At 48.3% G+C, this 57,671-nt stretch carries 49 protein-coding genes and 2 pseudogenes (2 of these 51 running past the window's edge); 43 read left to right on the top strand and 8 right to left on the bottom strand.

Features of this window, described 5'->3' with window-relative positions; all coding sequences use genetic code 11:
- From ACZRKO_RS01670 to ACZRKO_RS01660, 3 genes are all read right to left on the bottom strand, one after another.
- Positions 1 to 382, bottom strand: the beginning of a protein-coding gene (locus tag ACZRKO_RS01670; protein ID WP_463735542.1) for a histidine phosphatase family protein. 416 nt of this gene lie to the left of the window's left edge; 382 of the gene's 798 nt are visible here — the first part of the coding sequence; it begins with the start codon at positions 380 to 382; its stop codon lies off the left edge, out of view.
- 25 nt (positions 383 to 407) lie between these two features.
- Positions 408 to 1,637 (bottom strand): OprD family outer membrane porin, encoded by a 1,230-nt coding sequence (locus tag ACZRKO_RS01665; RefSeq protein WP_463735541.1) that lies wholly within the window; start codon positions 1,635 to 1,637, stop codon positions 408 to 410.
- 717 nt (positions 1,638 to 2,354) lie between these two features.
- Positions 2,355 to 2,906: a TetR/AcrR family transcriptional regulator gene (locus ACZRKO_RS01660; protein ID WP_463735540.1), complete on the bottom strand. Its 552-nt coding sequence runs from the start codon at positions 2,904 to 2,906 to the stop codon at positions 2,355 to 2,357.
- Between the two features lie 118 nt (positions 2,907 to 3,024).
- Here ACZRKO_RS01660 and ACZRKO_RS01655 point away from each other — a divergent pair, with 118 nt between their 5' ends.
- Complete coding sequence (locus ACZRKO_RS01655) at positions 3,025 to 4,524, top strand: MFS transporter (protein WP_463735539.1); 1,500 nt, start codon at positions 3,025 to 3,027, stop codon at positions 4,522 to 4,524.
- A 57-nt stretch (positions 4,525 to 4,581) separates the two neighbouring features.
- Here ACZRKO_RS01655 and ACZRKO_RS01650 read toward each other — a convergent pair whose 3' ends face one another.
- The 4 genes from ACZRKO_RS01650 to ACZRKO_RS01635 form a co-directional block, all read right to left on the bottom strand.
- On the bottom strand, positions 4,582 to 4,821 hold the full coding sequence (locus tag ACZRKO_RS01650) for a hypothetical protein (protein ID WP_463735538.1): 240 nt from the start codon (positions 4,819 to 4,821) through the stop codon (positions 4,582 to 4,584).
- 81 nt (positions 4,822 to 4,902) lie between these two features.
- Positions 4,903 to 6,207, bottom strand: a complete 1,305-nt coding sequence (locus ACZRKO_RS01645) for an Nramp family divalent metal transporter (protein WP_463735537.1) — start codon at positions 6,205 to 6,207, stop codon at positions 4,903 to 4,905.
- 290 nt (positions 6,208 to 6,497) lie between these two features.
- Positions 6,498 to 6,734, bottom strand: coding sequence for a putative hemolysin (locus tag ACZRKO_RS01640; protein WP_463735536.1), 237 nt, complete (start codon positions 6,732 to 6,734; stop codon positions 6,498 to 6,500).
- Positions 6,735 to 6,861: 127 nt separating this feature from the next.
- Positions 6,862 to 7,425: a YagU family protein gene (locus ACZRKO_RS01635; RefSeq protein ID WP_463735535.1), complete on the bottom strand. Its 564-nt coding sequence runs from the start codon at positions 7,423 to 7,425 to the stop codon at positions 6,862 to 6,864.
- Positions 7,426 to 8,117: 692 nt separating this feature from the next.
- Here ACZRKO_RS01635 and tssB point away from each other — a divergent pair.
- The 37 genes and pseudogenes from tssB to ACZRKO_RS01450 all read left to right on the top strand — a co-directional run bounded on the left by tssB (position 8,118) and on the right by ACZRKO_RS01450 (position 53,098).
- The gene (gene tssB / locus ACZRKO_RS01630) at positions 8,118 to 8,615 is read left to right on the top strand and encodes a type VI secretion system contractile sheath small subunit (RefSeq protein ID WP_463735534.1); all 498 of its coding nucleotides are present in this window, start codon (positions 8,118 to 8,120) and stop codon (positions 8,613 to 8,615) included.
- Positions 8,616 to 8,644: 29 nt separating this feature from the next.
- Positions 8,645 to 10,192: a type VI secretion system contractile sheath large subunit gene (gene tssC, locus ACZRKO_RS01625; protein ID WP_463735533.1), complete on the top strand. Its 1,548-nt coding sequence runs from the start codon at positions 8,645 to 8,647 to the stop codon at positions 10,190 to 10,192.
- Between the two features lie 13 nt (positions 10,193 to 10,205).
- Complete coding sequence (tssK, locus tag ACZRKO_RS01620) at positions 10,206 to 11,558, top strand: type VI secretion system baseplate subunit TssK (protein ID WP_463735532.1); 1,353 nt, start codon at positions 10,206 to 10,208, stop codon at positions 11,556 to 11,558.
- A complete protein-coding gene (tssL, locus tag ACZRKO_RS01615) occupies positions 11,555 to 12,241 on the top strand; it encodes a type VI secretion system protein TssL, short form (protein WP_463735531.1) in 687 nt (228 codons plus the stop codon). Before tssK ends, tssL begins: the two co-directional genes overlap by 4 nt.
- Positions 12,241 to 13,956 carry an OmpA family protein gene (locus ACZRKO_RS01610; protein ID WP_463735530.1) on the top strand — a complete coding sequence of 572 codons (1,716 nt, stop codon included), beginning with the start codon at positions 12,241 to 12,243 and terminating at the stop codon, positions 13,954 to 13,956. The genes tssL and ACZRKO_RS01610 overlap by 1 nt, the downstream gene beginning before the upstream one ends.
- Before the next feature lie 3 nt (positions 13,957 to 13,959).
- Positions 13,960 to 14,451 (top strand): Hcp family type VI secretion system effector, encoded by a 492-nt coding sequence (locus ACZRKO_RS01605; RefSeq protein ID WP_463735529.1) that lies wholly within the window; start codon positions 13,960 to 13,962, stop codon positions 14,449 to 14,451.
- Between the two features lie 166 nt (positions 14,452 to 14,617).
- Positions 14,618 to 17,272, top strand: coding sequence for a type VI secretion system ATPase TssH (gene tssH / locus ACZRKO_RS01600; protein ID WP_463735528.1), 2,655 nt, complete (start codon positions 14,618 to 14,620; stop codon positions 17,270 to 17,272).
- A 14-nt stretch (positions 17,273 to 17,286) separates the two neighbouring features.
- On the top strand, positions 17,287 to 19,779 hold the full coding sequence (locus tag ACZRKO_RS01595) for a type VI secretion system Vgr family protein (RefSeq protein ID WP_463737436.1): 2,493 nt from the start codon (positions 17,287 to 17,289) through the stop codon (positions 19,777 to 19,779).
- A 12-nt stretch (positions 19,780 to 19,791) separates the two neighbouring features.
- Complete coding sequence (locus tag ACZRKO_RS01590; protein ID WP_463735527.1) at positions 19,792 to 20,997, top strand: hypothetical protein; 1,206 nt, start codon at positions 19,792 to 19,794, stop codon at positions 20,995 to 20,997.
- An 8-nt stretch (positions 20,998 to 21,005) separates the two neighbouring features.
- Positions 21,006 to 21,374, top strand: a complete 369-nt coding sequence (locus ACZRKO_RS01585) for a hypothetical protein (RefSeq protein WP_463735526.1) — start codon at positions 21,006 to 21,008, stop codon at positions 21,372 to 21,374.
- 540 nt (positions 21,375 to 21,914) lie between these two features.
- Positions 21,915 to 24,449: pseudogene (locus ACZRKO_RS01580) on the top strand (type VI secretion system Vgr family protein).
- Positions 24,439 to 25,119, top strand: coding sequence for a M35 family metalloendopeptidase (locus ACZRKO_RS01575; RefSeq protein WP_463735525.1), 681 nt, complete (start codon positions 24,439 to 24,441; stop codon positions 25,117 to 25,119). The pseudogene ACZRKO_RS01580 and the gene ACZRKO_RS01575 overlap by 11 nt, the downstream one beginning before the upstream one ends.
- An 84-nt stretch (positions 25,120 to 25,203) precedes the next feature.
- Positions 25,204 to 26,085 carry a hypothetical protein gene (locus ACZRKO_RS01570; protein WP_463735524.1) on the top strand — a complete coding sequence of 294 codons (882 nt, stop codon included), beginning with the start codon at positions 25,204 to 25,206 and terminating at the stop codon, positions 26,083 to 26,085.
- Positions 26,086 to 26,485: 400 nt separating this feature from the next.
- Positions 26,486 to 27,046, top strand: a complete 561-nt coding sequence (locus tag ACZRKO_RS01565; protein ID WP_463735523.1) for a hypothetical protein — start codon at positions 26,486 to 26,488, stop codon at positions 27,044 to 27,046.
- A gap of 63 nt (positions 27,047 to 27,109) precedes the next feature.
- The gene (locus ACZRKO_RS01560; RefSeq protein WP_463735522.1) at positions 27,110 to 27,709 is read left to right on the top strand and encodes a hypothetical protein; all 600 of its coding nucleotides are present in this window, start codon (positions 27,110 to 27,112) and stop codon (positions 27,707 to 27,709) included.
- Positions 27,710 to 27,824: 115 nt separating this feature from the next.
- Positions 27,825 to 30,524 (top strand): type VI secretion system Vgr family protein, encoded by a 2,700-nt coding sequence (locus ACZRKO_RS01555; protein WP_463735521.1) that lies wholly within the window; start codon positions 27,825 to 27,827, stop codon positions 30,522 to 30,524.
- A 4-nt stretch (positions 30,525 to 30,528) separates the two neighbouring features.
- Positions 30,529 to 30,942 carry a DUF4431 domain-containing protein gene (locus ACZRKO_RS01550; protein WP_463735520.1) on the top strand — a complete coding sequence of 138 codons (414 nt, stop codon included), beginning with the start codon at positions 30,529 to 30,531 and terminating at the stop codon, positions 30,940 to 30,942.
- Positions 30,943 to 30,954: 12 nt separating this feature from the next.
- Positions 30,955 to 32,655: a TIGR02594 family protein gene (locus ACZRKO_RS01545; RefSeq protein ID WP_463735519.1), complete on the top strand. Its 1,701-nt coding sequence runs from the start codon at positions 30,955 to 30,957 to the stop codon at positions 32,653 to 32,655.
- On the top strand, positions 32,652 to 33,194 hold the full coding sequence (locus ACZRKO_RS01540) for a M949_RS01915 family surface polysaccharide biosynthesis protein (protein ID WP_463735518.1): 543 nt from the start codon (positions 32,652 to 32,654) through the stop codon (positions 33,192 to 33,194). Before ACZRKO_RS01545 ends, ACZRKO_RS01540 begins: the two co-directional genes overlap by 4 nt.
- Before the next feature lie 347 nt (positions 33,195 to 33,541).
- A complete protein-coding gene (locus ACZRKO_RS01535) occupies positions 33,542 to 34,066 on the top strand; it encodes a hypothetical protein (RefSeq protein ID WP_463735517.1) in 525 nt (174 codons plus the stop codon).
- 62 nt (positions 34,067 to 34,128) lie between these two features.
- Positions 34,129 to 34,713: a M949_RS01915 family surface polysaccharide biosynthesis protein gene (locus tag ACZRKO_RS01530; protein WP_463735516.1), complete on the top strand. Its 585-nt coding sequence runs from the start codon at positions 34,129 to 34,131 to the stop codon at positions 34,711 to 34,713.
- 64 nt (positions 34,714 to 34,777) lie between these two features.
- The gene (locus ACZRKO_RS01525; protein WP_463735515.1) at positions 34,778 to 36,013 is read left to right on the top strand and encodes a hypothetical protein; all 1,236 of its coding nucleotides are present in this window, start codon (positions 34,778 to 34,780) and stop codon (positions 36,011 to 36,013) included.
- A complete protein-coding gene (locus tag ACZRKO_RS01520; RefSeq protein WP_463735514.1) occupies positions 36,010 to 39,441 on the top strand; it encodes an ImcF-related family protein in 3,432 nt (1,143 codons plus the stop codon). The genes ACZRKO_RS01525 and ACZRKO_RS01520 overlap by 4 nt, the downstream gene beginning before the upstream one ends.
- Positions 39,442 to 39,480: 39 nt before the next feature.
- Positions 39,481 to 41,073 (top strand): type VI secretion system protein TssA, encoded by a 1,593-nt coding sequence (gene tssA, locus ACZRKO_RS01515; RefSeq protein WP_463735513.1) that lies wholly within the window; start codon positions 39,481 to 39,483, stop codon positions 41,071 to 41,073.
- Between the two features lie 21 nt (positions 41,074 to 41,094).
- Entirely contained in the window at positions 41,095 to 42,354 is a 1,260-nt protein-coding gene (locus tag ACZRKO_RS01510; RefSeq protein ID WP_463735512.1) for a PAAR domain-containing protein, read from the top strand.
- A 464-nt stretch (positions 42,355 to 42,818) separates the two neighbouring features.
- Positions 42,819 to 43,238, top strand: a complete 420-nt coding sequence (locus ACZRKO_RS01505; RefSeq protein WP_463735511.1) for a DUF1240 domain-containing protein — start codon at positions 42,819 to 42,821, stop codon at positions 43,236 to 43,238.
- A gap of 337 nt (positions 43,239 to 43,575) precedes the next feature.
- Positions 43,576 to 43,677, top strand: a pseudogene (locus ACZRKO_RS01500) (hypothetical protein); the annotation flags it as partial.
- A gap of 30 nt (positions 43,678 to 43,707) precedes the next feature.
- The gene (locus ACZRKO_RS01495) at positions 43,708 to 44,982 is read left to right on the top strand and encodes a PAAR domain-containing protein (RefSeq protein WP_463735510.1); all 1,275 of its coding nucleotides are present in this window, start codon (positions 43,708 to 43,710) and stop codon (positions 44,980 to 44,982) included.
- Positions 44,983 to 44,993: 11 nt separating this feature from the next.
- Positions 44,994 to 45,413: a hypothetical protein gene (locus tag ACZRKO_RS01490; RefSeq protein ID WP_463735509.1), complete on the top strand. Its 420-nt coding sequence runs from the start codon at positions 44,994 to 44,996 to the stop codon at positions 45,411 to 45,413.
- A gap of 683 nt (positions 45,414 to 46,096) precedes the next feature.
- Positions 46,097 to 46,753 carry a hypothetical protein gene (locus ACZRKO_RS01485; protein WP_463735508.1) on the top strand — a complete coding sequence of 219 codons (657 nt, stop codon included), beginning with the start codon at positions 46,097 to 46,099 and terminating at the stop codon, positions 46,751 to 46,753.
- 104 nt (positions 46,754 to 46,857) lie between these two features.
- On the top strand, positions 46,858 to 47,304 hold the full coding sequence (locus tag ACZRKO_RS01480) for a hypothetical protein (RefSeq protein ID WP_463735507.1): 447 nt from the start codon (positions 46,858 to 46,860) through the stop codon (positions 47,302 to 47,304).
- Between the two features lie 58 nt (positions 47,305 to 47,362).
- Positions 47,363 to 49,126, top strand: a complete 1,764-nt coding sequence (gene tssF, locus ACZRKO_RS01475) for a type VI secretion system baseplate subunit TssF (RefSeq protein ID WP_463735506.1) — start codon at positions 47,363 to 47,365, stop codon at positions 49,124 to 49,126.
- Complete coding sequence (gene tssG / locus ACZRKO_RS01470; RefSeq protein ID WP_463735505.1) at positions 49,090 to 50,175, top strand: type VI secretion system baseplate subunit TssG; 1,086 nt, start codon at positions 49,090 to 49,092, stop codon at positions 50,173 to 50,175. Before tssF ends, tssG begins: the two co-directional genes overlap by 37 nt.
- Positions 50,147 to 50,686: a type VI secretion system lipoprotein TssJ gene (tssJ, locus tag ACZRKO_RS01465; RefSeq protein WP_463735504.1), complete on the top strand. Its 540-nt coding sequence runs from the start codon at positions 50,147 to 50,149 to the stop codon at positions 50,684 to 50,686. The genes tssG and tssJ overlap by 29 nt, the downstream gene beginning before the upstream one ends.
- Complete coding sequence (tssE, locus tag ACZRKO_RS01460; protein ID WP_463735503.1) at positions 50,686 to 51,138, top strand: type VI secretion system baseplate subunit TssE; 453 nt, start codon at positions 50,686 to 50,688, stop codon at positions 51,136 to 51,138. Before tssJ ends, tssE begins: the two co-directional genes overlap by 1 nt.
- Before the next feature lie 33 nt (positions 51,139 to 51,171).
- Entirely contained in the window at positions 51,172 to 51,642 is a 471-nt protein-coding gene (locus ACZRKO_RS01455; protein WP_463735502.1) for a hypothetical protein, read from the top strand.
- A gap of 91 nt (positions 51,643 to 51,733) precedes the next feature.
- Positions 51,734 to 53,098 (top strand): VasL domain-containing protein, encoded by a 1,365-nt coding sequence (locus ACZRKO_RS01450; protein ID WP_463735501.1) that lies wholly within the window; start codon positions 51,734 to 51,736, stop codon positions 53,096 to 53,098.
- A 150-nt stretch (positions 53,099 to 53,248) separates the two neighbouring features.
- Here ACZRKO_RS01450 and eco read toward each other — a convergent pair whose 3' ends face one another.
- Entirely contained in the window at positions 53,249 to 53,761 is a 513-nt protein-coding gene (gene eco / locus ACZRKO_RS01445; protein ID WP_463735500.1) for a serine protease inhibitor ecotin, read from the bottom strand.
- Between the two features lie 436 nt (positions 53,762 to 54,197).
- Between eco and ACZRKO_RS01440 the strand changes: the two genes are divergently transcribed.
- The 5 genes from ACZRKO_RS01440 to ACZRKO_RS01420 form a co-directional block, all read left to right on the top strand.
- A complete protein-coding gene (locus ACZRKO_RS01440; RefSeq protein ID WP_463735499.1) occupies positions 54,198 to 54,518 on the top strand; it encodes a PTS sugar transporter subunit IIB in 321 nt (106 codons plus the stop codon).
- 116 nt (positions 54,519 to 54,634) lie between these two features.
- The gene (gene chbC, locus ACZRKO_RS01435; protein WP_463735498.1) at positions 54,635 to 55,993 is read left to right on the top strand and encodes a PTS N,N'-diacetylchitobiose transporter subunit IIC; all 1,359 of its coding nucleotides are present in this window, start codon (positions 54,635 to 54,637) and stop codon (positions 55,991 to 55,993) included.
- 63 nt (positions 55,994 to 56,056) lie between these two features.
- Complete coding sequence (gene chbA / locus ACZRKO_RS01430) at positions 56,057 to 56,404, top strand: PTS N,N'-diacetylchitobiose transporter subunit IIA (RefSeq protein WP_463735497.1); 348 nt, start codon at positions 56,057 to 56,059, stop codon at positions 56,402 to 56,404.
- A 14-nt stretch (positions 56,405 to 56,418) separates the two neighbouring features.
- Positions 56,419 to 57,255, top strand: a complete 837-nt coding sequence (gene chbR / locus ACZRKO_RS01425) for a transcriptional regulator ChbR (RefSeq protein ID WP_463735496.1) — start codon at positions 56,419 to 56,421, stop codon at positions 57,253 to 57,255.
- Positions 57,256 to 57,354: 99 nt separating this feature from the next.
- Positions 57,355 to 57,671: the 5' portion of a 6-phospho-beta-glucosidase gene (locus ACZRKO_RS01420; protein ID WP_463735495.1), read on the top strand. Its footprint extends 1,027 nt past the window's final position; only the first 317 of its 1,344 coding nucleotides appear in the window; it begins with the start codon at positions 57,355 to 57,357; its stop codon lies off the right edge, out of view.

Here is a 57,671-nt window from a genome sequence, read left to right as displayed (position 1 = left end):
AGGAGCCAAAACAGGTTTCACGCAGGGAAGACTCTTCAATAATCGGTTTGGATTGCCCGGCCGCCGCCAGTACTAATTTGGCTGTTTCCCGCGCACGGCCAGCATCACTGGAATAGACCGCCGTAAACGGCACCTCCTTGAGGCCCTTTCCCAACTGGGTGGCAACGTCCACACCGGCAGCCGTCAGCGGCGTATCCGACCAGCCCTGCATACGGTGCGCGGTATTAAACATGGTTTTACCATGACGCGTGACGTAAAACGTAACTTCGCCCTGCTGCTGAGCGACAGGTCCCTGACTGTCAGCCTGCGCCTGCGCGGCCTGTAGTGGCGAGAAAAAGAGCGGCGTCATTAGCGTCAGTGCAGCCATCATGTGCTTTTTCATTGTTTATTCCTTATCAGTGAATACATCAGAAAATATTGAATTTATAATCAATGCGGAATTCATACGCCATGCTGTTGGTTTTCTTAATAATGCCGTTGCTGTCCTCAATCGGCGTTGTACCGTTATGTTCGAAGGTGCGCCCCGGCCCTGCCAGCGTGAAAACAGACAAATTCTTAAGTGCTGGTGAAGACGGTTTCCACAATGTATAGACGTTAAACTCGCCCTCTTTGACTGCCTGCCCTTTATAATCAAAGAATCCGTAATGGGTATTTATTCCAACTAAGAAATCAGGCGTGACGTTATAACCCATATCAAATGAGATCACCTTTTCTTCATCGCGCATATAGTCGAGGCCTGCATATGCCATGGAATTAAAAGTACCTCTTGAGTTTTTACTCATATGCCGCGGGAATTGTCCTATGCCATCGGTTTTATGCGCCTGTGTATATTCGAAACCCGGTTTAATGATCCAGTTACCCGGCTTCCAGGTCATGTCAACGGCATAATGGGTGGCGCTGGAATCAAAGTCTTTTTTGCTGGCCTTCATGCTGTCATATTTATCCAGCGTGTCGGTGGTATAAATTTGCATACCATAGGCTAAGGATTTACCCTGTTTCAGGGCCAGTTCAACGCCATTACGTCGCAAATAATCTTCACTTTCGCCGTACAAATACAATGCGGTCAGGGTGTCGGATTTATATTGCAGATCACCGGTATAAATAGAATCGATTTGCTTACCGTCGCTGGTCGTAAAATGCACTTTATCCGGCGAGTCACGGTTGGAGGATTTATCGACATAGGCCATTCGCAAGCGGTAGGCGTCCCAGGTCACATCCCCGCTGACACCCTGATAGGTATTGGGCGCTGCGCGCATCGATGTGGTCAGCACGCCCAGTTTTAACAGTTTCCAGCCGCCGTAGAGATTACCGTCAATGCCGGATTCGGAGAACTTCGCTTTGCCGTAAAGCTGTCCCACTTTATTAAAGCCGCTGGCCTGGCCATTATCGTTATAAAGGATCCCTCTGGAGGCAAAATTATCCGCTGCGGCCAGTTTGATGACCCCGTAGTATGACCCGTCAATCCCAATAAAATTATTAATGTAACCCGATTTATAATCCAGGGAGACACCCTGCCCCCATGCTTCATGCACATTACGCTTGCCGCTTTCGCCCTCGTCAAGATACTTCAGGATATTATGGGTACCTAACTCCAGAGAACTGTCTTTAACAAAACTCGACTCTTTAATATCAGCCACGGATGCTGCTGCATAGGCAGGTAGTCCTAACACACCAAAAATAAAATAAAATTTAAACTTCCTCATAACTTTATCACTCCCTGTGGTTATTTTTCGTTTTGTATCAATACTTCTTCCCAGCGAGTGGATTTTAAAAACAAAAAAACCCGAAATGACGACATCCTGATGAATCCGGACGATCTCATTTCGGGTTTTGCCCGACTTAACGGTAACAATCCACTGCGGCGAATATACCTAACCTGATTTTTAAAAACACGTATTTACATCCGTTATTCCAGGTATATTGCCGGAATGAGATATGAATCTCATTTCTCAGGAACGACGCGGAGAATACTCTGAAAGAAGGCAATAATATAAATGGCGGTGATTTACTCGAAAATTACCCATGCGGATAAAAGCTGAATGACCCTTTCCAATAACAGGATCCACCTCAAATAATTGCCTTCAAGTGGTCGTTCTACTCCACAAGGTGGTTACCTACTGTTACTAAAAAATCGCCGCGCTTTCAGTTAATTGAAGCTAAAATTAGGCATCCGCCAAACACTTATCAGAAAATGGTTTCCGATGAAGATAGTGCTCATAGTGATAGGCGTTTTCGTGTTCATCGCCGTGATTGCGGGTCTGGTGATACGTTCTGCAGCAAAAGATGCTGAAGATGATTATTGAATCAATGGGGGAAGTGTTCCACATTAACTTCCCGCCCCGTTGTCTGCTGATTTACACTTTCGCGCTGCCCAAAATAACCCCGTTGATATCACTGAACATCTCATCCCACTCCTGCTCACCAATATCCATCAGCCCAAAGAAGCGCAGCATGAATGCCCCTTCCGTCGCCAGAAAAGCCAGACGGGCTTTTTTACCCTCCGTCGTGGTTAAATCGAGACCGGCGATCCGGCTGCGGTACCACTCGCGCGAACTTTCCAGATGTTCCGGCGTTTGGATCAGCATCGCCATGAGTGCGGCCGCCTTGGCGCTTGAGACCTGATCAGAGTTACGGGTGGCCTGCATATGAGCCTGAACGGTGGTGACGGGAGAAGGCGAATCACCGGCGATACTCTCAAAAACAGAGTCATAGGCTTTACCCCAGCGTTCAAACATGGCGTCAATCAGAGCATTTTTATTTCCAAAGCAATACTGCACCCCGCCCTTCGATATACCCATCGCTTTTGCCACAGAATCAATGGTTAAGCCCGCAGCACCCTGCCTGGCAACGATCTCTTCAGCGGCATCCAGAACCTTATCGCGGTCGATGCTACGTTGACGTCCCATAAAAAGACCTTTTCAATACATACGTATGGATTTATATTATTTATAGCACACCATTGCACAAACACCCTGGTGGCAGCGTGGCGGCTCAACCGGACCGCCCTTTTTCAGAGACTCTATTATGCACGCCAATAACCGCTGGCTGATACTGGCAATCATCACCAGCACACTGTTTTTAATCATTGTCGATATGACTGTTTTATATACCGCCCTGCCACGACTCACGCTGGCACTGGATGCCACAGCGTCAGAGAAACTGTGGATCGTTAACGCTTATCCTCTTGTCGTCGCTGGTTTACTGCCCGGTGCGGGGATGCTGAGCGATCGTCTCGGTCACAAGCGTTTATTTATGGCAGGTCTGCCGGTCTTTGCCGTAGCGTCGCTATGCGCTGCGTTCTCACCATCAGCAGAGCTCTTAATTGCATCCCGCGCCTTCCTAGCCATCGGCGCTGCCATGATGATGCCCGCGACGCTCTCGATTGTACGTCACGTCTTCACCGATGAGCGCGAACGCGCGCTGGCTATCGGCATTTGGGCCGCCGTAGCTTCAGGGGCTGCCGCACTCGGCCCGGTAGTTGGTGGCGTTTTGCTGGAGTATTTCTGGTGGGGATCCGTTTTTCTGGTCAACGTGCCGGTCGTCCTGTTCGTGATCCCTTTCGCCTGGAAACTTATTCCAGACCGTGGTGGAAATCCGGATCGCCCTTATGATCTCGTCGGTTCCGCACAAATTATGCTGGGTCTGGTCGGGGTGATTTACGCGCTGAAAGAGCTAAGTAAACCGGTATCCTCGATGCCTGCCCTGGCCATCGCGGCGGCTATCGGCGTGCTGTTTCTGACTCTGTTTGCCCGCCGGCAAAAAAGAGCCGTCTATCCGATGATCGATTTCTCGCTGTTCCGCAATCCCGCTTTTGCCAGCGGCGTTGCCGTGGCGATTATCTCCATGATTGCGCTGATTGGCGTTGAACTCGTGCTGACTCAGCGTTTACAGCTGGTGCTGGGGTTAACTCCGCTGATGGCGGCACTGTTCATTTTGCCTATTCCAGTTGCTTCCGCGCTGGCCGGTCCTTGGGCCGGAATGATGCTGCCCCGCTTTGGCGAACGCCGGATTATCGTGGGCGGATTTACCCTCACTGCGCTGGGTATTGGCTGTCTTGCCATCGTGTTTGAAAGCCACATTGCCCTTCAGCTGATCTGCCTGTTTGTTCTTGGACTCGGGCTTGGCGGCGCAATCACCGCAGCATCGACAGCCATAATGCTCAACGCGCCTGAAGAAAAAGCGGGCATGGTCGCCGCAATTGAAGATGTGTCGTGGGAGATGGGCGGCGTACTCGGCGTGACGCTGCTCGGCGGCCTGATGAGTGCCGTCTACAGCCGCAGCCTGATTTTGCCAGACACACTTCCCGCCGGAGATCTGGTCTATGACAGTCTGGATGAAGCCCTGCGCATTGCCGGTGGAATGAATCAGGGCGATGCGACGTTATTAACCCAACTGGCCCGCACGGCCTTTGATCAGGCATTTCTCGCGGTGCTGATCTCTGCGGCGCTGTTAATCAGTGCCACGGTGCTGGTGTTGGGTTGCCTGCTGCGTAAGCGGCTGAAAGCCCATTATCTGGCAGGCTGATATCGAGGCATTCCGCTATGTTGGACGGCATCATTAGCGGAATGCCACTTCACGTTGTTAACGTTTAGTTTTACCCATTTCAGTGGACCATTGCGCGATTTGCTCAGGGGATAAAAACTTCACCGTTTCTGTTTGTGCGTCGTTTGGCGCTTTCACTACGCTGGCGATGCAGGGGAATTTTTCCGGCATCTGTCGCAGCAGTTCCCGCTCCTGATCTTCCGAGCTTAAACTTTTAGCCTCGAGAAAGTCTTCTAACATCCAGATGCGGTATTCCATTTCATTTTTAAGTAGCTTCATAGACCCTCACGTTCTTTGGCTAGCAGATCACTGATGCTACAGGAGAATTCCTGGCTTTAAAAAGCCCTAAGCCCCCTTCGCTTATCCAAGACCCGGAATATTCACCCCGAAAATCTGCAATAGCAATACGATGTTCAAGCCAATGATAATAACCGTACCTACGGTGGAGACAACCACGGTCAGACGGCTGTTAACGAATTCACCCATGATGTCACGACGACGGGTGAACATCACCAGGGCAATCATCGGTGCCGGCAGTGCCAGACTCAGGACCACCTGACTATAAACCAGTGCATCAGTGGCATTCACGCCCATCGCCACCACAATGAAAGCCGGGACCATCGTCACCAGGCGGCGCAGCCAGACCGGAATGCGAAAACCAACAAACCCCTGCATGATCATCTGACCAGCCATGGTACCGACGACAGAACTGGAGATCCCGGAGGCAATCAGTGAGAGCAGGAACACACCTGCCGCGCCAATACCCAGCAGAGGAGTCAGCGTATGATAAGCCGTTTCGATTTCAGCCACGTCGCTGTGACCAGCATGAAACGCGCTGGAAGCCATAATCACCATTGCAATATTCACCAAACCCGCCACTGTCAGGGCAATCACCACTTCGATATTGGAAAAGCGCAGCAGCTTACGGCGCTCCCCCTGGTTTTTAACATGGGTACGGTGCTGAGTAAGACCCGAATGCAGGAAAATAGCGTGTGGCATCACCGTCGCACCGATGATCCCAACCGAAATCGTCAGCGCCTGTGCATCGGGTAATTGCGGCATAATCATTCCCATGCCGGCCGCAGCCCAGTCCACCGGCACGATAAACATCTCCACCAGATAGCAGAGCGCAATCACCGCCACCAACCCGCCAATCATCAGCTCAAGCGGGCGAAATCCGCGTTTTTCCACCATCAATAATGCGTAGGTAATGAGGGCCGTCACTCCCATACCTGCCAGCAGGGGCATATGAAACAGCAAAGAGAGTGCAATCGCACCGCCGAGAAACTCGGCTAAGTCAGTCGCCATCGCCGCGACTTCACTGACGCCCCACATTCCCCAAACCACCGGCTGCGGGAACTGTTCGCGACACATCTCAGCCAAATTTTTATTGGTGACGATGCCCAGTTTGGCCGACAGCGCCTGAAACAGCATAGCTATGAGGTTGGCCATCACCACCACCCACAACAGCGTATAGCCGTATTTCGAACCAGCCTGAATGTTAGTGGCGAAATTACCCGGATCCATATAAGCAATCGAGGCGATCACTGCTGGCCCGGCAAACAGCAGCGGCGTCATCATCCCGCGCTTTCGCCCGGAGAGCGCGTTACCAATGGCTTCGTTAGTTCGCTCAGTCAGTGAGGAAGAGGGATTCACTTCGCGCATACTTGTTCTTACCCTGTGTGGTTGAATTATTATTATGTTGTTTGATTTTCATTCTCTGACTTCGAATATAGCACTGGCTATACTCTATAGGACAAGCTTAGTTTGAGGTCAAATTACGCCATTCTGTATCAAAATATGACGTGCTGTCTGACAGGGGGAAACCTCAGGCCATAAAGTATTGTGCCGTTGTGTCAAAAACGATGCGACAAAGACCACTGTCCCTTCTCAATACGCAGGCATGGCCCATAAAAAAGGCCCACCGAAGTGAGCCTGTCCCGCCAGTCAGGGCTTTATTTATGGTCTCTGCGATACAGGTCCCACTCATCAATTCTTTCGCCACCGGGCAGCAGACAATCCGCGCGGACGCCAGCGCTGGTCTGCACGTTTTGTGACTGACCGCCCTTTTCATGGCAATAAACTGCAGCCGGGTTCGCCATGCCAATGGCCTTCTGCGCACCCAGGGGTTCCTGAGGTTGCGTACATCCCACCAGAACACATGCCAGCATGGCGATCAGTAATATTTTCATCGTAACTCCTGCAAAATGCGGGTCGATAAATGCCCGATTGATAAGATCAGAGTAACAGCAGAACTGGACCGAGACATTAAAAAGCCCGCCGGTGTACAAGGGCAGGCCTGATTCGAACAGCAGAGGATTAACGGAATGGCGAATTCAGAGGCACTTCTGCATCAGGTTCATGCGTGATTCTGTTTCTCAGGTCACGGCGAATCATCTCAATCGCCCAGAACCAGAAAATATGGCCAACCAGTTCTGACACATACTCATCCAGCGGAAGTCCGGATAACGGCGGCGTCAGCCCCAGCAGAGGGAAACTGATCCAGTGAACAGCAATGGTGGCAACAATCCCCGCCATCGCGCCCTGCCATAATTTTACTTTCGGGAAAACTTCCGCCACCAGGCAATAGCCAATCGCGAAGACCAGAGAGAAAATGATGTGGGTGATATGGACAGGGTTAATGATGTGCTCGGAGAAGTGGTAAACCGCCTGAGTAGGATCGATACCCAGATAGTCTCTCAGGAACAGGAACGGCGGGTTAAACGCATCACGTCCACCGGAGAACGTACGGGGTGGAAGCGGAACTTCTGCCCCCCATTTAACAAATGCAGACATCAGCCCGGATATCATACCGACAAATAAAGCCACGCCGTATCTGCGTCTTTTTGGAGCTGTCATGACGAAAAAATCTTTAATTTTCATAAATCACCCACGGTTAGATTAATGTCGCGAGAGATTAATACGTTACAATTTTATACATTTGATCTTGATCACTCTTTAGTTTTTTTATAAATAAGAAAACCAAAGCATGACTGTACGGCGCAGTGATAGTGATATTGCATCATTCTTCAAGCTTGCTGCTTATGGACGTAACATCACCCTAATTGATATTAATACACACATCAATACACCTGAGTAATGAATTTTCTATATAAATAACAGAATATTCCTACAAATCACGGAAGACCCATAAAAACGAAGGAAAAATCTTAAAGAAAATTCTTAAAAATTGAGGAATTAAAATAATTAAACATATTTTTTTTAAAAAAATTAATTATCAATTCCCTCCTTGAACTTGCAAACAATAAATCACATGTGAAATAAAATCAAACCATTGAATTTAAATGATTTATAAATAAATTTCTTTCTAAATACTCTCTAGAAATCAGCAGAAACACCTTTCAGATAAAACGCTATAGACACTTTACCCTCACTGCCAGCATTGATTAATTTGAGTTAAGGAATATCATGCGCCGGTAAGACATTCATTAGCCGCATTAGCAATGAGCGTGTCTTACTTTAACTCCATTTGTGGCCTTGCAGGAAGCAGCGCTCTCACTTTTCTGCTTGTCGCAAAAATATATACCGCCCTAACTACAAGCAGGGAATTAGCAATGTCTAACAGCTTCCAAAATGAGATACCCAAAGCGCGCGTTAATATAAAACTTGACCTGCACACCGGTGGCGCACAGAAAAAAATCGAACTGCCATTAAAGCTCATGGTGATGGGCGACTACAGCAACGGCAAAGAAAATCGCCCGTTATCTGAACGCGAAAAAGTGAACATTAATAAGAATAACTTTAACAGCGTGCTGGCCGAATTCAGCCCGTCATTGAACCTGACCGTTGAAAATACACTGGCAGGTGATCGCAGCGAAGAAAGCCTCAGACTCTCCTTTACCGAAATGAAAGATTTCGAACCTGAGCAGGTTGCCCGTCAGATCCCACAACTTCGCGCCATGCTCGCCATGCGTAATTTATTACGCGACCTCAAATCCAATCTTTTAGACAACGCCACCTTCCGTAAAGAGCTCGAAACCATCCTTAAAGATGACACGCTGAGCGACGACTTACGTAACGAACTGGCGGCTCTTGCCCCGAAAAATGCTTAACCCTTCCTGAACCGGATTAACCTGAGACGATGCTTATGTCTGTTAACACAGAAAATAGTCAAGAAAGCCGCACTACCGTGCTGGAACATGCCGACGCAGGAAGTGTTTACGCGTCATTATTTGAAAAAATCAACCTGACTCCGGTCTCCTCGCTGGGCGACGTGAACGTCTTCCAGGACAACCAGGCGATGTCTGACGTCACCACCGACGAGCGCGTAACCGCCGCGGTACAGGTGTTCCTTGAGCGCCTGAAGCAGTCAGGCCAGAAAGTAGAACGTCTGGATAAAACCCTGCTGGACGGCCATATCGCCATGCTCGACGAGCAAATCAGCCGTCAGTTGGACGTGGTCATGCATCATCCTGATTTCCAGCGCGTTGAATCCGGCTGGCGTGGCCTGAAGTTCCTGATCGACCGTACTGATTTCCGTCAGAACGTAAAAATCGAACTGCTGGACGTCTCCAAAGACGACCTGCGTCAGGACTTCGAAGATTGCCCCGAAATTATTCAGAGCGGCCTGTACCGTCATACCTACATTCAGGAATATGACACTCCGGGCGGCGAGCCGATCGGTTCGGTGATCTCCAACTACGAATTTGATGCGAGTGCACAAGACATCGCACTGCTGCGTAATATTTCGAAAGTGTCTGCGGCGGCACACATGCCATTCGTCGGCTCGGTTGGCCCGAAATTCTTCCTCAAAGACTCCATGGAAGACGTCGCGGCCATTAAAGACATTGGTAACTACTTTGACCGCGCCGAGTACATCAAATGGAAATCCTTCCGTGACTCCGATGACTCCCGCTATATCGGCCTGACCATGCCGCGCGTGCTCGGCCGTCTGCCTTATGGCCCGGACACTGTGCCGGTTCGCAGCTTCAACTACGTTGAAGAAGTGAAAGGCCCGGATCACGAAAAATACCTGTGGACCAACGCCGCGTTCTCGTTTGCGGCCAACATGGTGAAAAGCTTCATCAAAAACGGCTGGTGTGTACAGATCCGTGGCCCACAGGCTGGCGGCGCGGTCACTGACCTGCCGATCCACCTGTATGACCTCGGCACCGGCAATCAGGTGAAAATCCCGTCCGAAGTGATGATCCCTGAAACCCGCGAATTTGAGTTTGCCAACCTGGGTTTCATCCCACTGTCTTACTACAAAAACCGCGACTACTCGTGCTTCTTCTCCGCCAACTCGGCGCAGAAACCGGCGCTGTATGACACCGCAGATGCCACGGCCAACAGCCGCATCAACGCCCGTCTGCCGTACATCTTCCTGCTGTCACGCATCGCGCATTACCTGAAACTGATCCAACGCGAAAACATCGGCACCACCAAAGATCGCCGCCTGCTGGAGCTGGAACTGAATACCTGGGTCCGCACGCTGGTGACTGAGATGACCGATCCGGGCGATGACCTGCAAGCTTCCCACCCGCTGCGCGATGCCAAAGTGACCGTAGAAGATATCGAGGACAACCCGGGCTTCTTCCGCGTGAAACTCTACGCAGTGCCACACTTCCAGGTCGAAGGCATGGACGTGAATCTGTCGTTGGTTTCTCAGATGCCTAAAGCGAAAGCATAAGGGCGGAGGCACCATGAAGATTGAGCGTCCCCTGTGGACACGCGGGATCCTGGTTTCTCCGCAGCAGTTTCAACAACAGGCCTCTCTCGAGGCCTGGACTAATGAATGTATTGCGCAAATGGGCATCCTGCATCCATGGGGGGTGCTCCATGCCACGTTTGAGCAGGACGCGCTGGCTCAGGGGCGTTTGAAAGCGGAACGTCTGCAGGTGCGCTTTCCGGATGGGGTTCTGGTCGACACAGATTGTGCCGACGCACTCCCGCCAACGTTAACGCTTGCTGCAAATCTGCCTGCGGATGCTACGGAAGCCACCGTGATGTTAGCCATGCCGCAGCTTTATGCCAACGGCGGTAACTGCCTGCAGCCTGACGAGCGGGCCGAACGTCCGGTGCGTTATCGCCAGGCATGGCGTGATGTGCAAAATCAGTATGGCGACGATAAGAAACAGGTTGCCGTGATGACGCACGAGCTCACGCTTCGTCTGGACAAGCAGGAAAACGCCGATTATCAGATATGCCCGGTAGCCCGCTTACTGCGTGATGCGCAGGGCCGCTGGACACAGGACATGAACTTCATTCCACCCATGTTGAGCCTGCAGGCTAGCCGCTGGTGTGGTGAGCAGTTGGAAATGCTGATGGTACAGCTGCGGGCGCGTTTGCAGCGCCTGATGGGCATGCGCCGCGAAAGCAACGCGCGCATGGCCGACTTTGCCGTGGCCGACGTGTCGTTGTTCTGGCTACTTAATGCCCTGAATGGCGCAGAGCCGGTGCTGGGGAATTTTCAGCGCTATCCACAGGTACACCCGGAACGTTTGTACCAGGAACTGGCAAGACTGGCGGGCAACCTTTTGACCTTCTCGCTGGACCATGATGTCACGGCTATTCCTGTCTACCGGCATGACCGCCTGACGGCCGTTTTCCCGCCGCTGTTTGCCCTGTTGAACATTCTGCTCGAAGCCAGCCTGCCGTCACGCGTGGTGGCGATAGAGCTGGTTCACGAACCGCGTATTAACCAATGGCACGGTAACTTGCACGACCCGCGTCTGCGCGAAGACGTGGATTTCTACCTGTCGGTACGCTCCTCCCTGTCGGCTTCCCAGTTGCAAATCCAGTTCCCGCAACTGTGTAAAGTCGGCGCGCCGGACGACGTCGGTAACGTAGTGAATGTGGCACTGAATGGCATTCCGCTGCGCCCTCTGAGCCATGTCCCAGCCGCTATTCCTCTACGTCTGGAAAATCAATATTTCTCCCTTGATCTTAACCATCCTGCAGCGAAGCAGATGATGGAGGCCGGTGCCTGCGTGTTCTACGTACCGGGTACGCTCGGTGAGATCCAACTTGAACTGTTTGCGGTATTACGCGCATGAGCCACCCCATGAAAATACAGACGGAGTCTGTCGATATTGACGCACTGCTCGCCGATACCTGGTTGCAGGTGATCAGCCTGCGGCAGGGCATGATCTGCCCTGAAGGCGAAGGACGAATGTTCTGGCAGCGCTGCGTAGCAGATATTGAACGTGTTCAGCAGGCACTGAAAGAGGCCGACGTCAGCGAACAAAGCTGCCAGCACATCATGTATGCCCAGTGCGCAGTGCTGGATGAAACCGTAAAAGGACGGAGCGTACAGGATGATGCCTACTACGTATGGTGCAACTCCCCCCTGCAGGCGCATTTTTTCAATACGCTGGACGCGGGCAGCCAACTTTACGAGCGGATGCGTAGTGTATTGCATGAGCCGGCCCCGGACATCGCCGTCATGACCTGCTTCCATCGGGTGCTGATGTTGGGATTCCAGGGCAGTTACAGCTCGCTGGCGGCCACAGAACGCGAACAACTTGTCGACCAACTGTCCGCACGGGTGCCGGTATTTAGCTTTGCACCGTCGCGACCAGTACTGGCGATCGCGACATCACGTAGTCGTCTTAGTGTATGGCTACGCTACTGGCCAGTGCGTCTTGGGCTGGCCTTCGTTATCGTCGCGGGACTGTGGTGGGGCCTTGACCATTGGCTGTCAGGCTTGTTGTCGACTTTGTTGCCGGGGTCCGTGTGATGAGTCCGGGATGGCGCCGCGCATTATGGTTATGGACAGGATTTCTGGCCGGTATGCTGTGTCTGGCGTTTCTGCCTCTGTCACCGAAAGCCAGCTGGGCAGCCTTCCTGTCGGTTGTGCTTATTTGCGCCATTGGACTGTGGAGAACCGGTGGTAAACCCAGGACGGAGTTCTCCGACGCGCTCCCCGACGGGCTGCCACCGGAAAACTACCGTTTACCCGTGGTGCTGGTCTGTGGTGATAGCTTAGCGCCCCTGTTTGGCGACGAGAGGCTGCATCAGTCCGCACAGGGATGCTGGCTGCGGGTCGATGACGTAAGCTCGCTTCGCCAGTTTGCTCGACAGTTGTTGTGGCAGCGCCCAGAATGGGGCAGACAGCTGGCTGTCATGGTCGTGGTAAACCCGCAACAGCACACCGACGAGCGTGCGCTGACCACTCGCCTGTATGAATTACGCTGGCAACTGGTGCAGTTGCGCCGCGATACGCGCCGCACCATTCCGCTGCTTCTTTGCAGCACAGTCGCGACCAGCGTTGCAAAGACGCCGGTCTGGCTGTCACAGCAGCTTGCACAACCCATCACCCTGTGGCGGACCGTCACGATGCCAGAAACGCTGACCAACTGGCAGCGTGGTGACAGTAGTAGCGAACAGGCCGAGCGGCTGAAACAAACGGTCGTCTTCAATCACCATAATAACTGGTTGAACGCACAGGTGCTGCCTGCGTTGCAGGAGCGCAACGACGACGTCGCGTGCGTGTCCCCGCAGCAGGTTATCTTGCATCAGGTCGCCGGGCTGAAAGACCTCGAACTTGCTTCTCTCTGGCAACATTGGCTGGTCTCGCATACTGCCCTGACGCAGGTGGCCGGCTGGCATCCGAACGCCGGTACCGAAACCACTCACCTGCTGTTCCCTGATTTTATCTTTTCCGATCTTCCCGTGGGCCACGGTCTGTCATCCCGCCGACGGATGCTGCGCCATGGCGTCACGCTACTGACGCTGGCCGCCGTAGCGGCCTTGTGTTGTAGCGCCTGGCATAACCGACAGCTGTTGCATCGGGTCGCTTTCGATATTCGCCATTACGACAGCCTAAAGATGAACGACTACGTGCCTAAAGCTAAGGCTGTTGAGGTATTGCGTCAGGATGCTGCGCAACTGGATGACTGGTTCCGCAACGGTGAACCGCTACGTCTGGGTTTAGGGCTTTATCAGGGTGAGCGTCTGCGCCTGCCGCTGCTAGCCGCGATCAAAACCTATGTGCCCCCACCGCCTCCGCCACCACCCGCATCGGCCCCGAAGACTGTGCGTCTCGACGCCCTGTCGCTGTTCGATACCGGCAAATATCAGCTCAAACCGAACAGCACCAAGATGCTGGTCAGCGCGCTGATCGATATCAAAGCCAAACCCGGCTGGCTGATCGTGGTTGCAGGCCATACCGATATCACCGGTGACGCACCCGCTAACCAAATTTTATCCCAGAAACGGGCCGAAGCGCTGCGCGACTGGATGCTTTCCACCAGTGACGTTTCCCCGACCTGCTTTGCGGTGCAGGGCTACGGCGCGACACGCCCGATTGCAACAAACGACACCGCAGAAGGCCGTGCGGCTAACCGTCGTGTCGAAATCAGTCTGGTGCCACAGGCTAACGCCTGTCAGGCAGCAGCACCTCAACCTGCATCAGGATCTGATGCAGGGATAACAACAAGCAAGGAGAAGTAAACCATGGCAATTCCAGTTTATCTGTGGCTGAAAGACGACGGCGGTGCGGACATTAAAGGTTCCGTTGATGTTAAAGATCGCGAAGGCAGCATCGAAGTGGTTGCACAGCAACATAACCTGTACATCCCTACAGACAACAACACCGGCAAACTGACGGGTACCCGTATTCATACCCCGTTCCTGTTTACCAAAGAAATCGATTCATCCAGCCCGTATTTGTACAAGGCTGTAACCACCGGTCAGACCCTGAAATCTGCCGAGTTCAAATGGTATCGCATTAACGATGCTGGCCAGGAAGTGGAGTATTTCAACACCAAGCTTGAGAACGTCAAACTGGTGAAAGTTGCGCCAGAAATGTACGACATCAAAGATGCGTCTAAAGAGAAGCACAACCATCTTGAGCGCATTGAACTGCGTTACGAAAAAATCACCTGGACCTACAAAGACGGCAACATCATTCATTCCGATTCCTGGAACGAACGTACCACCGCGTAATACCTCACCGCAGACGGTTCGCCGCCTGCGGTTTTTGTTGTTTGCAAAACCGCTTCATCAAGCCGTTTCGCAAACAGCAAAACACGTCGGACATCGACCTAATGGGCCTGGGTTCCTGCAAAGGAGAGGCTACGGGCGGTAGCGTACCCAAAAAAAGGAATGCAGCATGGAAAACCAGTCAGCCGTTTTATTACGTCGTTTAAATCCTTATTGTGCGCAGGCGCTGGAAGCCGCAGCGACCCTTTGTCAGACCCGCGCCCACAGCGAAATCACCATTGAACACTGGCTGCTGAAACTGCTGGAGCTGGGCGAAGGCGACATCACCGTGCTGGCGCGCCGCTACGAGTGGGACATGGACAGCCTGTGGCAAAGCCTGTTATCCCATATCGACACCCTGCCGCGTTCGGTACATACCCGCCCGGTGTTATCCGATGCCCTCAATGCCCTGATGCAGTCCGCCTGGCTGGCCGCATCTTTACAAGACAGCGCCGACCGCGTGCGCAGCATTCATTTACTGGAAGCCCTGACCGCGCAACCGCAGCTTCTGCGCTGTGAAGGCGCATGGCCGCTGTTCAGCCTGAGCGCAACGCAGATCTCCCGCCTCAAGCCGCTGCTGGACGCCCAGTCCGACGAGCGCCCGGCGCTGCAACAGCAGGCCAGCCTGAATAGGCCGGTCTCTTCGCTCAATGAGCCGTCTGCAAAACCTAAAGCCGACAATCTGTCCGGTCAGGCATTAAGTGAAGCCTTACAGGCCGCGCTGGATAAATTCACGTTGGACGTCACGGCGAAAGCCAAAGCAGGGCAAATTGATCCGATCTTCGGGCGCGATACCGAGATCCGCCAGATGATCGACATCCTGTCGCGCCGCCGTAAAAACAACCCGATTTTGGTGGGTGAACCGGGCGTAGGTAAGACCGCGCTGGTCGAAGGTCTGGCGCTGCGCATTGCCGAGGGCAATGTGCCGGACAGCCTGAAAACCGTTAGCCTGCGCACCCTGGATCTTGGCCTGTTGCAGGCCGGTGCCGGTGTCAAAGGCGAGTTTGAACAACGCCTGAAAAACGTCATCGACGCCGTGCAGCAGTCGCCAACGCCGGTGCTGCTGTTTATCGACGAAGCGCACACTATTATCGGCGCGGGCAATCAGGCCGGTGGTGCAGATGCCGCCAACCTGCTAAAACCGGCCCTCGCCCGTGGCGAACTGCGCACCATCGCCGCCACTACCTGGTCTGAGTACAAACAGTATTTTGAACGCGACGCTGCCCTTGAGCGCCGTTTCCAGATGGTCAAAGTCGACGAGCCTGACGACGCCAAAGCCAGTCTGATGCTGCGTGGCCTCAAAGGCCGCTACGCCCAGCACCACGGCGTGCATATTCTGGACGCCGCCATCACTGCCGCCGTCACCCTGTCGCGCCGCTTTTTGACCGGTCGCCAACTGCCGGACAAAGCCGTTGACCTGCTCGACACCGCCGGTGCCCGCGTGCGTATGAGCATCGACACCCTGCCGCAAGCGCTGATGGAGATTAACGCCGAACTGGCGGCGCTGGCGATGGAGCAACAGGCCATCGAACAGGACCTGCTGCTGCTGCCGAACATCGGTTCAACACGTCTGAACGACATTGCAAAACGCCGTGAAGAACTGGCCATCGACCAGCAAAAACTTGAACAACAGTATGAAAATGAAAAACGCCTGACCACGCAGATCATCGACGCGCGTCAGGAGATCGCCGACGTTGCCCACCTGGCCGCGCTGCAAGAAGAACTCAGCCAGGTTCAGGGCAACGCGCCGCTGCTGTCACTGGATGTCGATGCCCGAACCGTCGCTACCGTGATTGCCGACTGGACCGGGGTGCCGCTCTCCAGCCTGCTGAAAGACGAGCAGACCGATTTATTGCAGCTGGAAAACCATCTCGCCACCCGCGTGGTGGGTCAGGATGCCGCGCTGGTCGATATGGCACAGCGCCTGCGCGCCGCCAAAACCGGCCTGACATCTGAGAATGGTCCACTGGGCGTATTCCTGCTGGTCGGCCCCAGCGGCGTGGGTAAAACCGAGACGGCGCTGTCGCTGGCCGATACTCTGTTCGGTGGTGAGAAATCCCTTATCACCATCAACATGTCCGAGTATCAGGAAGCGCATACCGTTTCCCAGCTGAAAGGCTCTCCTCCGGGTTATGTCGGTTACGGTCAGGGCGGGATTCTGACCGAAGCAGTACGCAAACGCCCGTACAGCGTGGTGCTGCTCGATGAAGTGGAAAAGGCCCACCGGGATGTTATCAACCTGTTCTACCAGGTGTTTGACCGCGGCATCATGCGCGACGGTGAAGGCCGCGAAATCGATTTTCGCAATACTGTCATTTTGATGACCGCCAATCTGGGCAGCGACCATCTGATGCAGCTATTGGAAGAGCAACCAGAATCCACCAATAGCGACTTGCATGAACTGCTGCGCCCTATTCTGCGCGACCACTTCCAGCCTGCACTGCTGGCCCGCTTCCAGACACTGATTTACCGCCCACTGGACGCTATAGCACTGCGAACCATCGTCGAGATGAAGCTGGCGCAGGTTGCCAAACGGCTGAACAAACATTACGGCCTGCAAACCACTATTGAAGAAAGCCTGTACGACACCCTGGTCGCCGCCTGTCTGCTGCCGGACACCGGCGCACGCAACATCGACAGTCTGCTTAATCAACAGATTTTACCGGTACTGAGCCAGCAACTGCTGCAGCGCATGTCAGCACAAGAGCGCACCACGTCGCTGACATTGGGCTGGGATGAAGAGGAAGGGATCACGCTGGAATTTAATGGAGAACAACAAGCATGAGCTTACTCGGCGCAATGTCAATCCCGGTGATTTTTGACCACAGTCACCACAAATTAGCCGTGCGCAACAACACGGCTGACCTCGACGTGCTGAGCTTTACCGGTAAAGAGAGTCTGAGCACACCATTTAGTTACGACATCCAATTTACCAGCAGCAACAAAAACATCGACCCAACTACCCTGCTGATGCAGGATGCCTCGCTGACCCTGCAGGCCCCGGTGCTAGAGGCTTTCGGCGTGTCTGTCCAGCAGCCACAGCGCGTTATTCAGGGCGTGGTCACCAGTTTTAAGCGCCTATCGACGTCGAAGGATGAGAGCCGCTACGAGCTTTGCCTGCAGCCGCGTCTGGCCCTGCTCTCTCGCAGCCATCAGAACGGTATCTATCAGGACATCTCGGTGCCGGGTATCGTGGAGAAAATCCTGCGCGAGCGCCACGACATGCGCGGCCAGGACTTTGTCTTCACGTTGGCGCGTGAGTATCCTCGCCGCGAACAGGTGATGCAGTACGGTGAAGATGACCTGACCTTCATCTCCCGCCTGCTAAGCGAAGTCGGTATCTGGTTCCGCTTTACCGCAGACCCGAAACTTAACATCGACGTGGTGGCGTTTTATGACGACCAGCGTTACTACGAACAAGGGCTGACGTTACAGGCCGTGCCGCCTTCCGGCATGCACGACAGCGGCGTTGAATCGGCATGGGATTTAGCCAGCCACCATCAGGTGGTCGAAAAATCCGTCAGCACCGGTGACTACAACTACCGTACCGCGACGGCCGACATGACCTCCGGTGCCGATGTCACCCGGGGCGATGCCACGACCTACGGCGAAGCCTACCATTACGCCGACAACTACCTGACCGCCGGTGCCGAAGGGCGTGACCCGGAGCCGGAGAGCGGCGCGTTCTATGCCCGCCTGCGTCACGAGCAGTACCTGAATCATCAGGCGCGGTTCTCGGGCGTCGCCAGCGCCGCGACGCTGGTGCCGGGTCTGGAGCTGAAGGTCACCGGCAGTGACAGTCCAACGCCGTTTACCAAAGGTATCATTATCACCCACACCGTCAGCACGGCGCGGCGTGACAAAAGCTTTGAAGTGGAATTTGAGGCCATTCCCTATTCCGAGGACTACTGCTTCCGCCCGGCGCTGGTCAATAAACCGGTGATGGCCGGTACCCTGCCCGCCCGCGTCACCAGTACGACCGCCAACGACACCTACGGACATATCGACAAAGACGGGCGTTATCGCGTCACTATGCTGTTTGACCGCGACGCGTGGGAGCAGGGCTACGAAAGTCTGTGGGTCCGTCAGGCACGACCGTACGCTGGTGATACCTACGGTATGCACCTGCCGCTGCTGGCGGGTACCGAAGTGGCGATTGCCTTTGAAAACGGCAACCCGGACCGCCCTTATATTGCCCATGTGCTGCATGATTCCGCGCACGGTGACCACGTCACCATCCGCAACTACAAGCGGAACGTCCTGCGCACGCCGGCCAATAACAAACTGCGTCTGGATGATGAGAAAGGCAAAGAGCACATCAAGCTCAGCACCGAGTACGGCGGCAAGAGCCAGCTGAATCTGGGGCACTTGGTGGATGCCGAGAAGCAACAGCGTGGTGAAGGTTTTGAGCTGCGCACCGACCTGTTCGGGGCGATACGTGCGGAGAAAGGGATTTTTATCAGTGCGGATGGTCAGGGGAAGGCACAGGGGAAAGTGCTGGAGATGGACGCAGTCATTAGTGAGATGACCTCACTTCAGGAAATGGCGCAATCACTTTCCACAGATGCTCAAACGGCGACCGCCAATCCTGCAGATATGGCAGCGCAGGTTGCCCTGATTAATCAGCGTGTAAAAGATTTAACCGCCTCGGTCTTACTGATGCACGCCCCAAAAGGCGTTGCACTGACCAGCGGCGAACATCTGCAAATATCCGCCAGCCAGAATCTGATTGCTACTGCTGGGAAAAATACTGATATCAGCGTGGCGAAGAACTTCTTTATCGGTGTGGGTAATACCTTAAGTATCTTCGTGAGAAAACTGGGAATGAAGCTGATCGCCAACCAGGGGCCAATTACCGTACAGGCACAGAATGACCTGATGGAATTACTGGCCCGCAAGGCAATCACCATCACCAGTACCGAAGATGAGATAAAAATTACCGCCAAGAAAAAGATCACGATTAACGGTGGCGGAAGTTATATCACGCTGGATGAGAATAAGATTGAGTCGGGGACGGCTGGAGAGTACCTGACGAAAGCGGGGCATTATGGACGGCAGGAGAAGGCGAAGCAGGTTGTGAATATGCCTGTATTCCAGAAAATATCCTCAGATGACCACAATATCCGCCTTCTTTGCGCAGATGATAATGGTAAATTTTATGGAAATACAAAATATATAGCTTACTTCCCTGACGGTACTCACAAAGAAGGAATGACGGATACCGAGGGACAGACTGAAGTCTTTACGACACGTGAAGCCCAGGATGTTTACATCCGTTTATTGACAAAATAAGGAAGTAAAAGAATGGCTAAATATTATGTATACACACAAGTTAAATCCAATGTTGACCCATCGCTCTTAGCCTATGATATGCAAGTTCATAAGACAGGAGGCAATGGCATAAAACAATATGTTCTTCAAACCGGAATACAACCCTTACCAGCAAACTATATAACCAAGAAACACGAAACCAGTGATATATCAGAAAGTCAATCTGCAATATTCATCCTGGAAGTTATGCTTTACCGAAAGTCAGGCGCTGATTACATACCAGCACTGAGTAAACCTGCAAGTTCTATATATTCACTTGGTGAGTTCTCCAGTGATACAGCAGTTAATAATAACTCCAGAGAGAATATTATATACATGGAGACTACACAGCAAACTAAAAAATCAAAAGAGGGTGAAATCCATACATATAACTTGACTATATCGCGAAAGGAAAGAGTGTTTATTGCACCAGAGCATCCAATTGGTGATCCTTTAGATCCATTTACTCAAGAGAAAATTGATAGTCAATTATCTAATAGATTAAATCACCTATCTTATCCTGACCAAAATAGAACCATGTTATGTGGGCCAGCTGCGTTTTTTTATTGTTTACTAAAAGACAGGCCTGACTTATACAAGCAAGCAGTTGTTGATCTATCGGAAATAGGTAAAACCAAAATTGGAACTTTAGAAATAAACCCTTCGAAAGGCACAAAACATCCGGAAGGATATTTCGAAAATGGCATTGAAAAAATCTCAGCTATTGATTGGATATCTCTTGCAAGTTTACGAGATTCAGAAAATACCATTTTGAATTATGACAGCCCTGCAGACAAGATATCAGCAATAACAATGTGGGGAGTATTAGAAAGTTGGTTTACAAAAGTAGGAGCATCAAAAGAATTTAGTAATATAAGCATAATTACAAGCAACGTAAATGATGTTTGTGATCTAAATGAATATGTTAAAAATGGAAATCATATTGTATGTCTAATTTCTGCAGGAATGCTACAATTGGGAGCAGATTCCCCATTTAAAGATCATTGGATTGTATGGGAAGGGCAAGTTAAGTTAAAAAAAGATAATTCGCTTATCACACTGACTACTGATTTATCTGAAGTCATACAATTGAATCTATTCTCTTGGGGAGAGGTAAGTAACTCACTAAAGGTAGATTTAACTTTAGAACGGTTCCTTAAACATACTTTTGGAGGGATGGTATTCAAAAAAATACCATAAATATGACAATGAATAAAAAAATATGCTATTTGTTTTTTTTAATAACTGGATGTACTCCAGGAATAAAATTCACTCCAGACTCATTACCAGGAGCAACAGTAGGTGTTTCTTATCATACAGAAATAAATATAAGTGGTGGTTCAGGCCCAGTAGCATCTAGCCACTCATATAAAATCGAACCAGAAAACCTAGGGATTTATATCGATGTTTGCAACGACAAATCCCCAGTGAAGTATAATTGCATAGAGCTGAAAGGTACTCCAAGTAAAAAAGGGAATATAACAGTAATATTAATTGGTGGGACTATACCTACATCTCTCACTTCATCATCAGTAGGGTTTAAGAAAATTTATACTCTAGACATAAAACAACCGTAAAATCATAACTACCATATTACATATGGTACCAAATAAAATACGTTGCACACTGTACTATCATCTATTTACTAATCAGTGGTTGCACGTCGGTAACAACATTTACACTAGATATATTACCTGACACTACCGTCGAGAAGCTCTATCATTTTGATATCGTTATAGGCGGTGGCCCAGGCCCTGTGATAAAAGAGCCATTTGGATATACTATCCTTCCTGTTGATTCAGGGCTTACGTTGAGTCCAACAGAAAAATACAATAAACCTTACAATTAAAGGTGTTCCTAAAACCACACAAACTATTACTGTCGATATAGGAGGCAGCACTTATGGAACGTCAATCCCCGGTCACGAGTTCCAAAAGACTTATACAATTAAGGTAAAACAATAATTGATATCTATTGTGTTGGTATAAATATTTATTTCGATAACATTACCTAGTATTACCATAAAAAGCAGCATCATCGCGACTTAACTGATTTATCGTCACTACCCAATCCGGCCTCACTGACAGCGTTAGTTATACATATAAGGAAATCCCTGTATGAACACCTCTTTGCTGATTTTATTCGACCACAGCCACCATAAATTAGCCGTGCGCGACAACGCGGCGCCCCTGGATGTTTTGGGCTTTACGGGCAAAGAGAGCCTGAGCACGCCGTTTTGCTACGACATCCAGTTCACCAGTACCGATAAGAACATCGACCCGACCACTATGTTGATGAAGGATGCCTCGCTGACGCTGCAGGCGCCGGTCGCTGAAGCTTTCGGCGTCTCCGTGCAGCAACCGCAGCGCGTGATCCAAGGCGTCGTGACCGGCTTCAAGCGCCTGTCGACCTCAAAGGATGAGAGCCGCTACGAGCTTTACCTGCAGCCGCGTCTGGCCCTGCTCTCTCGCAGCCATCAGAACGGTATCTATCAGGACATCTCGGTGCCGGGTATCGTGGAGAAAATCCTGCGCGAGCGCCACGATATGCGCGGTCAGGATTTTGTCTTCACGCTGGCCAAAGAATATCCGCGCCGCGAACAGGTGATGCAGTACGGCGAGGACGACCTGACTTTTATCTCGCGTCTGCTGGCCGAAGTCGGTATCTGGTTCCGCTTTACCGCTGACCCGAAACTCAATATTGATGTGGTGGAGTTTTACGACGACCAACAGTATTACGAGCAGGGGCTACAGCTTTCCGCCGTGCCGCCGTCTGGGATGCACGACAGCGGCGTGGAGTCGGCCTGGGATTTGACCAGTCACCATCAGGTGGTGGAGAAATCGGTCAGCACCAATGATTATAACTACCGCACCGCTACCGCCGATATGACCGGCAGTGCCGATGTCACCCGTGGCGACGCCACCACCTACGGCGGAGCCTGTCACTACGCCGACAACTACCTGACCGCCGGTGCCGAAGGCCGTGACCCGTAACCGGAGCCGGAAAGCGGTGCCTTCTATGCCCGTCTGCGCCATGAGCGTTACCTGAATAATCAGGCGCGTTATTCCGGCGTGGCGAATACCGCGAAGATGGTACCCGGTCAGGAACTGAAGGTCATCGGCAGCAATATCCCGATGCAGTTTACGAAAGGCGTGATTATCACCCACACCCTCAGCACCGCACGCCGGGATAAAAGTTTTGAAGTAACGTTTGAGGCCATTCCTTATTCCGAGGATTACTGCTTTCGCCCAACGCTGGTCAGTAAACCCACCATGGCCGGCACCCTGCCCGCCCGGGTGACCAGTACCACCGCCAACGATATCTACGGGCATATCGACAAAGACGGGCGTTATCGCGTCAATATGCTGTTTGACCGCGACGCCTGGGAGCAAGGTTACGAAAGCCTGTGGGTACGTCAGGCACGCCTGTATGCGGGAGACACCTGCGGTCTGCATCTCCCCCTGCTGGCCGGCACAGAAGTGGCGATTGCCTTTGAAGACGGTAATCCCGACCGCCCTTATATCGCGCACGTTCTGCACGACTCGGCACACGGCGACCACGTCACCATCCGCAACTACAAGCGCAACGTGCTGCGTACTCCTGCCAACAACAAACTGCGCCTAAACGATGATCGCGGCAAAGAGCATATCAAGCTCAGCACTGAGTACGGCGGCAAAAGCCAGCTGAACCTGGGGCACCTGGTGGATGCTGAGAAGCAGCAGCGCGGTGAAGGTTTTGAGCTGCGCACCGACCTGTTTGGGGCCATCCGCGCCGAGAAAGGGATTTTTATCAGCGCTGATGGGCAACAAAAAGCACAGGGGAAAGTGCTGGAGATGGACGCAGTCATTAGTGAGATGACCTCACTTCAGGAAATGGCGCAATCACTTTCCACGGATGCTCAAACGGCGACTGCCAATCCTGCAGATATGGCAGCGCAGATTGCTCTGATTAATCAGCGGGTAAAAGATTTAACCGCCTCGGTCTTACTGATGCACGCCCCAAAAGGCATTGCGCTGACCAGCGGTGAACATCTGCAAATATCCGCCAGCCAGAATCTGATTGCTACTGCTGGGAAAAATACTGATATCAGCGTGGCGAAGAACTTCTTTATCGGTGTGGGTAATACCTTAAGTATCTTCGTGAGAAAACTGGGAATGAAGCTGATCGCCAACCAGGGGCCAATTACCGTACAGGCACAGAATGACCTGATGGAATTACTGGCTCGCAAGGCGATCACCATTACCAGTACCGAAGATGAGATAAAAATTACCGCCAAGAAAAAGATCACGATTAACGGTGGCGGAAGTTATATCACGCTGGATGAGAATAAGATTGAGTCGGGGACGGCTGGGGACTATCTGACGAAGGCTGGGTATTATGGGCGATTACCTATAGCTTCGATAAAACCAGAGATGAAGGATTTTCCGCTGATTGAGTCAGGAGCATATAATATATGCTTTAATTTCAAAGATGACGATGGAACCCCTTATCGCAACACAAATTATATAGCATACTTTTCTGACGGAACTCAAAAGGAAGGCATTACAGATCAGAAAGGAAATACAGAAAAGTTCATCCGAAATGATGATGGTGAAATCAGGATTAAACTGATAAGTGATGATATTGATATGGGGGTAGGAGATGAAGAATAAAACTACAGATAGCAAGCCTCTCAAAGAAGAAGACAGTATTACTACGCAGAATGTAACGAACCAATTTCGTAAAATGATGAGAGAGGCGCATGAGGCACAAAGGAAAGTTTTATTGATAAGAGAAGCAGATTTGAATCGTTGGGGCAATGCAGAGCAGAAAGAGTTTAAAAAGATTTTTGGCATTGATGGGAATGCGCCGATATCATCCGACGTCATGATAAAAGGAGCATTTAGTCATAAAGAGACGAAGACAGCAAGAGAAATAATGCAAGATGGTATTATAAGGATACAAATAATTAGTGCAGAATTGAAGTTGGAAGATTTCATCAATGAAACAAAAAGCGATAAGACATTTGCTGCTTATGTAGAAAGTGAAATTCAGGAAAATTACAAAATATACATAGGGAAAAATTTCTCGCCAAAAAAAATAACTGGACCAAATTCCCAGGCAAGCACTCTTTGCCATGAGATGTCTCATTTTGCTAAACATTGGTCAGATCCAAGTCTTGGTGGAATGGGAACGAAAGATCTAGGGCCCTCTGGTAAACCTGAAGAAACAACCGCCAAAAAACACCTGAAATACGCACAAACGCTCATTGACACACAAGATGAAAAAATATTTACAAGCTCATATAATATTGAAAAATATTTTGAGATAGAATTGAATTAACTGATTAACTTAATGCTTAGCCTGTATGCTAATGTCAGTTTTATAAAACACAAATCATTTGTGGTCCTGTCACATAAGGTTAACATGATTGAAAATAAAATACTAAAGCATACAAAATCGATTATTTTTATGTCGATACTTGTATCACATAATGGAATGGCAAGCGAAGAGGTCATCATTAAAAAATATGGATATGGGCTGCCATTACAAGAAAATATCGACCATGATATTTATCCGTTAAATGATTCACATATCACACATCATCTCATTGGCGATAATGAAAATGACACTGCTAATTTTAAAAGTGGCGCGAAAATTAATTTATTTGTAAGTAAAGATAAGAGTGCATTACTTTCATTAGTAATGATTTACAATAAAAGCAATCAGCCTATATTTATTTACAAACGACAATTACCTCTTGATTATAATCCCAGCAAAACTCAAGCATTTTATTCCAAATTATGTGGAAATGGATATTTTATTACCACGGATAACATTGTGGTAAATTATCTGGGGCCCACATGCCATGGTGAGTCAGATACTGAATCTGACAATTGGTTGAAGATCTCTCCTGATACAATTCTTTCTTTTACAGTTAAACTTAATGACTCGTATGCATTTCCTCTAGGTAAGCACCGTTATAATATAGGTACACTAGGCTATGATTTAGTCAATAACGCTTGGTTTATTGAACAAGCGATTAATAACAGTTTGTTTTCCATATTAAACTGGAAATCTGATTGTAAAATAAAAAAATTCACTCCTCTTCTAAGGAATGAAGTAGAAGAGCGGACAGCTCCATGTGATAGTGGTTATAATCATAAATATAATATTAGAAATTTTCTTGAAAATTTAGGGTATAGAGGAGGTGATGAAAATTCATTCCAAATAAGATCTAATCAAGTAGTCATTGAAATTGATGGTGATGCAATAGAACAACCTTATAAAACCATTCTTAATAATTAATGGAACAATAGTGGTAATATCCGTGGGGTTAGTGAGTTCTTGAATGGTTGGATGACTGAATCAGAATGTACGTGCCCAGCTAGAACGACATAACCTGCTAATCCCGAGACAACAAGCAGATAAATTTGGTGGTAATTAAATAAACTAATAACACACGAAATCTTTGCCGATGGCAAGGCATTTTACCTATCTGATTCCATGTATGATGAAGCGGAAAATATCAAGATAGGAACTGAATATCTGCAATATTGGATTGAGAAAAAAAGTACTCTCGAAGAGGCATACAAAAAATATCGCGGGACGGATGACGAATACCACAGTGTAATAAAACCATGTGCTGAAAAACTCGTTAATGATCCTAACAATATGCAAATATTAAGAGATGGGATAGGTAAATGATATGAAATATTGCTTTCTCTTACTCTGGTTTGTTTTTTCCTCCTGCCTGGCTGACTCTATTAAAACTATTGAAACATGTGAGTTAAAACAAGGAGAGAAAATTCAATTAATTAAATTAAATACCATTGATGGTGATACATTGTACCTAAAATTCAGAAATATTATAACGGGTGCATTCCTTGATAACCCTAGAGATACTGATTATACCGGGAGTATTATTCTTTCAAAATGTATAAATAACTCTCTTGTTTTTGCTCTCAACTATGGTTCTCCCTATATAAAAGGGTGTTTAGTAACGGGTTGGCAAGATGGTTTTAAAGGAAAAACTGATCCCGAAGGTTTTTGTTTTGCAGAAAAGAATACGCCAGAATCAGTTTGGTTTGGTGACAAAAACATTCTAATTATCATCAAAAATAGAATTGATATTTACCCTTTAGAAGGAAAATATATTATCTATGATAATACTCAACCTGGAAAAAGGTCATACGTTACTAATGAATTACCCCCAAAATCAGGTTATAAAATATTCCATTTAAAACCTTACAAAGACAATTATCAATAAATTATTAGTTATCCTCTATCGGCAAGAATTGGAGTTTCCCACTCTGAATTATGGATAAAATTGATGAAAATTAACCTTCTAAATAAATTACTTAAAAAAACCAAGAATAATAAAGTAAAGAATCTTACATCAATATTCCCTAAAGATAATTCCCAAGCGTTCAGTAATTTAAAAAATCACCCTTACATAATATCTTTAATAGAAGATAATGTTTATGCTTACAGAATGTTATTTTGTGCAGAAAATAAATATGCTCGAAAAATAATCTGTAGTATTAATGAAAAATATGAGTCAGATATTACATCTGAAGATGCTAGTAATATTATTATTTCATTAAAAAATGAAGCAATCGCACTCAATATCTATAATGATTTCGAAGGAAAAGTGGTAAGGTTAATCACTAATTCAGAAGACCTTATCAATAAAATATGGTTACTAAAGATAACACCGCCTCCTCCATGGATTTCATTCCCTGAGATTGACCCTGATGGATTGGGAAGTATGCAGGGGAATTTATCATTCTGGTGGGACTGGATGTGGTTGCCTTTTTGGAACTCTTTAGATGCAACTCAAAAAAATGATTATTTGATTGTTAACGAAGCCCCAACAAATTGGGTTGAGTATTTTGATTTCTATGAAACACATATAAATAAAGAAACATAGTCATGTTATGAACCAATCTAAAATAACAGGTCATAACTGTAATCCAAATAACTCACAAACATCATCTTTCTGATATTGCTAACAGCGTTAGCTACGCTAATAAGGACATGTGCATATGACTTCTTCTTTGCCCATTTCGTTTGACCACAGTCACCATAAATTAGCTGTGCGCAACAACACGGCTGACCTCGACGTGCTGAGCTTTACCTGTAAAGAGGGTCTGAGCACACCATTTAGTTACGACATCCAATTTACCAGCAGCAACAAAAACATCGACCCAACCGCTATGCTGATGCAGGACGCCTCGCTGACCCTGCAGGCCCCGGTACTCGAAGCTTTCGGCGTGTCTGTCCAGCAGCCACAACGTGTTATTCAGGGCGTGGTCACGGGTTTTAAGCGCCTGTCGACATCGAAGGATGAGAGTCGCTACGAACTGTGTTTGCAGCCGCGACTGGCTCTGCTGTCGCGCAGCCATCAGAACCGTATTTATCAGGACATCTCGGTGCCGGGTATCATGGAGAAAATCCTGCGCGAGCGCCACGATATGCGCGGCCAGGATTTTGTCTTCAAACTGGCCAAAGAATATCCGCGCCGCGAACAGGTGATGCAGTACGGCGAGGACGACCTGACTTTTATCTCGCGTCTGCTGGCCGAAGTCGGTATCTGGTTCCGCTTTACCGCTGACCCGAAACTCAATATTGATGTGGTGGAGTTTTACGACGACCAACAGTATTACGAGCAGGGGCTGCAGCTTTCCGCCGTGCCGCCGTCCGGGATGCACGACAGCGGTGTGGAGTCGGCCTGGGATTTGACCAGTCACCATCAGGTGGTAGAGAAATCGGTCAGCACCGGCGATTACAACTACCGCATCGCTACCGCCGATATGACCGGCAGTGCCGATGTCACCCGTGGCGACGCCACCACCTACGGTGAAGCCTATCACTACGCCGACAACTACCTGACCGCAGGCAGCGAAGGCCGTGACCCGGAGCCGGAGAGCGGTGCCTTCTATGCCCGTCTGCGTCATGAACGTTATCTGAATAATCAGGCACGTTTTACTGGCGTGGCGAATACCGCGAAGATGGTGCCCGGTCAGGAGCTGAAGGTCATCGGCAGCAATATCCCGACGCAGTTTACGAAAGGTGTGATTATCACCCACACCATCAGCACCGCACGTCGGGATAAAAGTTTTGAAGTCGAGTTTGAAGCTATCCCTTATTCCGAAGACTACTGTTTTCGCCCAGCGTTGGTCAGCAAACCGGTGATGGCCGGCACCCTGCCCGCCCGCGTGACCAGTACCACCGCCAATGACACCTACGGGCATATCGACAAAGACGGGCGCTACCGGGTCAATATGCTGTTTGACCGCGACGCCTGGGAACAGGGTTATGAAAGCCTGTGGGTACGTCAGGCGCGACCTTATGCCGGGGACACTTATGGTCTGCATCTGCCCTTGCTGGCCGGCACCGAAGTGGCGATTGCCTTTGAAAACGGCAACCCCGACCGCCCTTATATCGCACACGTTCTGCACGATTCCGCGCACGGCGACCACGTCACCATCCGCAACTACAAGCGCAACGTGCTGCGTACTCCTGCCAACAATAAGTTGCGTCTAAACGATGATCGCGGCAAAGAGCACATCAAGCTCAGCACCGAATACGGCGGCAAAAGCCAGCTGAATCTGGGGCACCTGGTGGATGCCGAGAAGCAACAGCGCGGTGAAGGTTTTGAGCTGCGCACCGACCTGTTCGGGGCGATACGTGCGGAGAAAGGGATTTTTATCAGTGCGGATGGGCAGCAAAAAGCATCGGGCAAAGTGCTGGAGATGCAACCGGCTATCAACCTGCTTAAAAGTGCGCAGGAGCAAATGGAGGCAATTTCCACTGATGCACAAACCGCCAGCGCCAATCCAGCTGACTTGCAGGCACAAAGCAGCCTGCTACAACAGAACCTGAATGAACTAAAGAAAGCTGTTCTATTGCTGAGTGCCCCAAAAGGTATTGCCCTGAGCAGTGGTGAACACCTGCAAATATCCGCCAGCCAGAATCTGATTGCTGCGGCGGGTAAAAATACTGATATCAGCGTGGCGAAGAACTTCTTTATCGGTGTAGGCAATACCTTAAGTATATTTGTCAGGAAACTGGGGATGAAACTGATCGCCAATCAGGGGCCGATCACCGTACAGGCACAGAATGACCTGATGGAGTTGCTGGCCCGAAAAGGGATCAGCATCACCAGCACTGAAGATGAAATAAAAATTACCGCCAAGAAGAAGATCACGCTGAATGCCGGTGGCAGTTATATCACGCTGGACGAGAATAAGATTGAGTCGGGGACGGCTGGGGAATATCTTACGAAGGCGGGGAATTATGGACGGCTAGATAAGGCGAGTTTGAAACCTGCTATGCCGGCTTTCCCCATTATTGAGCCAGGTGAACAAAGCTTACGGTTTGCATTCCCAGGAGCAGATGCAGCGATCCAAACAATGGGCTGGTTAATTGGGAAGCCTTACAGTATTCGGGACAGCGCAGGTAATATAAAGGCATCTGGCATGCTGGATGAATCTGGTAGAATGCCTAAAATAACTACCGATGAACCTGATGAATTGACGTTGACGTTAGGCGATGAAAAATGGAAAACAGATATACTAGCAATAACTGATGATACAACCAACGAGTTTGATATCAGTGATGAGGTGATGGAGTATGATGAGAGTGAAGATCCTTATATCGGCCAACTCAATCGGAACAGCCAATATGATAAAATTCCAGATTCAGTCATGACTAAATTGTTGAGTAAAGCAAAAGAGGAGTAGGGTAATGAAAGTTAATAGTGTGTTGCGTATTGTTTTTTTGTTTCTGTTTTTTGTTTCTTTTCTTTCAAGTGCCGAGTGTATAAAAGAAGGCGATAAGGTAGAGCTTACAGGTATAGTGAAGAAAGAGCTATTTTATGGGCCGCCTAATTTTGGTGAAGATAAAGAGAGTGATGAGAAGTTATCCTATTTTATTCTGCATCTTGACAAGGCGTTAACTTGTGTTACTGATGCAAGTCAATATAGAAAAGATTGGGGGAGCAAAATTCAGTTAATACTTGACGAGAATGATTATAAAAAATATGTAGTTTATCAAAATAAGCATATGACTATTACGGGAAGAATTATGCTTCAACAGAATGGATACCACGTAACACCGGTTCTTTTGAGTGATATTAGTCACTCTTTAGTGATAAAATAATGTGGAGGCGTCATGAGTGCGAAGATTTTAATTAAAGCTACGTATTATGAAGACAAGAAAACTGTAGTGTATGAAGCTACTGACGGCTCTCTATTATTCCGAACTGGCGGTACGCTTAGTTGGAGGTTCAATAATCCAGGTAACCTAACTGCAGTTGGGGAAAATGATAGTAAACAGTCAGGGCGTATTGGCTCTGGACTTGTTCATAACCCTGACGCAAATGTTTTCGCAATATTCTCTAGTTATGAAGCAGGGGAGAAAGCAAAGAGAAAATTACTTAAAGGTAAGTATGCAGATTATACAATACCAGCAATGCTAAAGAAGTATGCACCTAAAAATGGTGGGAATGATCCTGAAGCATATGCTAATTTTATTTTTAGCAAAACTGGCATACCTCAAGATAAAAAGATAAAAGAACTTGATGATAATGAGTTTGAAGGGTTAGTCAAGGCTATTAAAAATAAAGAAGGGGGTAAGGTAGGAACGGAACATTGGGAGCATGTTACAAATATCACGGTATCTGATGGTACTCGGCCAGTCCCTAATTATCCACTCGATGTCACATTAGGGAGTAAAACATATGAATGGATGACAAATACTGTTGGTAAATTACCTACCATTTTTCATACTGAGAAAGGAATGAATATTGAAGTAAAGGTTAAAAACTCAACCGGGAAAGAAGAGACTGTTTATAAATCAACAATGAATAACGAAACGAAAAATATTTTATTAAAGAAAAATTTTTCGCAATTCACTGCACCAACATTACTTGATAAACCTAATCCTCCAAGAGATAAGAACCAACCAAAGTCTATTACTTACATAGTTCGTTCAGAGGATACAACTCTAGATGGCATTGCAACACGATATAATGTGAGTACATCTGTGTTAGCAAAAGATAATGGAATTACAGAATCAACAAAAATTTTTCCAGGGCAGATGTTGGTAATTTACGATAAAAGAGGAAGTATTGTTGACCAAAGTGAACAACTACCATGGAAACAAAATGGATTATCATATCCTGTCCCCCCCATTCCTAGTATCGAAGTTATGGGAGGAAAAAATAAAGGAAGTGCACTAGCTAATCTTCCCCACGATCAACGGGAGGCTCCTTGGATGGCTATTGCAATTAGAGAAGCTAAAAAATGGCATGGCACTGGTGAAAAGACTATAAAGGATAACTATCATCATTTAGTTGGAGCTAAAGGAAGTTTATCGAGTATCCCGTGGTGTGCTTCTTTTGTAAATTATTGCCTGCAAGAAGCAGGATATGATTATTCAAAATCATATACACAATCATCACAATTTCCTGTGTATGATAAAACTAGGTTTATAGAAATTAAAGAACCTATCTATGGTGCAATTATGGTTATGAGGAATTATAAAAATAAAGATGACAAATTTAGTGGTCAAGGACATGTTTCATTAGTCTATGCAAGAACGAAAAGAGGAGATATTGCTGCTCTGGGAGGCAACCAGGGAGGGGCAAAATTCGGAGGAGGAACAATAAAAATATCCGAATATCCAATTACTGACAAGTCTGCTCATTTTTCAGGGGGTTATCAGAAATTTTTTAAATTTTACATTCCCATTTCTTATAAAGGATTTGTAGAAGAATCACAACTTTGCACAATAGATAGTGTTGACAAAGTCAATGACTCTTTATTTGGGATATCTTTGAAATCAAATAATAATGAAGGAGGTGGAAAGTGAATAAATTGATATTACTCCATCTATTTATATTTACGCTTTCAGCCAATGCTACTACAGGAGTATTTAAAGGCATCTGGATTGATAAAAATGGCAGACATGATGTAGTATTATCTGTAACTGAAGGAGTATCGGAAGGCGAAACTAGCACTATTCTACTCACTGGCTCTGGAAATTTAAATGATAAAAAAGATTGGGTGATTAAAGATAGTATAAAAAACTGCCCTCAGGATGCAGATATATCAATATATCCTCATTCATTCGAACTAGTAGATCTATTGAAGAACAATGATTACTATATCCTTTTTTCATATCGGATGAGTTGTAGCGGTGGTGTAGATCCTGGTGAGGTGAAATATTTTTCTTATCATGATGGAAAAAAATACTCTCTTCGAGGACAAGAAACCATAAAAATTGGAGAAAATAAAATTGGAGGCGAAGAAAACATCATTGCCGATGATAATTTAAATAGCAACTCACCATTACTGAAATACATGAAAGAGAAATGGATTTTAATTTCCACCACAATAACAAATCAATGATACTTAATCCTACACTGCTCAGAGTACAATTCTGTTTTAGTCATTGACTATGCAAAAAACAGAGACATTTAAATTTCACATAAACTTACACACACTAAGCTTACTAAATAAGCTATAACTAGGGTTTCATAAGAACATTATGAATTTCATTTATTTACTCATCATTTTCATTCACTGAGAACGATATTTTCTTTTCTCCAGAAGAAATAACCCATCTGAAATAAAAATTTCTTCTTCATCAAGTGATGTATCCTTGCTAAAGAGAATGACTACAGAACATGTATATAAACAGATTATTGATGAAGTTAATGAAGAACTTTTCGGCAAAACAACAAGGTCTGTGAATCATGAAGCTGTTGAATAAAATAATAACTGCTTGTATGCTTTCTTTATTATCATCACAAACTGCATATTCATACTCAGACATTCCAGAAAACATTAACATTCTTGTAATACCTGCTTCCAACCAAGCTGTTATTTACAAGAATAATATTGATGATTACTTTAAAAAATTATCTACCAACAAAGAAATAGGAAATTGTAACGGCGGGAGCATTAAAATTGGAACTGCATATATCAACAAACACCCCAAAAATATAAACAATAAAATATTAATGTCATCACTTACCGATAAAAAAAGCAAGAAATATCTCACAAACATTCTTGCAACCTATTCAGATGACAATATTAATGGATTTGGAGGGATTTTGTTTTATTATATTCAAGGCAATGAATTAATTCTGCATGGGATTTCAATCGCAGATGGCGTTACGACAGAAGATAACCCCCCCCTGACCGACATAAATAACTTTCAAAAACTAAGCCAAAGTATCTGTAGAACAATACTTCCTTTCCCTCTGGTTGGAGAATGATTTTTATCATAGAAAGTTATGTATATATTATGCATTTACACATAGTCAATATTGGATTACGAATGCGCAACATAACCAAAATACTTACACTTGCATCATTTATAATTTTCGTGAGAGTCGCTCATGCAGAAAGTGCACCGAACTCAACTTACGAAATTAATTGGAACAATGGAAGTAATACATTTTCATCTGTAGCAGAAGTAAGACTCGATAAAGATAAAAGCTCACATGATATTGACGAAACCAACATTATTGTTGGTGCTAGAAATGAAAATAGTAATCAACAAATTTGGGAATTTAAAGATGGCATCCCCGATTGCCAGGTCGACGATAGACTATCTTTTATAAAAGACTCTTTTGAAGCAGTTGATTTATTTAAAAACGGTGATCCTGTAGTTCTGTTTGCCTATAAATCAGGTTATTTCGGAGATCCTATGCCTATTGATACTAAATACATTGCCTTTTATAAAGGCGTCAAATACTCTCTGCAAGGCTCTGAAACACTCATTGCTGCAGGAATAGCATCTTATATATATAAGGATAGAACCCCCACGCCAGATAATAACCTAACAAAAGAACCACTGATTTTAAATTATATGCTAAAAAAGTGGCCACAAGTTTCTCTCACAAATACGGATAATCCTTGAAGTAATTAATAAGCTGATTAGCCACCATAAAATTTGTTTGTTTCTATCTCAACTCGAGCCCCTCATGCCCGTAAAACTAAACACCATACCTGGCCCGGCTTCGCGCCCTGCCCGACCTAAACCATTACGCTGGTTAAGTGCGCTGATTTGCCTGATCGCGGCAGGAATATTGCTGATGCGTTTTCTGGGCCGACTGGTGGGAGAAACTTCTTTCTGGTGGTTTGCCATCGGTGTTCCTGCGGTTTTCTGGTCGACTCTGATGGGATTTCGACTGGCGGTTTATATGATGCAACAGATCCAGGCGAATGCCTGGGACCAACGGCGTGAGCAGGTTATTTTGCAGGAAGTTCGCCGTGGACGCCGTGCGTTGCAAATTTTATTTGCTGATTGCAGCACCGCACATAGTGCCGACCAACAATTTGTCGCAATCACTGATGCGTTACTAAACAATGAAAACAAACTCTTTTCGCAAACCTCCTGGCAGAAGGAAAAAGGCGTTCGACATAGCCGATTGCCGATTGCCGAAAATATGTCAAAAGAAGAACTGATCTCAGCTTCATTTGATCACCTTCTGAAGAATTTGACCAAGCAGTTCTCACATCTCTCTTCAGAAAATCCTGTGGCCATTTTATTTGAGTCTTGTAGCTCATTACCAAAGGAACGAGTACAGGCTATTTGGCTACAAGCCTGGCAAACAAGCGGCATTTGTCAGCCAATGACTTTTTTGTCAGGGCAGGGCTTAGACGTGATCGACCACTGGCTCGATCACCGCATTAAAGATACTGCGCTGCTGTTAGTGATTGCCCTGCAAATTGCCCCTGAGCAGTCGGAAAGCACGGCAGAAGCCGTAGTAGGGTTGCTGCTAGGTAATCGCCTGACGCAAAAGACTCTGATGCCAGTAGGGCTGTTACATCGCCCGGAAGCCTCTCCTCCTCAAAGTGAAGTGTTGCAGTCAGCCGTTATACAGGCCGCTGACTGGGTTCCTCTGAAAACGCCAAACGCGTTGCAACACCTGTGGTTGGCTGGATTGGCCGAAGGAAGCGAAGCTTACCAATGTGCGGTAGTGGCCCAAAGCAATGCGCCTCTGGCAAACATTGATCGCCACTTCGGCGTACACAATTTTAACGAATTTCTCGGCGACCCCGGTTGTGCAGCCCCCTGGCTGGCGATAGCCGCCGCTGCACAGGCCATCAGTCAGTCCCCGGCACCGCATATGATCATCAGTGGCGAACAAGACAGTGACACTGTCTGGACTACCGTCGTCTCCCCCACCGCGTCTCACAAGGAGAATAAAGCGTGAAGCGCATTGCCTTACCAATTAAAAAACCCGAAGTCTGGTTCTGGGTTATTACCCTGCTGTTTTTACTGGCTGGTGTCATCTTGTGCTGGCTGCTCTGGCAACATCCAGACCAGGTGGGGTTGATACCGGATTCGCCACAGCGGGACCGCTGGCTGACAGGACTGATGGTGGGAACAGGGGTACTGGCACTGTGTGCACTGTTGTCGTTTGTAGGCACACGTCAGTCCGGCAAAAAGCATTTTAATGATATTCGCCAGCACGCGCAGGGAGATGACGCGCCAGCACCGGAAAAAATAGAGCAAGCGCAAGACAAGTCCCAGAGCGAAGTGGCTCAGTTGAAAAAACGCCTACACCGCCGCTACGGCCCATTCTGGCGCTACAAAGTGCGCTTGCTGATGGTGGTGGGTGAACCTGAACAGATTGCCGCACTGGCGCCAAAACTGGCTGTTCAGGGCTGGCTGGAGGGTCAACGCACTGTGTTACTCAACGGGGGCAGCCTGCATGCAGAAAGCGACGAAGCACGACTGACCGAGTGGCGCAAGCTGCGCCGCAGTCGCCCGCTGGACGGCGTGGTCTGGGCGGTGACGGAGGCACAGAGCCGGGTTACGCCGTGGATGGATGACGGCCTGCGAACACTAGAGAAATCCGGCGAGGCATTGCGTTATCAACCATCGGTCTATCTGTGGCAGGTCTGCGAAAGTCGCTGGCCGCAGGATGGACGTGTTGAACAGCCGGTGGGAACCGTTTTTGCCGCCAATGCCACTCCGCTGTCGGTGGAGTCCCAGCTGAAATCCTTGCTGCCTGAGTTACGCGAACAGGGAATGCAGCAGGTATTTGCCACACAGCCGCATGATTTTCTGCTGCGTCTGGCCCAAACGCTGGGCGACACGGGTGCCGCACGCTGGCGACAGGTGCTGACTCCGTGGTTTACCGAGTATGCCAAACGTATTCCTCTGCGTGGGCTGATGTTCAGCCTGCCGGATTTATCTGCCGCTTCAGCATCCGCTGCGGATGTCCATGAAAAAACCTGGACCGCCCCCGCCAGTTGGCAAGCCGTGCTGGAGGACTGTCGCGCGGCGCATGGTCGTCGTGTTGGCCTGCCGTGGGAGCAAACGCTGTGCTACTGCCTGCTGGCGCTGATTGTGCTGTGGGGCGTGGGCAGCGTGCTGTCGTTTGCCGTGAACCGCCATCAGATGGTCTCTGCCGCTGAACAAGCACAATTTTTAGCAAAACCGCAGCCAGTCTCGGATGCACAGCTGATTGCCCTACAGGCGCTGCGCAATGACATCGGCCGTTTGCAGGTTCGTGTGGAAAAAGGCGCGCCGGGATATCAGCGTTTTGGGTTAGACCATAACGCGCCATTGCTCACGACTCTGTTGCCGTGGTACGGCAACGCCAGTAACCGCCTGATGAGGGATGCGGCAGCTGACAGTCTGCAGCAAAAACTCACCGTACTGGCCAACCTGCCAGCCAACAGTCCAAAACGTGCGGCCCTAGCAAAACCGGGTTATGACCAGCTGAAAACCTATCTGATGATGGCGCACCCGGAAAAAGCCGATGCGGCCTTTTACGCACAGGTAATGACAACCACCGAACCGGTCCGCCAGGGGGTGTCTTTAGGCCTGTGGCAAAGCCTGGCTCCGGACTTATGGCAATTTTACGCACTCAACCTGCCCGCTCAGCCGGGCTGGAAAATCACGCAAGATACCGGGCTGGTCACGCAGGCGCGGCAGGTATTGCTGGGCGAAATTGGCCAGCGCAATGCCGAGAGCACCCTGTATGAAAACATGCTGCTGTCGGTACGCCGCAACTATGCGGATATGACGCTGACTGACATGACAGGCGATACCGATGCACAGCGCCTGTTCCACAGCGATGAAACCGTACCGGGTATGTTTACCCGCAAAGCGTGGGATGAACAGATCCAACAGGCCATCGACAACGCCGTCGCTTCACGTCGTGAAGAGATTGACTGGGTATTGAGCGACAACCGTCGGTCGGTCTCCGATGAAATCTCGCCTGAGGCACTGAAAAAACGCCTGACTGAGCGTTACTTCACCGACTTTGCCAGCAGCTGGCTGAACTTTCTTAACAGCCTGCACTGGAACGAAGCGCATAACCTGTCTGATGTGATTGACCAACTTACCTTAATGAGCGATGTGCGCCAGTCGCCGCTGATTGCCCTGATGAACACGCTGGCATGGCAGGGGCAGACCGGGCAGAAAGATCTGGCCCTCTCCGATTCTCTGGTGAAATCCGCCAAAGCGCTGATGAATAAAGAACCCGAAGCAGCCATTGACCAGAAAGCTAACGGGCCGGTCGGGCCGCTGGATGAGACTTTTGGCCCTCTGCTGGCCCTGATGGGTAAAAGCAATGCGCAGAATATGATGTCATCCGACAGCTCGCTTAGCTTGCAAACACTGCTTACCCGCGTTACCCGCGTACGGCTGAAACTCCAGCAGGTCGCCAACGCGTCCGATCCACAGGAGATGACGCAGGTGCTGGCACAGACAGTCTTCCAGGGCAAAAGTGTTGATCTCACCGATACGCAGGAGTACGGCAGCTTGATCGCCGCCAGTCTGGGGGAAGAGTGGAGCGGTTTCGGACAGACGATGTTCGTTCAGCCCCTGACGCAGGCCTGGGAAACAGTGTTACAGCCTTCGGCGGCCAGTCTTAACGATCAGTGGAAAAATGCCATCGTCGCGAACTGGAAATCGGCCTTTGATGGCCGCTATCCGTTTGCCATCAGTAAAAGTGATGCCTCATTGCCGATGCTGGCGGAGTTTATCCGTAAAGACAGCGGGCGCATCGACAGCTTCCTGACGCGTGAACTGAACGGCGTTCTTCACAAGGAAGGCACCCGCTGGGTGCCGGATAAAGTGAACAGCCAGGGGCTAACCTTTAACCCGGCCTTCCTCGATGCCATTAATCAGCTCAGCCAGATCTCTGACATTTTGTTCACCGACGGCACTCAGGGTATGCGCTTCGAACTGCTGGCGCGCCCAGTGCCTGACGTAGTGGAAACCAATCTGTCGATTGACGGACAAAAGCTGCACTATTTCAACCAGATGGAAAGCTGGCAGAGCTTTCGCTGGCCGGGGGACACCTATAAACCGGGCACGATGCTGACCTGGACCTCAACGTCTGCGGGAGCCCGTTTGTACGGTGACTATCAGGGAACCTGGGGGTTAATCCGCTGGCTTGAGCAGGCGAAACAGCAAAAACTCGATGAAGGGCGCTATCAGTTGACCTTCACCACGCCAGACAAGCAATCACTGCAGTGGATACTGCGCACCGAGCTGGGCAAAGGCCCACTGGGGCTGTTGCAGTTGCGTAATTTCACGCTACCGGCGCAAATTTTCTTGATTCAGAACGCACCGGCACCGGCTGTAAAATCTTTCGACGCCGATGCCGTCGCTCAGGAGTGACCCCTTGCGCACTTCAAATAACGTTCAACAGGAGCCGTGATGGCCACATTAACCACGCTGCAGGCCACCTGCAGCGTCGCGCCGGAGTCACTTTTACAACAGGCAACGGCACAGGCCGCGCTCTGGGACAACTGGCTGCAACCGATTTCGGCCACCCTCCCTCTGGGAGATGATCCGGGTTACGACGATAGCTTCCAGCAGATGCGTGAAGAGGTCAACAAACTCTCCGGCGCCGATACCGCACTCACCTGCGAGCTGGCAGAGAAACTGCTTATTGCGCACTGCAAAGACGTGCGGGTTGCCACTTATTATATCTGGGCACGCCTGCATCGGGACGGTGAAGCCGGCCTGGCCGACGGCCTTTCCCTGCTGGCCGGGCTTATCACCCGCTTTGGCGATACCCTGCATCCGCAACGCGCGAACAGCCGGAAAACGGCGCTGGAGTGGCTCTCTGGTTCTCGTGTGCTGGACAGCCTGTCTCTATACCCGGAAGTCGATAAAGCCGATTTTTCCCGAATCGTCGGCGCACTGACCCTCATCGAGCAGGGTGTCAGTGCATGGAATGACGAAGCCCGGCCGCAATTAGGCGCACTCTATAACGCGCTGGAAAGCCGCCTCGCGCAGTCCGGCGGCATCAATGCCGTCGTACCACAAAACAGCGGTGTTTCATCGTCCTCTCAGAGCGACGGCTGTGCTCCATCTCTACGCGCGGTACAGTCAGGGCGCGACCTGATGGAGCAGGCCAAAACGCTGGCTAAATATTTGCGTGACCAGCCGCAGGGCTGGCTCTCCGGGCATCACTTAATCAAGAGTGTGCGCTGGGACACAGTGCATGAACTACCGCCACTGGATGCCAGTGGCCGCACCCGCCTGTTACCACCGCGCCCTGAATACCGCGCGCAGCTCAAGCGCCTCTACCTGCAACAAAGCTGGCTGGAATTACTAGAGCAGGCGGAGTCGATGTTTGGTGAGGGGGTGAACCACTTTTGGCTGGACGTGCAGTGGTATTTGCATCAGGCACTGAGCAAAGCCGGTGCGCCCTTTGAGGGCTGGGCCACCTGTATTACCCAGGATTTAAACCTGCTGCTCACCCGCCTGCCGGGGTTGGAAAGCTTGTCCTGGAGTGACGGTACGCCGTTTGCTGATGAGGTAACACAGGGCTGGATCACTCAGCAAGTGCTGGAGTCTGCCACCGGCTGGGACAGCGCGCCTGCCGCGGCTGTGACTTCTGGTGAAGACGACATCCTGCAGCTTGAACCCGAAGCACTGGCACAGGCAGACAGTGACGGAGTTGAAACCGCGCTGTACTGGCTGCAAACTCGGCCAGGGGTCACCACGCCGCGCCATCAATGGCTACTGCGTCTGGTGATGGCCCGCGTGGCCGAGCAATACGGCAAAAATGACATGGCCTTGCATTTATTAGGTGATCTCGATGCGGGTACTACAGTAGTGACACTTTCCCAATGGGAACCGGGGCTGGTATTTGAAGTTAAGGCCCGTCGCCTGAAGTTACTGCGCATGAAAGCCCAACGCGGTGACGGCGACAAACACCGCGTGCTGGCTGAAATGGAAAGCCTGCTCAGCGGACTTATCGCGCTCGACCCTGCCCGCGCTGCGGTACTGTGCGGTTAAAACACATTAAAGGATTATCCCATGGCAAAAGGCTATTACCTGGTAATACAGGATAAAACCACCTGCGGCGGTATCATCACCGAGGGGGACTTCACTCACACATTATTTGGCAAGGCGATTGCCCGTGAACAAGATCGCGTTACCTGCGGTAAACACCCCGGAACCTATATCATTGTCGGCCACATTCCAGGGGATTCGGTAATGGGCCGTAAATTTGCTGGTACACTGCACAGTAAAAGCAGCTGTCCATGTCAGGCACGCTTTATTCCGTCGATGATGAATGATACGTATGAGTTTGGGACGGGTCAGGCACAGAATAAGGCGACTTCAGAGCAGCCAAAACCACCGATCTTGCCACCTTATATTACAGGTGAAAAAGCAGATTCAGGCTATGTACCTGATTATCCTGCGACTGCGTTGATTAATACGCATACATTGCCTGATGATCGGATTAGAAAAATGCTCGAAGCACAGAATAATGATGTAATGTTACTTACACCAGAAGAAGGCTACGAAATTTTAGCCGATTGGAATGTGGTTAAAAAAGGGTGGGTTTACATTACACAATCTAGTCCAGGAAAAATTATTGTGAATTATGGGCTGAATGGACGAGATGCGGTAAATACATCCATCATTATTTCTAAACTAGGGAGCTTTGGTCTGCGTGCTACAACATACATCAATGAAAAAGGAACAGAACTGATTAAAATATCAGGATACCCTGGGATAAGGAAAATATTAAATGCACCTGTATTTTCGTTAAAAAACCCAAAAGTCGTAGATATTGGAATTGGAAAATATGGATTAGCAAAAACCGTAATAGAAGGCGCAAGGTTAACAATATACGTAGCTGCAGCCTACCGAACCGTAGATTATATTTTAAACGACCAGACTACCCTGGCTACCTTTATTGGTAGCCTTGCTACCGACGTAGTAAAAGTTGGTATTGTTTCTGCTGTAGTTTGGGGCGCAGGTGCTCTTATATCAATGACACCTTTTGTAGTCGGACCACTAGTGATTGTCGTTGTTTTTGGTTTTGGGACTGCATGGATACTCAATACAATGGATGAAAAATTTGGTATAACTGATAAAGTAATAAAATATATAGATTCCGCTCAGCAAGAGTTTATTTGGAAGGCTCGAAAAATAGAGAGCGGCATTTGGGACATAGGTGCCATGTATACAGATAAAATGTTAGAGAAAGGTGTGGAAGTCGTAGAAGCAGAGATCATGAAATATTTACGAAGCTCTATTAATGATGTAATTCCGAGGGTGTATTAACCATGTATGACTTTAAACATAGATTTTTTGCATTTTTAGGGTTTATGTTTTTTATTATACTATCCTTAACTATATCTTTCTTCGCATTTAAAACACTTTCCGAATATTTTCTAGAAGTGCCAGTTCTAATTTTCTCAATATGGAGTATTTTTGCCGCGCTTTCACCACTTGTAATAATTCCTTTTTTATTGATGATAATCCCTGTTATTTTTCACGGAAAGCAAATTTCAATTAAAAAAGGGAAAAGATTGATGTTTTTCTCGATTATATCACTAGCTATTATAATAATTTTCATGGTTGTATTTTCATGCGTATTTAAAAATAATTTAGATAATCGAGGGTATATCCAATGCCATGGAGTCCCATCAGGATGGACACCGGGCATGGCTACTAAATACGCAATTAATGAATCATTATGCTACAAAGAATTTCACTGAGCTTAGTTACCCCAAAAGAATATTGATATGACTGGGAAAATAAGGACTGCTATTTCATTGTTTATTTTAGTGGCAATTTCTTTGTCATCATTTTATTTTTGGCTTAATGAAGTTATTGATTATCTTGATTTTCATGCTGTAATCACTTTTTCGTGGATGTCAGTAAGTTTGATCTCCATTCCTATAGTGTTTTCCTTTCCTGTTTATTGGTTCTTCCTGGCTTTTCTTTATGAGCAGAGATTAGCAATGCGGAAAATGGATAAAATAATACCCTTCTTCAAGTATATGTGCATTTTTTCTTTAGTTTTGTCTTGTGCGCTTTCCTTTGGATATGTATTTACCTTGAAGGAAAAAGGGTATATCCCATGTAAAGGGATACCATCGGGATGGATGCCGGGCACAGCTACTAAATATGCTCTGGATATTTCAAAGTGCAATAAATCATGACACTGACTAATCGGAAAAAATTCATACTTCGCTGGGCGGGAATTATCTTTATATCGCTTTGCTATTTTCTTGGATTAATGATCGCTTCACTTTCATTTTCTTTTTTCTACGAAAATCAAAGTTTACTATTTTCTGGACCTATCCCTCTAAATGAGTATTCAGAGGCAATTGATGATCTAGTGAAAGCTACAAATGGTATTTTTATTGTTGCTTTTTTTGGCTTTATGATCTGCGTACCGTTGATCCTACTTATTTTCAAGAAAGTAAGGTAACTATCAAATGGATATGAATTGAATCCCTCGTAATTTTAGCCATCCTTGTTTTACTGAGACCCTCTATGGACGACTTAACCCTGCGTTACTTTGACGCTGAAATGCGTTACCTGCGCGAGGCGGGTGAAGAATTTGCCCGGATCAGCCCTTCCTGCAGTACCGTACTGTGCGGTTAAAACACATTAAAGGATTATCCCATGGCAAAAGGCTATTACCTGGTAATACAGGATAAAACCACCTGCGGCGGTATCATCACCGAGGGGGACTTCACTCACACATTATTTGGCAAGGCGATTGCCCGTGAACAAGATCGCGTTACCTGCGGTAAACACCCCGGAACCTATATCATCGTCGGCCACATTCCAGGGGATTCGGTAATGGGGCGTAAATTTGCTGGCACACTGCACAGCAAAAGCAGTTGCCCGTGTCAGGCACGCTTTATTCCGTCGATGATGAATGATACGTATGAGTTTGGGGCGGGTCAGGCACAGAATAAGGCGACTTCAGAGCAGCCAAAACCACCGGTCTTGCCACCTTATATTACAGGTGAAAAAGCAGATTCAGGCTATGTACCTGATTATCCTGCGACTGCGTTGATTAATACATACACAACCCCAGATAATCGCATTCGTGACATATTACAGGCCAACAGTACCACTGTGATGCTTCTTACATTAGCAGAATGCTTTGATCTGCTTGGCGTATGGCATGCTGTTAAAACCGGTTGGGTTAATATCACTCAATCAGAGCCAGGGAAGATTGTTGTGAACTATGGATTAAACGGTAAAGACATAGTCAATACATCAGTCGTAATAGAGAAGTTAGGTAGCTTTGGCATCAAAGCAACAAAATTCGTAAATGAAAAAGGCACTGAGCTGATAAAAATATCAGGCTATGCGGGAATTCGTAAGATATTAAATGCCCCTGTATTTTCTCTGAAAAACCCACAAATACTTAAAGCTGGCATAGGGAAATATGGATTAAGAGGTGCAATGACAGAAGGTGCTACCATTACATTTATATTTGTAACGGTATATCGTACCGTTGATTTTATTTTAAATGATCAGACAACTCTGGCAATGTTCATTGGTAATTTAGCCACTGACGTGGCGAAGTTAACGATTAATACAACAATTATGTGGGGCATTGGTGAGGTTTTGGTTGCATTTGTTCCTGTCGTTGCAGTGCCCTTGGGGGTTGTAGTGCTAGGTGGGCTAGGAATAGCTATTGTTCTAAATGTTTTAGATACCGAGTTTGGCGTAACTGATAAAGTGGTGGCATATCTAACAGCTGCCCAACAGGAATTTGTTGAAACAGCTAGAAGTAAGTCTAAAGATGTGGAACAAGGCATGTGGGATTTAGGTGCCATGTTTGCAGATAAAATGCTGGAGAAAGGAGTAGAAGTTATCGAATCCGAAGTCATGAAGTATTTGAAAAATTCAATTAACGACATAACACCGAGGATTTATTGATGATATACAACATGAAACAACGTTTCTTTTCTTTTTTTGGGTTCTTGCTTTTCTCTGGATTGTCTTTCTCTGTTTTTTACGCTGGGTTTTATTTGCTATCCTCATATCAAAAATATAATTCTGTTGTCGTTTATTCAATATGGTCCATCTTCGCCATTTTCTTCCCTCTTTTTTTTATGCCATATGCGTTAATGTTAATTCCAGCTTTCACTCAAGGAAAAAGCATTTCTACGAAAGCAGGAAAGATACTTATAAAAATTTCATTATTTTTTTTAATAGCAACTTTAATGGGAATGGCTTCATTTTCCATGGTGTATAAAAACTCCTTGCAAGACAGAGGATATATAGAGTGTCAGGGAATCCCATCAGGATGGACACCAGGCATGGCTACTAAATATGCAATTAATGAATCGCTATGCAACAAAAAATAGCTATTTATTTAATTACTCAGAGGATTTTACTATCCCATACTCTCTGGAGAATTACTTAATCAAAAGATCAAGAGATTTTGATATGAAAGTGATAAATGTGACCAGTAATTTCAAGGCGAAGTATTTCAATATAAACAAAAGAACTAGAGAGTTTAGGTGTGTTCCAAGAAAGTTTAGGTATTGCAACTAAAGGATCTGGTGTTACTGGTAGTTCAACAGGATACTCAGGTGGAACCATTGATGGAATAGCAGGGTCATCCTATGATAAGTAAGACGATGTTGAGGCGTACTATCATAGCGGCATCTATTGCTTCTTATTATTATTTGTTTTTCTTATCATCCGTTAAATTTAACTCCACACTCGAACAACTTTTAACGCTCGGACATGGAGATAGTTGTCAAAACAATCTGATCACACTGGCTCAAAGTGTCGGTAGTATTTATGACTATGCAACTATAGGTTTTGGAATCTGCATGGTGATTATTTTATTGGTTAATAAATATGTTCGTTAAAAGCCTCATACAATCTAGGGATAGAACTTGATTGAAATGCTTAAGGAAGGTTTATACTGCGGGTGATAGATTATTAGATTCATATAGCGTGTAGTGAGCACCTGCAAACAGCGAGATAAGTTGGCTGAAATTTTAAACATAGAAATAAAAAAATTAAAATAAGAGGAATTATGTTTACATTCCGCAGGACAATTATTTTTTCCATAACATTTTTGGCGTTATGGTTACTCAATTATATTATATCCGTACTAGGATCTTTTGGGGGTAATGACTCTCCATGGGGAGTCGTTATTATTTTTCCTGGTCTTATTTTTTTATTCCCACTAATTATTTCGACAGAAAAAACAAAAGCAAGATGGTGTGCTGTAGGAGTATCACTTTTGACGATTATTGCTTTTAATTTCTGGACATTAAGCCCTGGCAATAAAGAGTTAATTCTTTACATGATTACAGGGGATTTTTTCATTTTCTTATTTTTCGTATGTGAAACGCACAACAAGTTATCGAAAGGAATATTTTTCGCCATTGGATTAATATTTTTTCTCTTTTCCGCCTTCGAAATATTACGTCAACTAAATATTGAAAATAAGTTCACAGATGCCAATATATGTATTATTTATGATGGTGGAAGTTGCGGTTCTACATGTTATGAATATGTAGTATCAAAGATGTGTAGTAGCAATAAATACTATAATGCTGACTTATTTCATAGCGAAGGATTTGTTACGATTCGTTATGGCTATAAACAAAACACCCCTATTGTTTATTTGGGCGGCCCGAATTACGGCACTGAATATACACTATTTGAACTCCTACAGGCCAAATAATTACAATTAACTTACACCATCGAATCAGAATCAATCTATACTAACAGTCCGCTCTGGATATTTCGAAGTGTATTAACTTGTAGAACATACAACATGGATTGAAAATGTATGAATTAACTTTAAAAACAAGGCTCAAAGGTTTTCTAGGATTGCTAATGTTTTTATTGTTCGGTTTAGGGTCGATATATTTTTCTTATGATGAGCTAAATGAGCTTTTTTCCTATCCACCAACGATCACAGTTGTTACCGGTACGATTTTTATTATATTAGCACCATTGTTCTTTATACCTGTTTCATTTTTGTTTATTCATCCTATTTTCCTTGGACGTCAAGCATCCCTTAAATTCCAAAAAACAATGTTAGTTTTACCAATGTGTGTCTTTTTTATCTGGATTCCCGCTGAGTTAGTATGCAGATTTATTTATATTAATCACATTGAGGATATAGGGTATGTTCAATGCGCTGGAATTCCAAGCGGTTATACCCCCGGTCGCGCTGGAGCCACAAGATATGCTTTAGGTCAGGAATTATGTAACAAGAAAAACAAGTAATTAGGGAAATAATTAAGCACTTTTGGCTATTACACCTCCAGATTAACTATGGATCTCTATGGACGACTTAACCCTGCGTTACTTTGACGCTGAAATGCGTTACCTGCGCGAGGCGGGTGAAGAATTTGCCCGCGCGCACCCTGACCGGGCTGCCGGACTCAATCTGGATAAAGCCGGGGCTCGAGACCCCTATGTCGAACGCCTGTTTGAAGGTTTTGCCTTCCTGATGGGACGACTGCGCGAAAAGCTCGACGATGATTTGCCTGAACTGACCGAAGGGCTGGTCAGCCTGCTGTGGCCGCACTATCTGCGCACCATCCCTTCCCTCTCCATTGTGGAATTCACCCCACAATGGCAGGGAATGAAAGAATGTATGGCGGTGAGCAAAGGATTTGAAGTGCTTTCCCGTCCTATCGGTGAACGGGCAACGCGCTGCCGCTACACCACCACCCAGAATATTGAGCTGCTGCCGCTTTCGCTCAGCCGCGCGGTGCTGGATACCGAACCCGACGGCCGTTCGGTGATCCGTCTGCGCTTTCACTGCGGCGAACTGGCCGACTGGAGCAAAATTAATCTGAGTCATCTGCCGATCTATTTTGACGCCGATGCCCCGCTGGCCTGTGCCTTACATGAAGCACTCACACTCAATACCGCCAAACTCTGGATCCGTCTGCCGGGTCAAGCTGACCGTCAGCCGCTCGACGGCTGCTTTTCGCCACAGGGATTCAGTGAGAAAGATCAGCTGTGGCCAAAAGGTGACAGCGCGTTCAGCGGTTATCAGCTGCTGCTGGAATACTTCACCTTCCGCGAAAAATTTATGTTCGCCGCGCTGAAGGGGCTGGAAACCGTGGTTTTACCGGCAGAGCTGGCGTGGTTTGAGATTGACGTGGTGCTGAAGAAACGCTGGGAGCACGATTTCTCGTTCTCAGAAAAGCACCTGCGCCTGCACTGTGTGCCGGTAATTAATCTGTTTCCGCTGGAATCCGATCCGCTCTCGCTCTCCTCGCTGCAAACCGAATACCTGCTGCGACCGATGCGCGTACAGGATGGCTATACCGAAATTTACTCCGTGGATTCAGTGATCTCTTCCAAGCATTCAGGCCATCAGGTGTATGTGCCCTTCACCAGTTTCCGCCATAAAGGCGGCATGCTGCGCCACGATGCGCCGGAGTATTACTACCATACCCGCGTCAAGCGTGGACCATCAGGTCTGCACGATACGTGGCTGGTGCTGGGCGGCGAGGCCTTTGATAATCACACCGTACCGGATAACGAAAATCTCTCGCTGAGCCTGACCGGGACTAACGGGCAACTGCCGCGTAAATCGCTGCAAAGTACGGTGCTGGACACCGCGGTGAAATCCACCGGTGCCAACGTGCGCGTGCGAAATCTGTCTGTGCCGACCATGCCCTGTTACCCGCCCAACCGCGACCGTTTTCACTGGCGGGTGCTGAGCCATCTTGGCAGCAGCTTCCTGTGGATGATGGATAACGCAGAGGTACTGCGCGGTACGCTGGCGTTGTACGACTGGACGGAAAGCGAAATGAACCGCCGTCGGCTGGACGCCATCATGGATGTGAAACACAGCGAGATTGAGCGCTTTGAGCGTGGCTATCTGCTGCGCGGGGTGCACATCGAAATTACGCTCGACAGCAACGGGTTTGCCGGAACCGGGGATATTTGCCTGTTCGGTGAGATGCTCAGCCGCTTCTTCGCGCTGTATACCGATATTCATCTGTTCAACCGTCTGACCCTGATTCTGCAACCGACAGGAGAACGTCTGGAATGGGAAGAGAACCACAAAACCCGTCTTCCCGGCTAACCGCCAGGCTGGAACGGGACATTGGTAAGATTAATTTCTTCCGCTTCTGCCAGTTGCTTGAACGGCCCGGCACGCCGCCGCTCGGCAGTACCGCCAATCCGGCGGACGATCCGGTACGCTTTCGTCCCCATCCGGGGATGGGTTTTCCGGTCAGCGAACTGAAAGCACTGGAAACCGATGCGGATAATCCCGATGCACCACCTACCGTACGCACCACCTTTATGGGGCTGTACGGCGTAGATTCGCCGCTGCCAACATCGTATATCGACGATATTACCCAGCAGCGCGAAGGGCATGAGGCGCTTGAAGGCTTCCTCGATATCTTCAACCACCGCTTCATGACCCAGTTTTACCGCATCTGGCGTAAGTACTCCTATCCGGCCACGTTTGAAACGGGCGGAAAAGACAACACGTCGCAGAGTTTGCTGGGTCTGATTGGCATGGGGATCCCCGGCACTCAGCAGCATTTTGCGACACCGACCTCACGCTTTCTGGCCTTGCTGGGTGTGATACGTCAGCCGGGAAGAACGGCCGAAGGCGTGCAGGCGCTGGTTCGTCTGCTGGCACCTTTCACGCAGGCCGATGTCACACCACACTGTCTGCGATCAGTACGTATCACCTCTCCGATGGCGTTTGGGGATGAAGGTGCTCACTGGATGGACGGGTATACCGTGCTCGGTGATGAAGCCACCGATGCCAACAGCCAGTTGCTGATCTCCCTGCACACGGCGGACAGCGGAGAGGCCAGCGAGTGGCTGCCGGATGGTCAGATTTATGCCGATTTCCAGGTACTTCTGCGGGTGTATCTTGGCTGGCGCTATAAGGCGTGCATCCAGCTGACGGTACCCACTCAACTACTACCCGCACCGGTATTAGGTGACTCGCCGATAAGACTGGGACTGACCAGCGTATTGGGGCTGGGCGATGACGCCCTGTCCGATGATATCCCCGAATACTTTACCGTGGAGCTGGGCCGCTACAGCGGAATGGCTCCTGATTCACATCAGGAAGGAAATGGTCGTGTTATTAAATACCTCTTTGAAAAGTAAACTCTGGTTACCTGCACTGGCTTTATTATTGAGCGGCTGCGGGCTGACCCAAACGGTAACAGACGGCACCGTCTCAGCCACAAAATCTCTGTTTTATAAGCAGATAAAAGTGCTGCATCTGGATTTCATCGCCCGTGAAGCGCTAAACACGGACGCTCATGAAGAGCACTCATCGTCAGAACCGGTGATGGTCAGGGTCTATCAATTACGCGATGATAAAAATTTCCAAAAAACCGTGTACCAGCAACTGGCAACCGATGGGGATGACGCACTGAAAGATGATCTGCTGGCCAGCCGCAACGTCGTAGTTAAACCCGGCACCGCCGCGTCACTGGATATGCCAATGGAAAAAGACGCTAAGTTTGTCGCTGTAGTGGGTCTGTTCCGCCACCCTGATATGGCAAAAGACCACTGGCGTCTGCTGCTGACCCGCGATGATTTAGATCCTGATAAAGCTCGTACGATTGAGCTTGGGAATAACAACCTGATGCTCCTCGCGGAGAAGAAGTAATGCCGCATACGCACTCACCCTCACTCTACGAAATGCTGCTCGGTAACTTCGCTGGCGGTCTCGGTCTCCATCAAGTCAGCGAAGACCATCAGGTGATTTTGTCGGTGCTCGACAATATGCAGCGCATTCTCAACTGCCGCGCCGGGACGCTCAGCCATCTGCCCGATTACGGCCTGCCGGATATGAGTAAAATCTTGCAAGGGATGCCCGGCACCGCGCACTCCTTGCTGACCACGCTATCCGACACGCTGCTGAAATATGAACCGCGCCTGAAAAGCCTGAACGTAGTGCTGCTGCCGCAGTCTACGCCGGGGCATCTGGAATATGGCATTGACGCCGAGCTGAAGGAGTTCGGGCTGGTGCGCTTTGGCACCGCGTTTATGCCGGAAGGCCGGGTGCTGATCCGGCACATGAAGCAGCAACATTATCTTGATGGTCAGACCCGGCTCTGAGTGTCACCTGCCATCGTCAATGACAGAGGAAGTATGTCAGCAAAAGAACGGTTTTTAAAAAAGCTACAGGACAAGCAGCCGGGCCGTGGTGCGTTTGAAAATAGAGGTCAGGCCGATATCGCAGAGTTCCAGCAGCAGATGAATCAGCTGCAGGAGAGCATGGAGACCTGGCTCACCGGCACCGGCATCGAGACCGCAAGCACCACCGTGTCATTGGTGGAGTTTTTGCTGGGCGGGACGGTGTTCAGCATTTCCGGTATCCAGCTTCGTTATGAAAACAGAACGGTGAAATTCACGCCCGTATTTTTATATGGTCAGGGCGTGACGGGTTGCGTGGAAGCCACACTCTGCACTGAAGGCACCACGACGCACCTTTGCCGATTGTTCATGCGATGCGCAGAACACAATCACTGGACATGGCGTCCGGCGGGTTGGTCCACCCGGCCCGGAGAGCCGTTCAATGAGGAGGTCTTTTTCAACATGGTTGAAGGTTTATTGTCCTGACCGGCCCCTTTGTCATCCTGATTATTTTAATACCCCCGTCTTCTGAATTAACCAAAGATGTCTGAACAGATACCTTTGAAAGGAATCAAACATGTCTATTGACCGCCAGTTGCGCACCGGGGGCGACCCGCGTGCGCTTGCCGATTACGGCGCTTTGCGCGAAGAACTGAGTAAATTAACCCATCCGGCACGCCCGGATGTGGACTGGAAAAAAGTGGAACAGCTGTGTCTGGGTCTGTTCCAGCAAAACGGCATCGAGCTGCAAACAGCATCGTGGTACACACAGGCAAGAACGCAGTTAGCGGACCTGTCCGGGCTGAATGAAGGGCTGGCGATCATCGAAGCGCTGGTCTCGCGGCAGTGGGCCGGGCTGTGGCCACAGCCGGTGCATGCGCGTATGGAGATCCTCTCCGGATTGAGCCAGAGGTTGCAGCAGGCGCTGCGCAGCATCACGCTGGAATATCACGACCTGCCGCAAATCTATCAGGCGGAAAAACTTATCAATGCGCTGTGCGATGTGCTGCAACGCCTTGAGCTGAAACATGCCAGCCAGTTGGCCGCCCTGAGTACGCTGATGCACAGCGCCGCCATCAGGCTGGAAAATATGCACGCCAACACGGACTCCGCCGTCGTACTCCCTGCTGGCGTAGAGACTATTGAGCGCGAATGGGCAAGCGACAACCGCGAACCGTGGGTGTATGTCGGAAGGTCCGAACCGGCAGAACCGCAGGTCGTGATTGCCGCGCCCTCTCCTGCCAAACGCCCCATTCAGTGGAAAGGCTTTGTGACGGGAGTTGTCGTCACCCTGCTCGCAGGCAGCGGTGTTAAGGCGGGGATGAACGCATTTTACCATCCGCTTGCGGGCGAACAGCTGATCGCGACACTGCCGGTCTTACCTAAGCCGATGAACGCGCAGGCGCTGGAAAAACTCAAAACCCAGCAGCCCGATATGCTGAGCAGAGCAGCGCCGGAGATGATCTCTGCGACGCAACAACAGACGAACAAGTTGGCGAAGCTGCCGCCGCGCTGGGCACAGGATACCGGCACTCAGTTGGTGCACCAGACCCAAAGCCTGTGGCCTGAAAATCCGTCGACAACGGAGCTTGCCAAAAAATGGGCACAGCAGCTCAATGCTAATGCGATCCCGCTGGAAGAATTGAACAGCTGGCATGATGCCAATGTGCAGTTACAACAGCTGGCGGATAAGCTCAACGGACTGGATGAACAGCGCGGTAAATATATGACGGTGTCGCAGCTGAAGTCCGCCGTGTTTGCACTCCAGCAGACGCTGGGTAAAGCACCACCGGTAGAGGAATCACTGCGTAAGCTTGCTCAGGCCCGGCAGCAGAAAAATGACGTATCGCCACAGTTGGTCATGCAGCTCGATAACCAGTTTGCGCAGTTGCTGAACCGATATGCGTTACTGGCGCCTGTACCCAATAGTTCACAGCCTTAAAGAATAAGGTCTGGTTTGGGGTTCTGGGCCAATGCAGTTTTATCGCCTTATATACGGCGACATAATCGTACTATGACAGTTTCACATCCCATCAATGAACGCTTATCCGAAGAGAAGTAATACTGCGCTACTGTGTAGCGCAGTTTCGATTTACTTATTCTCAGCAGATTTAACGTTACTATCGGTCGTCCATACCCGATATTTCACTTCAACATCTTTCGGAACATACACCACGATTGGCAGCTTACTGTTGTAGCGCTCAATTGCCTGATCACCCAGATTCGCCGCGATAAATTTCTTCGTTTTGGCCTTATCCGGACATGCCATCATCGTGGACGCAGGTGAAGAGATATTTTCCAGAACTAAATAATCGTAGCCCCATCCCTCCAGAGTCTTACTGACTAATTTGCCTCCCATCATGTAGTGATTGCAATCTACTTCCAGCGTTTTCCCTATCAGCAGTTCGATTTTGAAATCATTTTCGTTCTCAAGCGCAGGCAGGTAAATAACCTGGCGAACCATGCCCTTTTCAGCTTTCGGATAGGGCGCGATTTTTTCAAGTGGAAGCTTGCTGATATCAGCCGTCTCATTGGAGGTGGCCGCCATGCTACTTGCCGACATAGCCATCATTAATCCAGACAGTGCCAAAAATCCTCGTTTCATATTCAATCCCTCTATTTGACTGTTATCATTGCAATATTATCACTGATTCTGTCTTCATTCGAAAACCCCATGCTATTCATCAGGCCACCCGCCCTGTTTTACCGGGATGCAGCCCCTCAAACAAAGCCCTGTTTTTAGAACAGCCGAGCTGAAAAGCAGGAACCTCCGGCGCTTGTTGTTACGATCGTTTTTGGAGGGCCGGGGTGGCTTGTGGTCAGGCATGTACGGAGACTTTCTCCCCAATATGTGAAGGGAGTCATAAGGGATAGTCAAGCAGAGACAATTTTATAGGGCAATAGATTATCGTCAGACTTATGTGATGCTCTATACTCCCTTCAAGCAGAAACAATCGAATTTTAGCTTTTGATTGTCGCTGCAGGCAGAAAGAGTTTCCTCTCTCTGACCTGTAATTTCTATGGAATAGGAGGATGTCGTTATGGAAAAGAAAGTCATCTATTTGTTCTGTTCGGCGGGAATGTCCACCTCGCTGCTGGTTTCGAAAATGAAGGCGCAGGCTGACAAGTACGAAGTGCCCGTCATTATTGAAGCATTTTCTGAGTCACTGGCGGCTGAGAAAGGCGGTGCGGCGGATCTGGTTCTTCTGGGTCCTCAAATTGCCTACAAGCTGGCAGAAATTCAGAAAATATTACCGGGCAAGCCCGTTGAAGTGATTGATTCTGCCATGTACGGCAAAATCGATGGATTAGGTGTTCTGAAAGCCGCCGTTGCGGCGATCAAGAAAGCAGCAAGCCAGTAGTCATTTTATATTTTTGTTTTAATTTGAAATTGAATATTTAAGTCAAAGAGAAAAAACAGTCAAAGAGCGAACTTCATACCCTGGCCGTCAAAAGGCGGCATTAAAGGAAAATAACAATGAGCAAAGCCATTGATTCACTTGAGAAGATACTCCTTCCTTTTGCCGTCAAAATAGGTAAACAGCCGCATATCAATGCGATTAAAAATGGTTTCATCAGGTTAATGCCTTTAACCCTGGCCGGAGCCATGTTTGTTTTAATTAATAACGTATTTCTGAATTTTGGTGACGGGTCTTTCTTTTATTCATTGGGTATTCGTTTAGAACCGTCAACTATTGAAGCATTGGCCGGATTAAAAACTATTGGGGTCAATGTTTACAACGGTACATTAGGTATTATGTCGTTAATGGCGCCCTTCTTTATAGGCATGGCACTGGCAGAGGAGCGGAAGGTCGATCCTCTCTCTGCGGGTTTATTAGCCGTAGCCGCCTTTATGACCGTCACGCCATTTAGCGTCGGTGAGTCTTATGCGGTGGGTGCAAACTGGTTAGGTGGCGCAAATATTATTTCCGGTATGGTTATCGGGTTGGTCGTCGCCGAAATGTTTGCGTTTGTCATTCGCAGAAATTGGGTTATTACTCTACCGGACAGTGTCCCTACCTCTGTGGCGCGCTCATTCTCTGCGTTAATTCCAGGCTTTATTATCTTACTCGTCTTCGGGATTATCTCCTGGCTGCTGGGGTTATATGGCAACAACTTCCACCAGATTATTATGGATTCCATATCCAAACCTCTGGCAGCGATGGGAAGTGTTGTCGGCTGGGCTTACGTGATTTTCAACTCCCTGCTTTGGTTCTTTGGTGTGCACGGTTCTCTGGCGCTGACCGCGCTGGACAGCGGCATTATGACGCCATGGGCACTGGAAAATATTGCTATCTACAACGAGTATGGCTCTGTCGCTGCGGCACTTGAGGCGGGTAAAACCTTCCACTTCTGGGCCAAACCGATGCTCGATTCCTATATCCTGCTGGGCGGTTCCGGGGCAACGCTGGGTCTGATTATCGCGATATTTATAGCGTCACGCCGTGCGGATCACCGTCAGGTGGCAAAGCTGGCGCTGCCGTCAGGCATCTTCCAGATTAACGAACCGATTCTGTTTGGTCTGCCGATTATCATGAACCCGGTCATGTTTATCCCGTTCGTTGTGGTTCAGCCGATTCTGGCAGTGATCACCCTGACGGCGTACACCTTAGGCATTATTCCACCGGTGACCAACCTGGCACCATGGACCATGCCTACGGGTCTCGGCGCATTCTTTAACAGTAACGGCAGCATCGCTGCATTGTTGGTCGCGCTGTTCAACCTCGGTATCGCCACGCTGGTATATATGCCTTTCGTTATTCTTTCTAATAAGGCGCAGGCCATCATCGAAGAAGAAGAAAGCGAAGAAGATATTGCCGCAGCACTGAAATTCTAACCTGGCCCGCAGCGGGAAGAGGCAACCTTCCCGCTGCCAACCGGCTATCACGGAGAGATAAAGATGATTGATTTAGACAGCATTGTTGCAACTGAAGACGACATGCAAGAACTCGAAGAAGTCGTAATGGGGTTAATCATTAACTCCGGACAGGCCCGCAGTCTGGCCTATTCCGCACTGAAAAAAGCCAAAGAAGGTGATTTTGCGCAGGCGAGCGCGTTGATGGACCAGTCCCGCCAGTCCCTGAATGAAGCGCATCTGGTGCAGACAAAACTGATTGAAGACGATATGGGCGAAGGCAAAATGAAAGTCAGCCTGATTCTGGTTCATGCCCAGGACCACCTGATGACCTCGATGTTGGCGCGCGAGTTAATCACGGAATTGATTGAGCTTCATGAAAAAATAAAATAGTGTTGGGAGTTATCATGCAGCCACAGTTATTGAGTATGGAAATCAAAACAGCACGTGAAGATCAACTGTTCGACGGTCAGAACTTCCATATGTTTATCTACAATAAAGTAGAGAGTATTTCCGGACTGCATGAGCACGACTACTATGAATTCACCATCGTCCTGACCGGGCGCTATTACCAGCAGATTAATGGCAAACAGGTGCTGTTAGAACGCGGGGATTTTGCGTTCATCCCTCTGGGTTCGCACCATCAAAGTTTCTATGAGTTTGGTCCGACCCGGATTCTGAATGTAGGTATTAGCAAGGCATTTTTCGAACAGAACTATCTGGCGTTATTGCCTTCCCGGTTTGTGGCCTCGCAGGTTTATAAAATCAAGAGTGAGTTTCTGACGTTTATTGAGTCGGTGGTGGCCTCACTCAACTTCAGAAACGGTGAGTTTAATGAGTTTCTTGAGATGGTGACGTTTTATATCGTCAACCGGTTACGCCATCATCGCGAGTCAGAGATAACGACGGATATTCCTGAGTGGCTTAAGAACACCGTCGAGATGATGCATGACAAAACGCAGTTCGGTGATAAAGCTTTACCGACGATGGTGCAGTTGTCCGGTAAATCGCAGGAGTATCTGACACGCGCCTCCCAGCGCCACTATGGTAAAACACCGATGCAGATCATTAATGAGATCCGCATAAATTTTGCCAAAAAGCAGCTGGAGATCACTAACTATTCGATAACAGATATTGCTTTTGAATCAGGCTACAGCAGCCCGAGCATGTTTATTAAAAACTTTAAAAAGCTCACATCTTTTACACCGAAGCATTACAGAAAAGAATTATTCAACATTAACTAATGAGTATATGAATTAGTGGATATTCATTAATCACAATCAATCATTCATATATCTCGTTTTATTTAATTTTAAGTGCATTAAATTTGCATGGGAGCCCCTATGTTCAAAAAACTGAAAGTCGTTACTATCGGTGGCGGAAGCAGCTACACGCCTGAATTACTCGAAGGCTTTATTAAACGTTATGATGAATTACCGGTCACCGAATTATGGCTGGTCGATATTGAAGCCGGAAAAGAGAAACAGGATATTATCTTTGATCTTTGCCTGCGTATGATTAAGCGCGCAGGCGTGCCGATCACCCTGCATAAAACGCTGAACCGCCGTGAAGCACTGGCAAACGCTGACTTTGTGACGACCCAGTTGCGTGTAGGCCAGTTAAAAGCGCGTGAACTGGATGAACGTATTCCATTAAGTCA

It is taken from the genome of Ewingella sp. C233, from assembly GCF_055407225.1.
Note: the sequence above shows the minus strand (reverse complement) of the source record. Positions and strands in the feature narration are given on the sequence as shown.

What these genes read in the sequence shown, in the direction of transcription:
- ACZRKO_RS01660 (WP_463735540.1), bottom strand. Translation starts at nt 2,906, where the DNA reads ATGGGACGTCAACGTAGCATCGACCGCGATAAGGTTCTGGATGCCGCT.
- ACZRKO_RS01655 (WP_463735539.1), top strand. Translation starts at nt 3,025, where the DNA reads ATGCACGCCAATAACCGCTGGCTGATACTGGCAATCATCACCAGCACA.
- ACZRKO_RS01650 (WP_463735538.1), bottom strand. Translation starts at nt 4,821, where the DNA reads ATGAAGCTACTTAAAAATGAAATGGAATACCGCATCTGGATGTTAGAA.
- ACZRKO_RS01645 (WP_463735537.1), bottom strand. Translation starts at nt 6,207, where the DNA reads ATGCGCGAAGTGAATCCCTCTTCCTCACTGACTGAGCGAACTAACGAA.
- ACZRKO_RS01640 (WP_463735536.1), bottom strand. Translation starts at nt 6,734, where the DNA reads ATGAAAATATTACTGATCGCCATGCTGGCATGTGTTCTGGTGGGATGT.
- ACZRKO_RS01635 (WP_463735535.1), bottom strand. Translation starts at nt 7,425, where the DNA reads ATGAAAATTAAAGATTTTTTCGTCATGACAGCTCCAAAAAGACGCAGA.
- tssB (WP_463735534.1), top strand. Translation starts at nt 8,118, where the DNA reads ATGTCTAACAGCTTCCAAAATGAGATACCCAAAGCGCGCGTTAATATA.
- tssC (WP_463735533.1), top strand. Translation starts at nt 8,645, where the DNA reads ATGCTTATGTCTGTTAACACAGAAAATAGTCAAGAAAGCCGCACTACC.
- tssK (WP_463735532.1), top strand. Translation starts at nt 10,206, where the DNA reads ATGAAGATTGAGCGTCCCCTGTGGACACGCGGGATCCTGGTTTCTCCG.
- tssL (WP_463735531.1), top strand. Translation starts at nt 11,555, where the DNA reads ATGAGCCACCCCATGAAAATACAGACGGAGTCTGTCGATATTGACGCA.
- ACZRKO_RS01610 (WP_463735530.1), top strand. Translation starts at nt 12,241, where the DNA reads ATGAGTCCGGGATGGCGCCGCGCATTATGGTTATGGACAGGATTTCTG.
- ACZRKO_RS01605 (WP_463735529.1), top strand. Translation starts at nt 13,960, where the DNA reads ATGGCAATTCCAGTTTATCTGTGGCTGAAAGACGACGGCGGTGCGGAC.
- tssH (WP_463735528.1), top strand. Translation starts at nt 14,618, where the DNA reads ATGGAAAACCAGTCAGCCGTTTTATTACGTCGTTTAAATCCTTATTGT.
- ACZRKO_RS01595 (WP_463737436.1), top strand. Translation starts at nt 17,287, where the DNA reads ATGTCAATCCCGGTGATTTTTGACCACAGTCACCACAAATTAGCCGTG.
- ACZRKO_RS01590 (WP_463735527.1), top strand. Translation starts at nt 19,792, where the DNA reads ATGGCTAAATATTATGTATACACACAAGTTAAATCCAATGTTGACCCA.
- ACZRKO_RS01585 (WP_463735526.1), top strand. Translation starts at nt 21,006, where the DNA reads ATGAATAAAAAAATATGCTATTTGTTTTTTTTAATAACTGGATGTACT.
- ACZRKO_RS01575 (WP_463735525.1), top strand. Translation starts at nt 24,439, where the DNA reads ATGAAGAATAAAACTACAGATAGCAAGCCTCTCAAAGAAGAAGACAGT.
- ACZRKO_RS01570 (WP_463735524.1), top strand. Translation starts at nt 25,204, where the DNA reads ATGATTGAAAATAAAATACTAAAGCATACAAAATCGATTATTTTTATG.
- ACZRKO_RS01565 (WP_463735523.1), top strand. Translation starts at nt 26,486, where the DNA reads ATGAAATATTGCTTTCTCTTACTCTGGTTTGTTTTTTCCTCCTGCCTG.
- ACZRKO_RS01560 (WP_463735522.1), top strand. Translation starts at nt 27,110, where the DNA reads ATGAAAATTAACCTTCTAAATAAATTACTTAAAAAAACCAAGAATAAT.
- ACZRKO_RS01555 (WP_463735521.1), top strand. Translation starts at nt 27,825, where the DNA reads ATGACTTCTTCTTTGCCCATTTCGTTTGACCACAGTCACCATAAATTA.
- ACZRKO_RS01550 (WP_463735520.1), top strand. Translation starts at nt 30,529, where the DNA reads ATGAAAGTTAATAGTGTGTTGCGTATTGTTTTTTTGTTTCTGTTTTTT.
- ACZRKO_RS01545 (WP_463735519.1), top strand. Translation starts at nt 30,955, where the DNA reads ATGAGTGCGAAGATTTTAATTAAAGCTACGTATTATGAAGACAAGAAA.
- ACZRKO_RS01535 (WP_463735517.1), top strand. Translation starts at nt 33,542, where the DNA reads ATGAAGCTGTTGAATAAAATAATAACTGCTTGTATGCTTTCTTTATTA.
- ACZRKO_RS01530 (WP_463735516.1), top strand. Translation starts at nt 34,129, where the DNA reads ATGCGCAACATAACCAAAATACTTACACTTGCATCATTTATAATTTTC.
- ACZRKO_RS01525 (WP_463735515.1), top strand. Translation starts at nt 34,778, where the DNA reads ATGCCCGTAAAACTAAACACCATACCTGGCCCGGCTTCGCGCCCTGCC.
- tssA (WP_463735513.1), top strand. Translation starts at nt 39,481, where the DNA reads ATGGCCACATTAACCACGCTGCAGGCCACCTGCAGCGTCGCGCCGGAG.
- ACZRKO_RS01510 (WP_463735512.1), top strand. Translation starts at nt 41,095, where the DNA reads ATGGCAAAAGGCTATTACCTGGTAATACAGGATAAAACCACCTGCGGC.
- ACZRKO_RS01505 (WP_463735511.1), top strand. Translation starts at nt 42,819, where the DNA reads ATGACTGGGAAAATAAGGACTGCTATTTCATTGTTTATTTTAGTGGCA.
- ACZRKO_RS01495 (WP_463735510.1), top strand. Translation starts at nt 43,708, where the DNA reads ATGGCAAAAGGCTATTACCTGGTAATACAGGATAAAACCACCTGCGGC.
- ACZRKO_RS01490 (WP_463735509.1), top strand. Translation starts at nt 44,994, where the DNA reads ATGAAACAACGTTTCTTTTCTTTTTTTGGGTTCTTGCTTTTCTCTGGA.
- ACZRKO_RS01485 (WP_463735508.1), top strand. Translation starts at nt 46,097, where the DNA reads ATGTTTACATTCCGCAGGACAATTATTTTTTCCATAACATTTTTGGCG.
- ACZRKO_RS01480 (WP_463735507.1), top strand. Translation starts at nt 46,858, where the DNA reads ATGTATGAATTAACTTTAAAAACAAGGCTCAAAGGTTTTCTAGGATTG.
- tssF (WP_463735506.1), top strand. Translation starts at nt 47,363, where the DNA reads ATGGACGACTTAACCCTGCGTTACTTTGACGCTGAAATGCGTTACCTG.
- tssG (WP_463735505.1), top strand. Translation starts at nt 49,090, where the DNA reads ATGGGAAGAGAACCACAAAACCCGTCTTCCCGGCTAACCGCCAGGCTG.
- tssE (WP_463735503.1), top strand. Translation starts at nt 50,686, where the DNA reads ATGCCGCATACGCACTCACCCTCACTCTACGAAATGCTGCTCGGTAAC.
- ACZRKO_RS01455 (WP_463735502.1), top strand. Translation starts at nt 51,172, where the DNA reads ATGTCAGCAAAAGAACGGTTTTTAAAAAAGCTACAGGACAAGCAGCCG.
- ACZRKO_RS01450 (WP_463735501.1), top strand. Translation starts at nt 51,734, where the DNA reads ATGTCTATTGACCGCCAGTTGCGCACCGGGGGCGACCCGCGTGCGCTT.
- eco (WP_463735500.1), bottom strand. Translation starts at nt 53,761, where the DNA reads ATGAAACGAGGATTTTTGGCACTGTCTGGATTAATGATGGCTATGTCG.
- ACZRKO_RS01440 (WP_463735499.1), top strand. Translation starts at nt 54,198, where the DNA reads ATGGAAAAGAAAGTCATCTATTTGTTCTGTTCGGCGGGAATGTCCACC.
- chbC (WP_463735498.1), top strand. Translation starts at nt 54,635, where the DNA reads ATGAGCAAAGCCATTGATTCACTTGAGAAGATACTCCTTCCTTTTGCC.
- chbA (WP_463735497.1), top strand. Translation starts at nt 56,057, where the DNA reads ATGATTGATTTAGACAGCATTGTTGCAACTGAAGACGACATGCAAGAA.
- chbR (WP_463735496.1), top strand. Translation starts at nt 56,419, where the DNA reads ATGCAGCCACAGTTATTGAGTATGGAAATCAAAACAGCACGTGAAGAT.